52 protein-coding genes, 1 tRNA gene and 2 pseudogenes (2 of these 55 only partly in view) are annotated in these 56,962 nt (G+C 57.5%); 39 read left to right on the top strand and 16 right to left on the bottom strand.

Translation table 11 applies throughout. From position 1 onward, the window contains the following. Window positions 1-391, bottom strand: the beginning of a protein-coding gene (locus tag HMPREF0183_RS01645) for a multifunctional oxoglutarate decarboxylase/oxoglutarate dehydrogenase thiamine pyrophosphate-binding subunit/dihydrolipoyllysine-residue succinyltransferase subunit (RefSeq protein ID WP_040347663.1). Its footprint begins 3,338 nt before the window's first position; 391 of the gene's 3,729 nt are visible here — the first part of the coding sequence; its start codon is at window positions 389-391; its stop codon lies beyond the left edge, outside the window. A gap of 110 nt (window positions 392-501) precedes the next feature. Here HMPREF0183_RS01645 and guaB1 point away from each other — a divergent pair, with 110 nt between their 5' ends. The 4 genes from guaB1 to HMPREF0183_RS01665 all read left to right on the top strand — a co-directional run bounded on the left by guaB1 (window position 502) and on the right by HMPREF0183_RS01665 (window position 5,518). Next, complete coding sequence (guaB1, locus tag HMPREF0183_RS01650) at window positions 502-1,947, top strand: GMP reductase (RefSeq protein WP_005882117.1); 1,446 nt, start codon at window positions 502-504, stop codon at window positions 1,945-1,947. 107 nt (window positions 1,948-2,054) lie between these two features. Next, complete coding sequence (locus tag HMPREF0183_RS01655) at window positions 2,055-3,362, top strand: hemolysin family protein (protein WP_005882119.1); 1,308 nt, start codon at window positions 2,055-2,057, stop codon at window positions 3,360-3,362. Further along, complete coding sequence (locus HMPREF0183_RS01660) at window positions 3,359-4,417, top strand: hemolysin family protein (protein ID WP_005882121.1); 1,059 nt, start codon at window positions 3,359-3,361, stop codon at window positions 4,415-4,417. Before HMPREF0183_RS01655 ends, HMPREF0183_RS01660 begins: the two co-directional genes overlap by 4 nt. A 201-nt stretch (window positions 4,418-4,618) precedes the next feature. Beyond that, window positions 4,619-5,518, top strand: coding sequence for a M15 family metallopeptidase (locus HMPREF0183_RS01665; protein ID WP_005882123.1), 900 nt, complete (start codon window positions 4,619-4,621; stop codon window positions 5,516-5,518). Between the two features lie 71 nt (window positions 5,519-5,589). Here HMPREF0183_RS01665 and HMPREF0183_RS01670 read toward each other — a convergent pair whose 3' ends face one another. Both HMPREF0183_RS01670 and HMPREF0183_RS01675 read right to left on the bottom strand, forming a co-directional pair. Then, window positions 5,590-7,212: a class I adenylate-forming enzyme family protein gene (locus HMPREF0183_RS01670; protein WP_005882124.1), complete on the bottom strand. Its 1,623-nt coding sequence runs from the start codon at window positions 7,210-7,212 to the stop codon at window positions 5,590-5,592. 33 nt (window positions 7,213-7,245) lie between these two features. Next, entirely contained in the window at window positions 7,246-8,379 is a 1,134-nt protein-coding gene (locus HMPREF0183_RS01675; protein WP_040347664.1) for an acyl-CoA dehydrogenase family protein, read from the bottom strand. A 151-nt stretch (window positions 8,380-8,530) separates the two neighbouring features. Here HMPREF0183_RS01675 and HMPREF0183_RS01680 point away from each other — a divergent pair, with 151 nt between their 5' ends. The 4 genes from HMPREF0183_RS01680 to HMPREF0183_RS01695 are packed head-to-tail and all read left to right on the top strand — an operon-like array spanning window position 8,531 to window position 14,969. Further along, a complete protein-coding gene (locus HMPREF0183_RS01680) occupies window positions 8,531-10,309 on the top strand; it encodes an acyclic terpene utilization AtuA family protein (protein ID WP_005882128.1) in 1,779 nt (592 codons plus the stop codon). Window positions 10,310-10,328: 19 nt separating this feature from the next. After that, the gene (locus HMPREF0183_RS01685) at window positions 10,329-11,924 is read left to right on the top strand and encodes an acyl-CoA carboxylase subunit beta (protein WP_005882130.1); all 1,596 of its coding nucleotides are present in this window, start codon (window positions 10,329-10,331) and stop codon (window positions 11,922-11,924) included. A gap of 17 nt (window positions 11,925-11,941) precedes the next feature. Beyond that, window positions 11,942-14,143, top strand: coding sequence for an acetyl/propionyl/methylcrotonyl-CoA carboxylase subunit alpha (locus tag HMPREF0183_RS01690; RefSeq protein WP_050775306.1), 2,202 nt, complete (start codon window positions 11,942-11,944; stop codon window positions 14,141-14,143). Continuing rightward, a complete protein-coding gene (locus HMPREF0183_RS01695; protein WP_005882134.1) occupies window positions 14,136-14,969 on the top strand; it encodes an enoyl-CoA hydratase-related protein in 834 nt (277 codons plus the stop codon). The genes HMPREF0183_RS01690 and HMPREF0183_RS01695 overlap by 8 nt, the downstream gene beginning before the upstream one ends. Window positions 14,970-15,005: 36 nt before the next feature. Here HMPREF0183_RS01695 and HMPREF0183_RS01700 read toward each other — a convergent pair whose 3' ends face one another. Then, window positions 15,006-15,611, bottom strand: a complete 606-nt coding sequence (locus HMPREF0183_RS01700) for a TetR/AcrR family transcriptional regulator (RefSeq protein ID WP_040347665.1) — start codon at window positions 15,609-15,611, stop codon at window positions 15,006-15,008. A gap of 155 nt (window positions 15,612-15,766) precedes the next feature. Between HMPREF0183_RS01700 and HMPREF0183_RS01705 the strand changes: the two genes are divergently transcribed. After that, window positions 15,767-15,839, top strand: a tRNA-Arg gene (locus HMPREF0183_RS01705). Window positions 15,840-15,898: 59 nt separating this feature from the next. Here HMPREF0183_RS01705 and HMPREF0183_RS01710 read toward each other — a convergent pair. Further along, window positions 15,899-16,690: a hypothetical protein gene (locus tag HMPREF0183_RS01710; protein ID WP_005882138.1), complete on the bottom strand. Its 792-nt coding sequence runs from the start codon at window positions 16,688-16,690 to the stop codon at window positions 15,899-15,901. Between the two features lie 106 nt (window positions 16,691-16,796). After that, a complete protein-coding gene (locus tag HMPREF0183_RS01715; RefSeq protein ID WP_050775304.1) occupies window positions 16,797-18,017 on the bottom strand; it encodes a S1 family peptidase in 1,221 nt (406 codons plus the stop codon). 405 nt (window positions 18,018-18,422) lie between these two features. Between HMPREF0183_RS01715 and HMPREF0183_RS01720 the strand changes: the two genes are divergently transcribed. From HMPREF0183_RS01720 to murA, 23 genes are all read left to right on the top strand, one after another. Continuing rightward, entirely contained in the window at window positions 18,423-19,607 is a 1,185-nt protein-coding gene (locus HMPREF0183_RS01720) for a sensor histidine kinase (RefSeq protein WP_040347666.1), read from the top strand. An 11-nt stretch (window positions 19,608-19,618) separates the two neighbouring features. Then, on the top strand, window positions 19,619-20,305 hold the full coding sequence (locus HMPREF0183_RS01725) for a response regulator (RefSeq protein ID WP_005882146.1): 687 nt from the start codon (window positions 19,619-19,621) through the stop codon (window positions 20,303-20,305). Window positions 20,306-20,374: 69 nt separating this feature from the next. Continuing rightward, complete coding sequence (gene argS, locus HMPREF0183_RS01730) at window positions 20,375-22,015, top strand: arginine--tRNA ligase (protein WP_005882148.1); 1,641 nt, start codon at window positions 20,375-20,377, stop codon at window positions 22,013-22,015. Further along, window positions 22,015-23,454, top strand: a complete 1,440-nt coding sequence (gene lysA, locus HMPREF0183_RS01735) for a diaminopimelate decarboxylase (protein WP_005882150.1) — start codon at window positions 22,015-22,017, stop codon at window positions 23,452-23,454. Before argS ends, lysA begins: the two co-directional genes overlap by 1 nt. Beyond that, a complete protein-coding gene (locus HMPREF0183_RS01740; protein ID WP_005882152.1) occupies window positions 23,451-24,746 on the top strand; it encodes a homoserine dehydrogenase in 1,296 nt (431 codons plus the stop codon). The genes lysA and HMPREF0183_RS01740 overlap by 4 nt, the downstream gene beginning before the upstream one ends. A gap of 12 nt (window positions 24,747-24,758) precedes the next feature. Continuing rightward, window positions 24,759-25,832, top strand: a complete 1,074-nt coding sequence (thrC, locus tag HMPREF0183_RS01745) for a threonine synthase (RefSeq protein ID WP_005882153.1) — start codon at window positions 24,759-24,761, stop codon at window positions 25,830-25,832. 1 nt (window position 25,833) lies between these two features. After that, the gene (gene thrB, locus HMPREF0183_RS01750; protein ID WP_005882155.1) at window positions 25,834-26,757 is read left to right on the top strand and encodes a homoserine kinase; all 924 of its coding nucleotides are present in this window, start codon (window positions 25,834-25,836) and stop codon (window positions 26,755-26,757) included. A gap of 251 nt (window positions 26,758-27,008) precedes the next feature. Then, window positions 27,009-28,844, top strand: a complete 1,836-nt coding sequence (rho, locus tag HMPREF0183_RS01755) for a transcription termination factor Rho (RefSeq protein ID WP_005882157.1) — start codon at window positions 27,009-27,011, stop codon at window positions 28,842-28,844. Beyond that, window positions 28,844-29,923, top strand: coding sequence for a peptide chain release factor 1 (prfA, locus tag HMPREF0183_RS01760; protein ID WP_005882159.1), 1,080 nt, complete (start codon window positions 28,844-28,846; stop codon window positions 29,921-29,923). Before rho ends, prfA begins: the two co-directional genes overlap by 1 nt. Then, window positions 29,916-30,818, top strand: coding sequence for a peptide chain release factor N(5)-glutamine methyltransferase (gene prmC, locus HMPREF0183_RS01765; protein WP_005882161.1), 903 nt, complete (start codon window positions 29,916-29,918; stop codon window positions 30,816-30,818). Before prfA ends, prmC begins: the two co-directional genes overlap by 8 nt. Further along, the gene (locus HMPREF0183_RS01770; RefSeq protein WP_005882163.1) at window positions 30,796-31,458 is read left to right on the top strand and encodes an L-threonylcarbamoyladenylate synthase; all 663 of its coding nucleotides are present in this window, start codon (window positions 30,796-30,798) and stop codon (window positions 31,456-31,458) included. The genes prmC and HMPREF0183_RS01770 overlap by 23 nt, the downstream gene beginning before the upstream one ends. A gap of 3 nt (window positions 31,459-31,461) precedes the next feature. Continuing rightward, window positions 31,462-32,571, top strand: a complete 1,110-nt coding sequence (locus tag HMPREF0183_RS01775; RefSeq protein WP_005882165.1) for an MraY family glycosyltransferase — start codon at window positions 31,462-31,464, stop codon at window positions 32,569-32,571. After that, entirely contained in the window at window positions 32,568-33,002 is a 435-nt protein-coding gene (locus HMPREF0183_RS01780; protein ID WP_005882167.1) for a Cg1360 family ATP-synthase-associated protein, read from the top strand. Before HMPREF0183_RS01775 ends, HMPREF0183_RS01780 begins: the two co-directional genes overlap by 4 nt. Window positions 33,003-33,217: 215 nt before the next feature. Continuing rightward, on the top strand, window positions 33,218-34,021 hold the full coding sequence (gene atpB / locus HMPREF0183_RS01785) for a F0F1 ATP synthase subunit A (protein WP_050775305.1): 804 nt from the start codon (window positions 33,218-33,220) through the stop codon (window positions 34,019-34,021). Between the two features lie 88 nt (window positions 34,022-34,109). Then, the gene (gene atpE / locus HMPREF0183_RS01790; protein ID WP_005882170.1) at window positions 34,110-34,343 is read left to right on the top strand and encodes an ATP synthase F0 subunit C; all 234 of its coding nucleotides are present in this window, start codon (window positions 34,110-34,112) and stop codon (window positions 34,341-34,343) included. 21 nt (window positions 34,344-34,364) lie between these two features. Next, the gene (locus HMPREF0183_RS01795) at window positions 34,365-34,919 is read left to right on the top strand and encodes a F0F1 ATP synthase subunit B (RefSeq protein ID WP_005882172.1); all 555 of its coding nucleotides are present in this window, start codon (window positions 34,365-34,367) and stop codon (window positions 34,917-34,919) included. Beyond that, window positions 34,919-35,725, top strand: coding sequence for a F0F1 ATP synthase subunit delta (locus HMPREF0183_RS01800; protein ID WP_005882174.1), 807 nt, complete (start codon window positions 34,919-34,921; stop codon window positions 35,723-35,725). The genes HMPREF0183_RS01795 and HMPREF0183_RS01800 overlap by 1 nt, the downstream gene beginning before the upstream one ends. 76 nt (window positions 35,726-35,801) lie before the next feature. Beyond that, window positions 35,802-37,436 (top strand): F0F1 ATP synthase subunit alpha, encoded by a 1,635-nt coding sequence (gene atpA / locus HMPREF0183_RS01805; protein ID WP_005882176.1) that lies wholly within the window; start codon window positions 35,802-35,804, stop codon window positions 37,434-37,436. A gap of 31 nt (window positions 37,437-37,467) precedes the next feature. Next, window positions 37,468-38,403 (top strand): F0F1 ATP synthase subunit gamma, encoded by a 936-nt coding sequence (locus tag HMPREF0183_RS01810; protein WP_005882178.1) that lies wholly within the window; start codon window positions 37,468-37,470, stop codon window positions 38,401-38,403. A 28-nt stretch (window positions 38,404-38,431) separates the two neighbouring features. Continuing rightward, window positions 38,432-39,883: a F0F1 ATP synthase subunit beta gene (gene atpD, locus HMPREF0183_RS01815; protein ID WP_005882179.1), complete on the top strand. Its 1,452-nt coding sequence runs from the start codon at window positions 38,432-38,434 to the stop codon at window positions 39,881-39,883. A gap of 3 nt (window positions 39,884-39,886) precedes the next feature. After that, window positions 39,887-40,144 (top strand): F0F1 ATP synthase subunit epsilon, encoded by a 258-nt coding sequence (locus tag HMPREF0183_RS01820; RefSeq protein ID WP_005882182.1) that lies wholly within the window; start codon window positions 39,887-39,889, stop codon window positions 40,142-40,144. Between the two features lie 21 nt (window positions 40,145-40,165). Further along, complete coding sequence (locus HMPREF0183_RS01825; protein ID WP_005882184.1) at window positions 40,166-40,633, top strand: DUF2550 domain-containing protein; 468 nt, start codon at window positions 40,166-40,168, stop codon at window positions 40,631-40,633. Beyond that, entirely contained in the window at window positions 40,633-41,913 is a 1,281-nt protein-coding gene (murA, locus tag HMPREF0183_RS01830; protein WP_005882186.1) for a UDP-N-acetylglucosamine 1-carboxyvinyltransferase, read from the top strand. The genes HMPREF0183_RS01825 and murA overlap by 1 nt, the downstream gene beginning before the upstream one ends. A gap of 47 nt (window positions 41,914-41,960) precedes the next feature. On the opposite strand, the gene nucS is transcribed toward murA, so the two are convergent. Further along, a complete protein-coding gene (gene nucS / locus HMPREF0183_RS01835; protein WP_040347668.1) occupies window positions 41,961-42,656 on the bottom strand; it encodes an endonuclease NucS in 696 nt (231 codons plus the stop codon). 29 nt (window positions 42,657-42,685) lie between these two features. Between nucS and HMPREF0183_RS12395 the strand changes: the two genes are divergently transcribed. Beyond that, window positions 42,686-42,988: a hypothetical protein gene (locus tag HMPREF0183_RS12395; protein WP_245527078.1), complete on the top strand. Its 303-nt coding sequence runs from the start codon at window positions 42,686-42,688 to the stop codon at window positions 42,986-42,988. 113 nt (window positions 42,989-43,101) lie between these two features. On the opposite strand, the gene HMPREF0183_RS01840 is transcribed toward HMPREF0183_RS12395, so the two are convergent. After that, complete coding sequence (locus tag HMPREF0183_RS01840) at window positions 43,102-44,568, bottom strand: hypothetical protein (protein WP_005882193.1); 1,467 nt, start codon at window positions 44,566-44,568, stop codon at window positions 43,102-43,104. 189 nt (window positions 44,569-44,757) lie between these two features. Between HMPREF0183_RS01840 and HMPREF0183_RS01845 the strand changes: the two genes are divergently transcribed. From HMPREF0183_RS01845 to HMPREF0183_RS12400, 3 genes are read left to right on the top strand one after another with little or no spacing between them, the layout of a single operon-like run. After that, window positions 44,758-45,936, top strand: coding sequence for an acetyl-CoA C-acetyltransferase (locus HMPREF0183_RS01845; RefSeq protein WP_040347669.1), 1,179 nt, complete (start codon window positions 44,758-44,760; stop codon window positions 45,934-45,936). Continuing rightward, the gene (locus tag HMPREF0183_RS01850; RefSeq protein ID WP_005882197.1) at window positions 45,936-46,259 is read left to right on the top strand and encodes a thiamine-binding protein; all 324 of its coding nucleotides are present in this window, start codon (window positions 45,936-45,938) and stop codon (window positions 46,257-46,259) included. Before HMPREF0183_RS01845 ends, HMPREF0183_RS01850 begins: the two co-directional genes overlap by 1 nt. A 24-nt stretch (window positions 46,260-46,283) precedes the next feature. After that, window positions 46,284-46,991 carry a recombinase family protein gene (locus HMPREF0183_RS12400; RefSeq protein WP_005882201.1) on the top strand — a complete coding sequence of 236 codons (708 nt, stop codon included), beginning with the start codon at window positions 46,284-46,286 and terminating at the stop codon, window positions 46,989-46,991. Here the strand turns inward: HMPREF0183_RS12400 and HMPREF0183_RS01855 are convergent. From HMPREF0183_RS01855 to HMPREF0183_RS01870, 4 genes are all read right to left on the bottom strand, one after another. Further along, on the bottom strand, window positions 46,875-47,846 hold the full coding sequence (locus HMPREF0183_RS01855) for a DNA alkylation repair protein (RefSeq protein ID WP_040347670.1): 972 nt from the start codon (window positions 47,844-47,846) through the stop codon (window positions 46,875-46,877). The two genes, HMPREF0183_RS12400 and HMPREF0183_RS01855, sit on opposite strands and share 117 nt — an antisense overlap. A gap of 468 nt (window positions 47,847-48,314) precedes the next feature. Then, on the bottom strand, window positions 48,315-49,685 hold the full coding sequence (locus HMPREF0183_RS01860; protein WP_005882206.1) for a DHA2 family efflux MFS transporter permease subunit: 1,371 nt from the start codon (window positions 49,683-49,685) through the stop codon (window positions 48,315-48,317). Window positions 49,686-49,733: 48 nt separating this feature from the next. Further along, complete coding sequence (locus tag HMPREF0183_RS01865) at window positions 49,734-50,393, bottom strand: methionyl-tRNA formyltransferase (protein ID WP_040347695.1); 660 nt, start codon at window positions 50,391-50,393, stop codon at window positions 49,734-49,736. Continuing rightward, window positions 50,390-51,274 carry a ThiF family adenylyltransferase gene (locus HMPREF0183_RS01870; RefSeq protein ID WP_005882210.1) on the bottom strand — a complete coding sequence of 295 codons (885 nt, stop codon included), beginning with the start codon at window positions 51,272-51,274 and terminating at the stop codon, window positions 50,390-50,392. Before HMPREF0183_RS01870 ends, HMPREF0183_RS01865 begins: the two co-directional genes overlap by 4 nt. 93 nt (window positions 51,275-51,367) lie before the next feature. Between HMPREF0183_RS01870 and HMPREF0183_RS01875 the strand changes: the two genes are divergently transcribed. Further along, window positions 51,368-52,069 (top strand): ArsR/SmtB family transcription factor, encoded by a 702-nt coding sequence (locus HMPREF0183_RS01875; RefSeq protein WP_040347696.1) that lies wholly within the window; start codon window positions 51,368-51,370, stop codon window positions 52,067-52,069. Window positions 52,070-52,413: 344 nt separating this feature from the next. Here the strand turns inward: HMPREF0183_RS01875 and HMPREF0183_RS12405 are convergent. Further along, window positions 52,414-52,866: pseudogene (locus tag HMPREF0183_RS12405) on the bottom strand (SCO6880 family protein); the annotation flags it as partial. Window positions 52,867-52,991: 125 nt separating this feature from the next. On the opposite strand from HMPREF0183_RS12405, the pseudogene HMPREF0183_RS12410 reads away from it, so the two are divergent. After that, window positions 52,992-53,168 (top strand): annotated as a pseudogene (locus HMPREF0183_RS12410) (response regulator transcription factor); the annotation flags it as partial. A 620-nt stretch (window positions 53,169-53,788) separates the two neighbouring features. Here HMPREF0183_RS12410 and HMPREF0183_RS01885 read toward each other — a convergent pair. Further along, complete coding sequence (locus tag HMPREF0183_RS01885) at window positions 53,789-55,243, bottom strand: ribonuclease catalytic domain-containing protein (protein ID WP_040347671.1); 1,455 nt, start codon at window positions 55,241-55,243, stop codon at window positions 53,789-53,791. Between the two features lie 368 nt (window positions 55,244-55,611). Next, window positions 55,612-55,911 carry a hypothetical protein gene (locus HMPREF0183_RS01890; RefSeq protein WP_005882220.1) on the bottom strand — a complete coding sequence of 100 codons (300 nt, stop codon included), beginning with the start codon at window positions 55,909-55,911 and terminating at the stop codon, window positions 55,612-55,614. Between the two features lie 427 nt (window positions 55,912-56,338). Between HMPREF0183_RS01890 and HMPREF0183_RS01895 the strand changes: the two genes are divergently transcribed. Next, window positions 56,339-56,590 (top strand): thiamine-binding protein, encoded by a 252-nt coding sequence (locus HMPREF0183_RS01895; protein WP_005882223.1) that lies wholly within the window; start codon window positions 56,339-56,341, stop codon window positions 56,588-56,590. Between the two features lie 222 nt (window positions 56,591-56,812). On the opposite strand, the gene HMPREF0183_RS01900 is transcribed toward HMPREF0183_RS01895, so the two are convergent. Continuing rightward, a protein-coding gene (locus HMPREF0183_RS01900; protein WP_005882224.1) for a hypothetical protein crosses the window boundary here: on the bottom strand, window positions 56,813-56,962 show its 3' portion. The gene runs 129 nt beyond the window's last position; the window shows 150 of its 279 coding nt (coding positions 130-279); its start codon lies off the right edge, out of view; the stop codon is at window positions 56,813-56,815.

A 56,962-nucleotide genomic window follows, 5' to 3' on the forward strand; every position in this document is an offset into this window, starting at 1 on the left:
TGGTGACGACGTCTTCGGCCTTTTCATCGCTGGCCTTAGGTGCCGACTGGGTGGGGGAGGATTTCTTCTGCGAAGCGACCTTGGATTCGGCTTTAGTGGTTTCCGCTTCGTTGACCGACGGCTCAACGCCCTTGGTCTTTACTTCTGCTTTAGGCTGGGCCTCTTTGGAGCCCTTCTCGCTAGGCTTGCTATTTGCAGGAGCCTGCGAATTCGACTTTGTGCCGGAGGCCGTTGAGGTGCTTGCCGGCGCGCCCTCATACTTCTCAAAGAAGGGCCACCACTCCTTGTCGACTGAGTTCTTGTCGTTCTTGTACTTTTCGTACAGTTCTTCGACCAGCCATTCGTTGGAACCAAAGTCTCCAGTGAGATCAGTAGGTGTTGTTTCGGACACGGCGCGAATCGCCCTCTTCCTCAACTCGTAGCATTGTTCAATCAGAGCAATTTTAACCCTACACGGCAAACTTCTTTGTTGTTTGACCACACCTTGTAGAGAATGGTCACATGCGTTTTATTACTGAACCTGGATCTCACGATTTAACATACTCCGATGTTTTTATGGTCCCTAACCGTTCAGCGGTCGCTTCACGGTTTGACGTAGATCTGAGTTCAGTAGATGGAACGGGCACCACGATTCCCATTATTGCGTCGAATATGACTGCTGTTTCGGGTCGCCGAATGGCCGAAACAATTGCGCGTCGTGGCGGAATGGCGATTCTGCCGCAAGACATCCCGGTTCCGGTGGTGGCGCAAACGATCGAATGGATTAAAGAACGCCACCCTGTTGTTGAGACGCCACTGAAACTTTCTGTAAGAGACACTGTTTTGCAAGCCATTCACCTCATGCCCAGGCGCGTTCACGGCTGTGCAGTGTTGTTGGACGATGGAAAGTTTGCCGGGATTGTTTCCCAGGACAGCTTGCAGGGAGTCGATCAGTTCACGTCGCTTGCTGATGTCATGGAGCAGCCACAGGTCACGTTTGACATTGCAGAGTTCAACGATGTGGACAACCGCCGTAACTTGTTCGACAAGCTTGAAGACGCTCGCCTGGACTATGCCCCGGTTCTTTCGGGTGCCGAGGTGGTTGGCTGTGTGACGCGCGCGTCGATTTTGCGCTCCACGATCTACTCTCCGGCTTTGGATGCGCGCGGAAAGTTGCGCGTTGGTGCGGCCCTGGGTGTCAACGGCGATGTGGTGGCTCGCGCGCAAGCGCTCGCCGCGGCGGGGGCTGATGTGCTCGTCCTAGATACAGCACACGGGCATCAAGAAAAGATGATCGAGGCGCTGACAGCCGTTAAAGCTGAGGATTTAGGGCTTCCCTTGGTCGCCGGAAACGTCGTGACCGGTGAAGGTACTCGGGATCTTATTGAAGCCGGGGCCGACATCGTGAAAGTGGGAGTAGGGCCGGGAGCCATGTGTACGACCCGCATGATGACAGCGGTGGGGCGTCCACAGTTGTCTGCCGTGCTCGAATGCGCGCAGGCCGCAACCGAACTAGGTAAGCACGTGTGGGCAGACGGCGGAGTGAAATATCCACGTGACGTGGCTCTAGCGCTTGCGGCTGGAGCCAGCCAAGTCATGATTGGTTCGTGGTTCGCTGGCACGCATGAAAGCCCTGGCGACATGCTCGTTGATGAAAAGGGACAACGCTATAAGGAAAGCTTTGGAATGGCATCTGCGCGTGCAGTTGCCAACAGAACGCGCAATGAATCGCCATTTGACCGTGCGCGTAAAGCTCTTTTTGAAGAGGGTATCTCCTCTGGACGCATGTTTGTCGATCCGCAGAACCCCGGAGTCGAAGACCTTATTGACTCGATCACTTCCGGTGTGCGTTCCTCATGCACCTATGCGGGGGCGCGCTCGCTCCCGGAATTTGCTGAACGCGCAGTTGTGGGTGTCCAGTCGGCTGCGGGATATGACGAGGGCCAACCCCGCTTGCAGAGCTGGTAAACTCAAGGTCTATGACGAGTGACAGTCCCGGCCGGCGTGAGGCCGGCATCCCAACGTTTCGGCATACTGCCGATTTTTCCTTTCTCCAACCCGGAACTGTGCAATAAATGGAGTGGCTCTATCTTGCTTTGGCGCTCCTCCTCATCGTAGGCACAGGAGTTTTTGTTGCGGCTGAGTTCGCGCTACTGACTCTCGACAAGCACACTGTTGACGAAGCAGTGCGGAACGGCCAGCCAGGTGCTAAATATCTAGAAAAAGGTCTCCATCATCTTTCGACGCAGCTGTCTGCTGCGCAAGTGGGTATCACGATCACTACGCTGCTCACTGGTTACCTCATGCAACCGTCGCTTGGCGCACTTCTCATCCCGTTGGTCGAGGATCAGGGTGCTAGTGAAGCTGTATCGCGCGCTGTGTCCTTAACGGTGGCTCTGGTCATCTCCACTGTTTTGTCAATGGTTGTTGGTGAACTAGTCCCCAAGAACCTTGCGATTTCTGCACCCATGAAGGCCGGTAGTTTCGCGGTTCCTCTGCAATACATGTTTTCGATTGTATTCCGCCCAGTCATTGCGCTTCTGAACGGGACAGCCAACAAAGCGCTCGTCGCTATGGGGATCGAACCCCAGGAGGAAAGCTCCGCGGGCCGGTCAGCAGACGAACTGACCAGCCTTGTACGCCACTCGGCTGACGAAGGAACAATGGACGTTCAAACTGCCGACCTCTTGGCACGCACCTTGAGCATTTCTGAGCGGACAGCGGAAGACGTCATGACACCTCGGACGCGGATGGCCACAGTCGAAAAGGACACCACCGCGGCACAGATCACCGAACTTGCCCGACAAACCGGTTTCTCTCGATTCCCCGTCGTGGGGGATTCGCGTGACGACATTGTGGGCGTCGTGCACGTTAAGCAAGCGGTTGCAGTGCCCTTGGCTAACCGTGAGGATGCTTTTGCTGCAGGGCTCATGACAGATGTGTCGGAGGTCCCAGAAACGATGCCGGTTGACCACCTTTTGGTGGTGTTACGCAGTCGAGGTAACCAGATGGTGCTGGTCATCGATGAATACGGCGGCACGGCTGGTGTCGCAACTTTGGAAGACGTTGTTGAAGAGCTTGTTGGTGAAGTCGTCGACGAACACGACCGGTTAAGTGTGCAAGTCCGCCCAGCACGGGATGGCTCTTGGCTAGTCCCCGGGAGCTTGCGCCCAGACAATGTCACAGAGGCGACTGGAGTTGAGATCCCGGAAGACGTGGACTACGAAACGATGGCCGGGTTCGTCATGTTTTCTTTGGGAACGATCCCGAAAGTCGGAGACTCCGTGCGGGTGAAAGACGCCTCGCTCGTGGTTGAACGCATGCACGGGCACAGGATTGAAAGACTGCGCCTAGTTCCCGACTATCTGGGAGGTGCAGCGTGAGCGACTGGATGGGACTAGTCTGGCTGGTTTTCCTGTTAGCTGGAAACGCTTTTTTCGTTGCAGCCGAGTTCGCTGTCGTGTCCGCTAAACGTGCCCAGATCGAACCGCTGGCAGAAGAAGGTCGTAAAACAGCGAAAACCACCCTATACGCGATGGAACACGTGTCGCTCATGCTGGCGATCTGTCAGCTAGGTATTACGGTGTGTTCACTGCTCATTGGTAATCTCTCAGAACCAGCTATCCACCACCTACTGATAGGGCCACTTAACTATCTGTCGATCCCGGAGCAGGCCTCGGGAGTTATCAGCTTTGTTCTTGCATTAGGAATCGTCACCTACCTTCACGTTGTAGTTGGTGAAATGATTCCAAAGAACATTGCCTTGGCGACCTCCCGCACATCCGCCCTATTGCTCGCGCCGCCTCTCGTTTTCCTGGCTAAAATCTTTGGGTTTGTGATTCGTCCGCTGAACTGGTTTGCCAACTTCTTGCTGAGGCTGGTGGGCGTGACGCCTCGTAATGACGTGAACGCGGCGTACACCGTTGAAGAAGTCCAGCAGATCGTTGCCGAATCTAAGCGTGAAGGACTGCTCAATGACGAAACAGACTTGTTGAAGGGCGCGCTTGAGTTCTCGGACAAGTCTGTGGGTGACGTCATGGTGGCATTGAGCTCTGTTGTCACGATTCATGACGATGCAACGCCTGAGTATATTGAGCACCTGGTGGGTCGAACGGGGTATTCGCGCTATATCCTCATCGACGGCGATGGGCGGCCCGACAGCTATATTCACGTGAAAGATGTGCTGTACGCCGACACTCCAGAAACGTACACCGAACCCGTCCCAGCCAAGCGTTTCAGATCTATGGTTACCGTGTCCGTCACAGATGAGATCGAAGAAGCGCTCGCCACAATGCAGCATGCGGGTAACCACGTGGGGCGTGTGATTGACGGTGATGGGAAGGTCGTTGGCGTGTTGTTCTTAGAAGATGTCCTAGAAGAGTTGGTGGGCGAAGTTCACGACGCAATGCAACGAAATCAGCCACGGACCCCTCGTTAAATTGCGATGTGTAACACGTGTGTTCAAGGTACTTTACTGTGCATATGGCCTGTGACCTGCACTTTTGAATGCAGATGTGAGGTGTGGCACAATAAACCAAGCTTGAATGTCACAAAGTTATGACTTATCGTTACATTTCGTTACTATGTTGTGACATGGGCTCAAGGCCACATGTGTAGTCAAAGATGTGAGGAGAAGTAGGTGGAGAACGAAACCATGCAACCTGCTGTACGGCGACGAGACCTTCGCCGCGCACGCAAATCGCAGTCTCGCAAGTTCCCCACTTTCGCGAAACTCACGTCTTTTGCTGTTGCACCCCAGGCAACCTCGGCGGCCCCAGCTGTCCGCGGTTCGAACGGTGCCGCATTGCGCGCTCTGCGTCGCAAGCGCAACGTGACTCTCTCCGCAGTTGGAACCTTCGCCGTAGCAGGTGCTGCAATGACCGCCACTCTTCTCTCTGGCGTGGGAGCTAGCTCTTCTGGGCAGGTCACAACCGAAGCAGATGCGAGCTCACATGCGGTGTCCAGCGAAAGCGTTTCCGGCGGAGCCAACGGAGACGACGACATTCTGGCAGGACAGAGCGGTGCAGTCGGCGGCGTTAAGGCCGACTCGAAGGGTGACCCACGCGCATCCTCACTTTCCGTCAAGCGCACCGCCCTTCCTGGTTGTGAAGGTAAGGTCCCAGAAGGTGAAGCACAAAACGGGCAGCTACCAGAGGAGTGGCTGTGCAATCTGGGCATTGGTGACCACAAGTTGCGCCAGGATGCCGCTGTTGCATTCGCAAAAATGAACGCAGCGTACAAGGCCGACACTGGAAAAGACTTCGAACTCACAGACACATACCGCACCTTGGACGCGCAGGTGAGCGTTGCAGGCCGCAAGCCAGGTTTAGCTGCAAAGCCAGGAACCTCCCTGCACGGAATGGGTCTAGCAATTGACTTTGGTGGCGGTGCCGCACAAGCAAGCGGACCGCTGTACGACTGGCTCGTGAAGCACGGACACGAATACGGCTGGGAAAACCCAGACTGGGCTAAGTCCTCCAAGTACGAACCATGGCACTGGGAGTACGTGCCTGGTCGTCAAGGCGTCAAGGGATACTGAGCGACTCGAACCACATGATCAAAAGAAATGGCCTTCTTAGTTACAACTAAGAAGGCCATTAGCGTGTGTGGCTATTTCAGCGAGTCACGGAGGACGTTCTTACGGATCTTCCCCGTGGAGGTGCGGGGAAGAGCATCAACGAACTTCACCTTCTTGGGAGTTTCAAACCCAGACATGCGAGCGCGTGCATAGTCGATGATCTCCTTTTCGAGTTCAACGCAGGCGGGGTCATCTGCTGACTCCACGCGATCGGAAAGGACGACGGCCGTGACAGCTTCGCCCCAGTGTGAATCTGGCGCAGCAACTACAGCAACCTCAACCACGCCAGGTGCGTCCAAGAGGATCTGCTCCACCTTGAGCGACGACACATTTTCGCCACCAGTCTTGATGATGTCCTTTGCACGGTCAGTAAACCAGACCGTGCCGTCATCGTCTTTGTAGCCAATGTCGCCGGAGTGGAACCAACCGTAGGCAAAAGCACTTGCGTTCGCTTGCGCGTTGTTCCAGTAGCCAGGGGTGACGTGCGGGCCACGGTAGACGATTTCGCCTTCCTGCCCGGGCTCCAAGAGTGTGCCGTCCGGACCCATGATTTCCATACGCACACTTGGCACGGGCATTCCCCACGAGCCGCGCTTCTCTGGGTTTTGCGACGGCCAATGATGGACGGTCGCCGGGAGCACCTCGGTCTGACCCGACCCAAGAATAATGCGTGCGTCAGGCATGGCGTTTTGAAGGGCCGTCAGCACGGAGTCGGGCATGTGCGTCATTGCGTAAATTGCGGTTTTGACCGAACTGATGTTCGCTGTCACCTGTTCGTTTGCTTGCAGAAGCGCTCCGAACATCATGGGCAGAGCCATGATGATTTCGACGTTGTGCTTTTCGATCAGTCTCGCGCATTCCGCTGGGTCGAACGGATTGTGAAGAACGACCGTTCCACCAAACGAGAGAACAGGTATAACGAGCGTGTTCAAACCGGTCACATGATAGAGCGGAAGTATGTTGAGGAAAGGCGTGGGGCCGTTGTCCCAACTCACTCCCAAGAAGTTCGCGTTCATATAGGCGGCTGTTACCACGGCAGAGTGCTTTGATAGCGCCCCTTTGGGGCGCGAAGTGGTCCCCGAGGTGTAAATGCACTGGGCTACGTCATCGTCGTTGATGATGAGTTCAAGTGGTTCTGCGCTTCCCTGGCTCTGCAGGTCGTGGAAGTCGATGTGGGAGTCCTCGCCGGGTGTGCCGTCCGAGGTGTCAGTCTTCCTTACGATGACATTGGCTGGTGTGGGTGCGGGTTGTGCAGTCTGGGTTGTCAGAACGGACACAAACGTGTCGTCGGTGATGACTGTGAGGGTATCGGCATCATTGAGTATCCACTGAATATCGTCCGGGCCCAATGTGAAGTTGATCGGCATGACGGTCAACCCGGCTTTGACGATCCCAAAGTACGCCACGAGGAAGTCGTACGAGTTGCCCATGAGGAGGGCCACCGGCTTGGTTCGATCGTTGTGGATTTCGGAGAGTTTGTGGGCGAGCGCGTTCGAGTGCTCATTGAGTTCGGCGTATGTCCGCGAGGTGTCTTTTTCGATCACTGCTACGCGGTGTGGGCTGACGGAGGCCACGCGCAGAAGCATGTCCCCGGCAGCGTTGCGGGTTGCGAGGTTGTATTCCAGTGGGTCAACGAGTGAAACGTCTGATTTCATGATGAGACTCCAAAGATTTGAGGGTTGAGTGGCTTACACGTCTAAGCCGTCGAGTTTGGCAAGCACTTGAAGCATGACTTCATCGGCGCCACCGCCAATTGATGTCAGTCGCGAATCGCGCATGAATCGCGCCGTCCAGTTTTCTTCCATGTAGCCCATTCCTCCGTGTACTTGCACAACGTAGTCGGCGACTTCGCGTGACAGGCGTCCGGCCTTGAGCTTGGCAGCCGAGGTGAGGCGGGTCACGTCTTCACCGCGTTCAACGCGCTGAACTGCTCCGTGGAGGCTTTCGCGGAGGATCTCGATTTCGGCTTGCAGTTCGGTGATTCTGAACGCCGGATACTGGCACTGTGCCAGAGAACGGCCAAAGACCTTGCGGGTGCGCATGTATTCGCGAGTACGTTCGAGAGCGCGGTCGCATGAGCCGATCATCGAAGCTGTTCCGGACAAGCGTTCAATGAGGAACTGGAGCATCTGCTGTTGGAAGCCCCGACCTTCTTGACCAATCGTGTTGGCGACAGGCACGCGAACATCAGTCAGGCGCAGCTCGCATGTGTCGGAACACCGGTTCCCCAGTTTGTCCAGAACGCGCGTGACTTCAAAGCCCGAGGTGTCAGTGGGCACGATGATTTGTGACATTCCGCGGTACCCAGGTTCGTCCGAAGTGCGAACGAGCATGCAGACCCAGTCTGCGTGCGAAGCGTTAGTGATGAAGGTTTTTTGGCCGTTGATCACCCAGTGGTCGCCGTCGCGTTTGGCTGTTGTCCTAATGGCGGCGACGTCGCTTCCGGCATCGGGTTCAGTTACGCCGATTGAGGCGATCGCCTCTCCGGAAATCGCGGGTCGAAGGTACTTTTCCTTTTGCTCTGGTGTTCCCAGCTGGTTGAGAGTAGGGGTCGCCATGTTGGCGTGAGCTGTGAGCCCCAAGCCAACACCGGCTGCATCGGCTTTGCCCAGCTCTTCGGCAAGAACCATTGAGTATGCCAGCGACGCGCCACCTCCGCCGTACTTTGGGTCATATGTCAGCCCCAGGAGACCCAGGTCGCCTGCCGACTTCCATAGTTTGCGCGAATCCATGCCCGTGCGTTCCCACTCATCGACATGCGGGTTGATTTCTCTTTCAACGAACGTCGCAACCGTTTTTCGCAGTGCTTGTAGATCATCCACTTCTAGAGCTCCTTTGCGTCTAGTAGTTCCTGCCTGTGGTAGGTGGCGTATTTGAAGCATACGTGGATACAAGAAAAAGAACAATCACAGTTGCATGTTTTTTGTTTTGGTGCTTGAGTAGACAACAACACGACGCGCAAAGGAGCGAACCATGTCTTCTGATCAACTTGGGTCACGGCCCGTTCGCATTGCCAACTGTTCAGGCTTCTATGGCGACCGGCTCTCCGCGATGACCGAAATGCTGCACGGCGGCCCGGTAGATGTGGTGACTGGCGACTATTTGGCAGAACTCACCATGCTGATTCTGGCCCGGCAACGGTCAAAGGACCCAGCAAAAGGGTATGCCGCAACATTCCTTGCGCAGTTGCGCGAGAACCTGGACGTGATCGTGCGTAAAGACGTCAAGGTCGTGGTGAACGCCGGTGGAATGAATCCGCAAGGGCTCGCCGAGGCCGTCGATGGGTTAGCGAAACAGGCTGGTCTCGATGTGTCGGTGGCGACCGTGTGTGGAGACGATCTCACCGAAAGGGCTCCAGAGTTGGGGCTCGGTGAGCCGATTGCTGCAAACGCGTACTTAGGGGCCCACGGGATTGTGCACGCGCTGAACTCAGGTGCACAGATCGTCGTGACGGGACGAGTCACCGACGCTTCGGTCATCGTGGGGGCGGCTGCGTGGTGGCACGGATGGGAGCGGGAAAACTACGACGCGATCGCCGGAGCCATGGCCGCTGGGCATGTGATTGAATGTGGGGCCCAAGCCACAGGTGGAAACTTCAGCTTCTTTCACGAAATTCCCCACATGACCCGCCCAGGGTTCCCCATTGCGGAAGTGGCCGCCGACGGAAGTTCGGTGATCACCAAACACCCGGATACTGACGGGGCGGTGACAGAAGAAACGGTTCTTTCCCAACTTCTCTACGAGATCCAAGGAGCCCGTTATGCAGGACCCGACGCGGTTCTGCGCCTTGACAGCATCACGCTCGAACAGCTGGGCAACGACCGGGTGGGGATCACCGGAGCAGTAGGAGAAGCACCACCGCCGGATCTCAAAGTGTCCGTGACCGAACTTGGTGGTTACCTCAACGAAATGGTGTGGATGATCACCGGGCTCAACGCACGCGAAAAAGCCGATCTGGTGAAACACCAGTTTGAAGCTGCGCTGACAGAAAAACCCGCCGAGGTCGAATGGAGTTTCGCACACTCCCAGCCTGGTAGCGCGACCACACAGGAGGAAGCCACCTCGGTCCTGCGAGTCCTGGCACGCGACCCTGACCCTGCCAAAGTAGGGCGTGCGTTCTCCAATGTAGGAGTCGAACTGGCTTTAGCCTCATACCCAGGGGCATTTATGCAACGACCACCCGAAGCTGGGAAGGTCTACGGCAGATACCGTGCGGCTTATGTACCACAGGACACGCCGAACCACACAGTGATCCTGGCAGACGGAACCCACACCACCATCACGCCGCCACACTCAACTCAAAAACTCGAACCCACCTCGGCCGACTCCCACCACCCACCGGTCCCCGACCAATCACCAGAGCAGGGCGGAACACAAGGAAGTCAGGTACACCTCGGGGACGTTTTTGGAGCACGTTCAGGTGACAAAGGAGGGGACGCCAACATCGGTATTTGGGCGCGCAACGAAGCCGGGTACGCGTGGCTCAAACGCAACATGACCGTCGAACTCTTGCGCACGCTCCTCCCGGAAGCCCGTGAACTAGAAGTTGAACGCACGGAACTAGACAACCTGGGCGCCATCAACTTCGTTGTGCACGGCATTTTGGGAGAAGGTGTGGCCTCCCAAGCACGCTTCGACCCGCAAGCAAAAGGACTGGGCGAATACGTGCGCTCGCGCACTGTGAGACTGCCAGAAGACGTTCTCAACGCGCCGGTCACACGCGGCCGCAATACCAACTCGCAAACCGCATAACCAGATTGGACACACTCACATGACCGTACTGACGAGCAAACTCGACACGTCGAGTGAGAGCTACAAACGCGCCCAGTCTGTGATGGCAGACAAACTGGCCGAACTCGACACAGAAAACGGCCGACTCCGCGCAATGGGCGGCGAAAAAGCCGTTGCCAGACATAGAAAACGCGACAAGCTCACCGTGCGCGAACGCATTGAGCTTCTGCTGGACCCCGACACTCCGTTTCTCGAACTTGCCCCGTACGCGGCGTGGGGCACAGACTTCAACCTAGGCGGGGGCATCGTAGGCGGGATCGGCGTGGTCTCTGGAGTCGAGACCCTGGTGATCGGAAGTGACCCCACCGACCACGGGGGGACCATCAACCCCTGGACTCTACGCAAACAGCTACGGCTCATGGACATCGCGCAAGAGAACCGTCTGCCCTTGATCTCGCTTGTGGAATCCGGGGGAGCGAACCTGCCAGCCCAAAAGGACATCTTCATTCCCGGCGGTGCACAATTCCGGAAGCTCGCAGAACTGAGCAAAGAGGGAATTCCAACTATCGCCCTGGTCTTTGGGAACTCCACAGCTGGCGGGGCCTACATCCCCGGTATGAGCGACTACACCGTCATGATCGACAAGAAATCCAAAGTGTTCTTAGCAGGACCACCCCTGGTCAAAGCGGCCACAGGAGAAATCAGTGACGACGAATCCTTGGGTGGAGCGCAAATGCACGCCAAGGTTTCTGGTCTTGCGGACTACTTCGCGACCGACGAGCAGGACGCAATTCGAATTGGGCGACGCATCGTTGCACGGTTGAACTGGAAAAAGGAAGGGCAGAGGCCCGCATACGCTGCGCCACCTCGGCTTGACGAAGAGGAACTCATTGGGATCGTTCCGGAAGACCTCAAGATCCCCTTTGACCCCAAAGAGATCATTGGGCGCGTGGTCGATGACTCCGACTTTGACGAATTCAAGCCACTCTACGGGCAGTCGCTGGTCACAGGCTGGGCGCGGATTCATGGATACCCCGTAGGAATCCTGGCCAATGCGCGGGGTGTGCTTTTTAGCGAAGAAGCGAAAAAAGCCACCCAGTTTATTCAGATTGCAAACCGGCAACGGACTCCGCTGCTGTTCATTCACAACACTACTGGTTACATGGTGGGGCGCACGTACGAAGAACGCGGCATCATCAAAGATGGAGCTGCCATGATCCACGCAGTTTCGACCTCGGAAGTTCCTCACCTCACACTGTTGGTGGGTGCCTCGTACGGGGCCGGCCACTACGGCATGTGCGGGCGAGCCTTCAACCCGCGTTTCGTGTACGCGTGGCCCAGTGCTAAGTCAGCTGTGATGGGATCGCAACAGTTAGCCGATGTTGTCACATCGGTGGCAGCGGCGTCAGCAAAAGCCCGCGGGATTCCTTTTGACGAAGACGCCAACGAAATGCGCAGGGAAATGATCAAGAACCAGATTGATTCAGAATCATTACCACTCTTTTTGTCAGGCCACATATACGACGACGGAATCATTGACCCCAGGGACACTCGGACGGTGCTGGGTATCTCCCTGTCGGCAGTTTCGCAAGAGGAAATCGACTCTGACCGTCGCTACGGAATCTTTAGGATGTGATTCCTTTGACATCACAGATGACAACAGGTGCACAAGTAGACGCGGAAGCGCGGACGGAAGGCCACACGGAAGCGCGAGCCGAAGCGCGCACCATCAGATCAGTTCTGGTAGCCAACCGTGGTGAAATCGCACGACGAGTGTTCGCAACCTGCCGTGAACAGGGAATCGAAACCGTCGCCGTATTCTCAGACCCAGACGAGGGGCTGCCGTTTGTGGCCGAGGCTGACAAAGCTGTGCGCCTACCGGGGAAGAGTGCTGCGGAAACGTACTTGGACGGGCCTGCCATCATTGAGGCCGCTCACCGAACAGGCGCTGACGCAATCCACCCCGGGTACGGTTTCTTGAGCGAAAACGCTGAGTTCGCTCGCGCGGTCATGGACGCGGGACTCACATGGATTGGCCCGTCACCTGAAGCGATCGAATCGATGGGTTCGAAAGTTAGGTCCAAAGAACTCATGGATGCCGCCGGGGTTCCGATCCTCACAAACATGGAACCAGACAGCATCACAGAAGCCGATCTCCCGGTTCTTGTGAAAGCTTCTGCCGGAGGTGGTGGCCGCGGTATGCGGGTGGCGGATTCCATGGATGCACTGGCAGAAACGATCGAGTCAGCTAAGCGGGAGGCCCAGTCGGCATTCGGCGACTCCACTGTGTTCTGCGAACGTTACATCCCCGCCGGTCACCACGTGGAAGTGCAAGTAGTAGGCGACATGCACGGCAACGTGTGGGCTGTTGGTGAACGCGAATGCTCCATTCAACGCCGACACCAGAAGGTCGTTGAAGAAGCGCCTGCCCCGCTTGTTGAACGGCACGGGCAAGAGCTACGCGACCGGCTATTCCAAGCAGCGAAAGACGCCGCAACGCGTATTGGATATGTGGGTGCCGGAACGGTCGAATTCCTTGCCGACAGCAACGGCGAGTTCTTCTTCTTGGAAATGAACACCCGACTACAGGTTGAACACCCCGTGACAGAGTCCGTGACAGGAGTGGACTTGGTGGCACTTCAACTGCACGTCGCCCAAGGTGGCGAACTCGTAGGTGAACCGCCTGCACAGACGGGGCACTCGATCGAAGTCCGCCTGTACGCAGAAGACCCAGCCGAAGGGTGGAAACCACAGTCCGGGCCAGTGCACCGGTTCGACGTTCCTGGAGTGGATGAACGGTTTAGTACGGTGCGGGCGCGCAGAGCAGTTGACAACTCAGGCGCCTCGATCCGGTTGGATGCGGCATATGTTGACGAGGCAGCTTTTGACGGCGGTGCCTCGGGCGGGGCATCAGCGAACACAGGAACGGAAATCAGTCCGTTCTACGACCCCATGATCGCCAAGATCATCTCCACAGCGGACACTCGCACCCGGGCAGCCACGCACCTTGCGGATGCGCTAGCCCGGATGGACTGGGACGGCCCCACCGTTAACCGCGACCTGCTCGTCCAGATCTTACGCAGCGACGCCTTCGTGCAAGGAAACACGGATACGAATTTCCTCAACGAGCACGAAGACGTTTTCTCCCCAGTCGTGTCGGACCACCACATACAGATCGCCGCGACAGCAGCTGCACTTGCGCTCGCGGCCACTGTCGAACGTGATCAGGTGACGACCGCCTCGGGACACATTGTTCCCCAGAGCGCGACGGAACTCACGGGCGAGGAGTCGCTGGCCCGGGACATCGCGCAGAGAAACCCGCGCCCACACATTGGGCGGTTCCGTCTGTTCGCTGATCAGCCAAGTGCGCGTACGTTTGTCACCGAAACCGGCGCCGAGGTGGCGGTCGCGACTTCGCAGAGGCGGGGGACGTGGGTTGTTGAGAACTCCGAGGTGGACATTGCGGTCAAGGAGGCGCGTCCTGAGCGCGTGGTCCTGGAGATCGACGGTGTGCGGACCGCGTATTCTGTGCGGGTTCAAGGCAGGCGCGTGACTGTTAACTCAAGCGGTGCTTCCGTGGTGCTGGTGGAAGCAGAACGCTTCACCGACCCGGCTTTGGTGGCGGCACCTGGAAGTTTGTTGGCACCCATGCCCGGGGTTGTCAGTAGTGTGCATGTGAACGTGGGAGACGCTGTTACCACAGGTCAGGCGCTCTTGACCATGGAAGCGATGAAAATGGAGCACACGATTCATGCGGATGCGGACGGAAGCCTGAAAGAACTGCCCGTTTCGGTAGGAAACCAGGTGGAAGCAGGTGCTCTTCTGGCAGTGATCGAGGTGGAAGACAATGAGTGAGAGTGTTTCGGGTGGCGGTGTGCCGGGCGCTGGCCCCTTGGGTGGGGACTCGCCAGTGTTGTACGAGGTCGAAGGTTGCGTGGCACATGTGACACTCGATAGCCCCAGCAACAGGAACGCGATCTCGCCGGCTCTTATCGACAGTTTGTTGGAGGCGTTCCAGGCGGCAGAGGAAAATGCTCAGGTACGTTCCGTGCGCCTGTCGCACACGGGCAACACCTTTTGTGCGGGAGCCGATCTCAAGGCGACGGGGACTTCTGTTGAAGCGCAGCGGCATATGGGTGAGAAAATGGCACAGCTTTTGCTGGCGATGCTGGAACACCCCAAACCGATTGTGGCGGTGGTTGACGGCCACGTGCGGGCCGGTGGGATGGGGATTATCGCCGCGGCCGATTCTGTGTTCGCCGGTCCGGCGGCAACCTTTGGGCTCAGTGAGGTGCGTATTGGGGTGACGCCGGCGTTGGTTTCGGCCGTAGTGCTACCGCGCATGACGCAGAGGAGTGCGTCGAGGTGGTTTATTGGTGGCGAGACGTTTTCAGCTCACGAAGCGTTAGAAGTTGGTTTCATTACCGAGGTGTGTTCTGAGTCTGAGGGCGACAAGAGCGCGTCTGGTGTTGCCGGTCAGCTTGAACAGGCATTTGCCAAGAGCGCGCCACGTGCCATGGCCGAATCCAAGAAGCTGGTCAATGCTCCAGTTGTGAGCAAGCTGGTGGCTGAACGCGATGCGTTGGTCGAGCTGTCGTGTCGCATGTTCATGTCCGAAGAAGCGCGTGCTGGCGTCCAGGCCTTTCAGAAGCGCCAACCGGCGCCGTGGGATGTGAGCTAGACCGGGTGGTGAAGCTTCACCGCGCATCGGACATATTTATGGCTGGTGTGTCTGGGGTTTCGTCTTAATCGTGCGCAACGTACGGATCCAGGAAGCTTTGATCTTGTTGCGCCGGTCTGAGTCGTCGGTGAGGACGTTCGCAAGACCTAGCCCTCGAGCCAAGTCGAGAGTCACCTGAACCGTTCGGAACGTATGTTCGTCGCTCACGTCTGCGTTGAGCAGATTGACAGCAAGGCCAAATGCTTTGCGGGCAAAGCGTTCCTCGAGGGGAACAATAAGGTCGCGCAGCTTGTCATCTGTCATCGCTGCTGTCCACACCTGAAGTGAGGAGCTGAAGAGTTCGCCCACATAAAGGTCAAAGAGCAAATCAGCGACAAAGCTGTATCGGTCCTGGTCACCCACATTTTTTACCTGCTCAAGAAGATAAGTTGTGCGCTCGTTAAACAAGTAGGTGAGTGCTGCCACAATCAGTTCTTCACGCGTGCGGAAATGGTGCTGAAGCGAACCTCTGCTAACCCCACTTCGCCGGGCAATTTCCGAGGTGGTCGCGCCTGTCCAGCCGAGCTCGGAGAGCGCAGACACAGTGCTTTCGAGCAACCGCTTTTGCGTGGCCCGGCTTCTGTCCTGTTTGGGTTCACGCACCGTCGACAATGAAGGACTCTGTTGTGACCGCGTGCCTGACTTTTCGACCATACGGGTAAATACTAGTGAAGTGGCCACTGGTTTATGCGGTTCACCGCAGCGTGGCGCGCAACAAGCGCGCCTGAAACTCCAGTGGTACACTTGTCGAGGTTCCCGCCCGCGTAGCTCAGTGGATAGAGCGTCTGCCTCCGGAGCAGAAGGTCGTAGGTTCGAATCCTGTCGCGGGCACCGTGTGATCAGTCGGGACATCGTTGACATTGTCAGTCGCCTTGATCGTGCGAAAGACGCTAGTTGTACTTCGAGATATCGATGTCGAAGTACATGATGAGCGCCATGGCCCATGTGCCGATCAGGGTAAAGAAGCCCAGGAAGCGCAGGTGCCCTACGATCGTTTTGTCGTGGGACCCCTTGCGTTTTGCCTGAGCGGCCAGAACCCACGCTGTCACAGCGCCTCCCACCGAGAGCACTACAGCGGCCAGTGCGACAAACATGCGTGGCAACATCGCAACTGGTTGCGCCCACAGCACGCCCACCACAATCACAACGATGAAGAACAGTACCCATCCAAAAATGCTGAGGATGGGGCGTGCGAGCGTCCAACGGGCTGGAGCCGCAAGAATGACCGCAAAGAACACGACAAATGCTGCAATAGTGAATAAAAAACCTGCGGTGAGCGGAGTTGACTCAGTGCCCTCTCGGAACATCAATCCGGTGAGCGCGCCAGTCCAGAAACCCAGCAGCAACACAAACACCAAGCCGATTCCACCAAGGTGAACGGGATTGCCAATTCGCTTGCCCAGAGACATGACTGACTCGTTTTTATGCGCCTCACTTTCCGAGGCGGCAAAGACAGCTTCAGGATTCCTTGTGACCATGTCGGCAAAGCGATATGGATCGCCCAGAGTCTGTGGCAAATGCGAACCGCCCGATGACGCAACGACGCGTTGAAGATGGTCCACCGTCCGGTTCACCGTGGCATGATCCACCCCGTTGTTATTCAGCCGATGGACAACAGCCCATGCCCACTGTGCGTCTGCTCCTTGAAGATCGCCAATGGGGCGGTGCGGTGAGTTTGACATGTTTCGACTATAACCACCTTGTCGAGACCAGCAGGCGAAATAGAGTAGCCCCTCGCTACTGTGAGCGAGGGGCTACGCATGTGTGGTAGAGCTGAGGGAACGTGTCCTATCCGAATGCCAGGCCATAGTAGTTCAGGGCGTCGGTGACGGGCTGAAAGTACGACTGGCCCTTAACATAACCGCCGTTGAAACCACAGCGCTGCGCTGCCGGGCCGCCGGAGGTCATACCTACTGCATAACCGCCCGAAGTGTACGCGCCTCCGGAGTCACCGGCTGCTGTGCACACGGTTGATGCGCCCAAGCCAGACACACTGGCAACGGATCGCCCTGCGTTATCCGTGTAGTTCACGGTGGAGTTGTACGCAGTCACTTTCCCGCAGGTAATACCTGAGGTGGCGCCAGTACGGCACACATCGGTTCCCACTGGTGCCTGCCACGCGCCTCGGGATGAACCTGAAATCCTTGCTCCTGAACCGTACGTGTTCACGTTCGTTGAGAGTTCTGATCCTCGTGACAGAACGACGTAGCCGAGGTCGCGGTCGGGGCGACCGTCATAGGAGCGGAATGCTGTGCGTCCTTGGGTGGCAAAAAGGCTGCCTTGGGCGAAGAAGCTCTGTTGTCCTTCTATACAGTGACCAGCCCACACCATAACTTTCTGACCGTCACTCGTGGTTGCGGGGAATCCGGCTGAACAGTAGCCACCGGACCTCATGCTGATCTTGTCTCCACCGGACGCGCGAGCTTGGACCTGGTTGGGGGTTCCTTCTCTCAGCTCAACTGCGTCACCGAACTGCTTAGCTTTTTTCACAAGATCCGAGTTGGCGTTTTTCTTTGTGACAGTAATGACGACCCGGTCCTTGGCGACGTCGGGGGTCACAGCTGAAACATCGCTACGGTCTTTCACCTTGTTAAGTGTGTTAACGATTTCGTTGAGCTTGCTTTCACCGTGCTTCGCTTGACGGACCTTCAAGCCGGCTTTCTTAGCGTCTTTTTCGGCCGTGCTTCCCTGTGGAGCCTGAACCACTAATGAGTTGTTCTTGTCGAAGAAAGCTCCGTCGTAAGAGTGGCCCTTCTTATTTAAGTCATACAAGTTGTTGTTCTGGTCAGTCTGCTTCTCAAGGTGGGCTCGCTGAGCAGCCTCAGAACGGCCCGACGATTTGGCCATGATTTTTACCTGCTCGTCACTAAACGATGGGTCGACGTGCTTGACTTCAGGTGAAGTTTTTGCCGGTTTAGGATCGGCATGAACAGGGGCTGGTTGTGCAATGGTCAACCCGGATAGGGTAAAAGCTCCAGCTAGTGCAGTACATAGGACTTTCTTCTTCACTGTGTTCTCCTCATCTTGGTTACGAACATCTCTACTGTTTCTCAACATGAAGCTGGTCACTATTGGGCTGAGGTTAGTTTCTTGACGATCTTTGGCTGAGGTTACCGAGACGTTCGTGGGTTGCCTATGACGAAAGTGGTATTGCTTGGAGCGATCTTCCACCAGCACTATAGAAGTATGAAAAAACTCACTGTCGCAGTCGTGTCGGGCCTTTTAGTTTTCGGGTCCGCTTCCCCTGTTGCCGCGGTTACTCATGAAGCCCTTCAACTTCCGTGGTTTTGCTACATGGGTCGTCCAATTATTGGAATTTGCCCAGCTGAAATGCTCAAGTAGCTAGACCAGAGCGCCTGCCATGAAATAGAACGTAAACTGCACAGTGTGTTGTATGATCTTGCAATGTGCAAAATGGGTCGCGGAGTAAGGGACGAATCGCACACGGTCAGAAGTAGCATCATTCCTCTGACTCTTGCAGGCCTCTTTGCGCTGTCGAGTTTGCTTGATCAATCGACATACACGCTTGGCCTAGACGCAGTTATCATCGTGCTGGTTATCAGCGCAGGTATCGCTCTTATGGCGGTGAACCCGTGGATCACCGTTGGTGTATGTGCGCTGGCGGTTATTGCAACGGTCATGGTTGATGTCACATTCTTTGGTGTTGCGGCTCTACTGCTGCCTATGACTGCTGGTTATATGGTTGTCCGGGGTACCCAGGGTGCAGCCTACGCTTTCATGCTTGTCGTAGCCGTTCTGTTAAGTGGAGCCGTTATGACGTCCGAGGTGTCATACGAAGTTCTCGTGTCATCCGTCATGTTCTGGGTGATCGCTGGTGTCATTGCATTGGGCGGAGGGCATTTGGTTCGGCACTTGCTACTGCGTGAAGCGCGCATAAAGGAACGTGCCCGCCTTACGCTCGACGAACTCAGAACTGAGCTGTCGCGCGATCTCCACGACTCGATTGGCGGAGTCCTTACCCGTGTTTCGCTTCTTGCTCAGCAGGCGCGCATGTCTGAACCTGCCAAAGTGGCGGCGAACTTGGAGCAGATCGTCAAGGAGACTCACTTTGCGACTGGCGAAATTCGTGTTCTTCTCAGCCGACTGCGGACACTTGACGACAAAATCCAAGGCGCGCGACCACCTCGGGACATCGAGCAAACGTGTGGCGACAAAGTGTGTGCAGCAACCACCACAACTGTGGAGGACATCAGGTGCACCATTCTTCGTTTCTCTAATCAACTGGATGCCTACGGGTTCGCCGTGGAAGTGTATGCGGCGCCGTCCGGGATTAGCGTCTTACAAAACTACTCAGGTGTGGTCAACCGGCTTTTTCATGAAGCGTTACTTAACACGGTGAAGTATGCTGACCCCGAATCGCCCGTCCGTCTCATAGTCGACCTCAACGACAACGCAACGGTTGTCTTCTCAAACGCAATCAGAGAAGACGCCTCGTGTGCGGACAGCTCAGGATTTGGGTTGGCCTCCCTTGCACGCGACTTCATCGCGCACGGTGGCTCGCTGACCATCACGCGGGAGCGCTCACATGAAGGCAAAGAGCAATGGGTTTTGTTGACCCAGCTGCCAGTCGCCCACTGAAGGATGGTGTCATGACTGTTTCAGTCACGCGTGTGAGCGTAGTTGACGACGACCCGTTGGCACGCAAGATTATTTGCGAACTGCTTAACGCTCAAAACGAACTGAGTGTGGTGAGCTCTTATGACGATGGCCAAGCCCTCATCGACGACCTCGACCGAGACACTGCGCCACAAACAGATGTGTATCTGTGCGATATAGCTATGCCACAACTGGACGGTATCGACACGACGAAGGCCATACGCGAACGCGGAGATACCACCCCTATAATGCTTCTCACCTCCTATGATGTAGAAGAGCGTTTCATACAAGGCATGCAGGCTGGAGCAAACGGATATCTCATTAAGACCTCCGATATAAGCCAGATCAGAGCCGCGATTCTCTCTATAGCTAGCGGCACTGCTGTGTTCTCACCAGATGCGGCTGGGTTTTCTCGCGCGGTGGTGGCTAATGAAGCCCCCGGGCAAACACCGGCGGACCTTTACGGCCTAACTGAACGGGAAGAAGCAATTCTTACGCAGCTGTGTCGCGGGCAGTCCAACTACGAAATTGCGCGTTTCCTGGGCATCAGTGAAGGCACGGTCAAAGTCCACATCACGTCGATCATGAAAAAGGCCAATGTGCGGTCGCGCTTGGAGCTTGTGGTTCAGGCGTTTAATTCGGGAGCCGTGCAACCTATGCGCACTGACGGATACCGCTAGGCGCAAACCTTGTTCATAAAACGCCATCCAGTTGTGTTCGTCTGACATGCACCGATTAGGCTAGGGCATGTGACACCCGAAGAACTCAAACTCGCTATTGAACAGGCCATCTCCGCGTACAACGAAACGCACGGAACGAACGTGGAGGTGCCTGCCAAACTTGTCGTTGAACGCCCAAAGAATCGTGACCACGGTGACTGGGCAACCAACGTGGCTTTGCAGACCGCTAAGAAGACTGGGTTGCAGCCGCGTGAACTGGCAACCGGCCTGGCTCAGATTCTGAGCGATGTTGACGGGATTGAAAAGGCCGAGGTGGCCGGCCCTGGCTTCTTAAACATCACCTTGGCAGCGGGTGCGGCTGGCAAGCTCGCAGCCGACATCGTTTCGGCTGGTCGCGAATATGGGCGTGGAGAATCACTCAAAGACTCCACCATTAACTTGGAATTCGTGTCGGCTAACCCAACTGGCCCACTGCACATTGGGCACACGCGTTGGGCGGCCCTCGGAGACGCCATTGGTCGCGTACTCAAAGCGGCCGGTGCCACTGTGACGACTGAGTATTACATCAACGACGCCGGTTCCCAGATGGATACCTTCGCCAACTCAGTACTTGCGCGTATGCGGGGCAAGGACGTGCCCGAAGGTGGGTACCCCGGCCAGTACATCGCCGATATCGCCCGTGAACTGCTCAGTCGCCACCCAGAGTGGAACGACGCAAAAGACGAAGACATTTTCGAGCAGGTCAAAGACGAAGCGTACAAAGCGCAGCTGAAAGACATTTCGGACACCCTGGAGTCCTTTGGCGTGCACTTTGACACGTGGTTCTCCGAACGCACTCTGCACGACACCGGAGCCATCGCCGAGGCGGTCGAACGTCTGCGCGAACAGGGCCACGTCTTCGAAAACGAAGGCGCTATTTGGTTGCGCACCACCGACTTCGGGGATGACAAGGACCGTGTTTTGGTGCGCTCAGATGGAGTTCCCACCTACTTCGCCGCTGACGCCGCGTACTACCTCAATAAACGCGATCGTGGTTTTGAAGAAAAGATCTACCTTCTGGGCGCTGACCACCACGGATACGTCGGGCGCCTCAAAGCCTTGGCCGCGACAGCCGGCGACGACCCCAACCGCAACATCGAAATTCTCATCGGACAGCTCATTTCCGTTAACGGGGCGCGTCTGTCCAAGCGCGCTGGCAACATCATCGAACTACGTGACCTTGTGGAGTGGCTCGGCTCGGACGCAGTCCGCTACTCGCTGGCTCGCACCCCAGCCGACTCACCACTGGCACTGGACCCTGAGGTACTCAAGTCCGCCAGCAACGACAACCCCGTCTACTACGTCCAGTACGCGCATGCTCGCGCGAAGAGCGTGGAGCGGAAAGCCACCTCGGCGGGCGTTTCCACCGACTCCTTTGACCCGGCAACCCTGCAGGACCCCACTGAAGCGGCACTGCTGTCCGCGCTCGCAGACTACCCACGCGTTGTGGCCCAGTCCGCCCAGTTGCGAGAGCCTCACCGGGTAGCCAGGTACTTGGAATCTCTCGCCGGACTCTTCCACAAGTGGTACGACGCATGCCGCGTGACTCCCTTGGGTGATGACCCGGTTGAACCGGTTCATTCTTCTCGCCTGATGCTGGACATGGCAACCGCAACAGTCTTGTCGAACGGTCTGGACCTCATGGGCGTTTCTGCCCCTGAAAGGATGTAATGCCTGCTCACCCCTCCGGTGTTCTACACGCTGGTCCCTCGCCTGTTTGGTTGCCGGAACCAGATGACGTCAATGAACTCATGCCGTCGTTGTGGTCTAAGCACACGGTTAAGAAAGACGGCGTTCTCACGGTGTGCGGGCATTCTGTGCAAGACGTAGCCCACACATTTGGATCTCCCGTTTTCGTCTTTGACGTGGACGATTTCCAAACCCGTGCTCGCGACTTTGCTGAGAGCTTTGACCGCGAGTTCGCGGCGAATGGAATGACGGCGCGCGGTTACTACGCGGGTAAAGCGTTTTTGTGCACTGCCGTGGCCAGGTGGGCAACCGAAGCTGGGTTAGGCGTCGATACCTGCACTCTGGGGGAGATGCTGACCGCACGCGCTGCCGGTGTGGACCCTGGGCGTGTTGGCCTGCATGGCAACAACAAGTCAGACGCTGAACTGGAAATGGCAGTGTCGTGGGGGATCGGTCGCATAGTGGTGGACTCGCTCGACGAGATTCCGCGAGTTGAACGCATCGCCGAGCGTTGTGGCGTGACTGCGCCCGTCATGGTGCGGGTGACCGTGGGGGTCGAAGCCCACACGCACGATTTCATCGCAACCGCCCACGAAGACCAGAAGTTCGGCCTTTCTTTGGCTAGCGGTCAAGCGTTAGAAGCGTGCAAGAAAGTACTGAAGAGTCCCCACCTGGACCTGGTTGGTTTGCATTCGCATATCGGTTCGCAAATTTTTGACGCAGAGGGCTTCATCCTGGCGGCCACGCGCGTGATTCGCTTGCGTGCCACCTTGCAGCGGGACTTTGGGGCTCCCGTCGCCGAGGTGGATCTGGGTGGAGGTTTCGGTATCCGGTATACCTCGCAGGATACTCCGAGCTCTTTTGCTGACATGGCCCGCAAACTTGCTCGCGCTGTTGTTCGCGCGTGCGAAGACGAAGACACCGACCTTCCGAACGTGTCCTTTGAACCAGGGCGGGCAATCGTGGGACCGGCAGCTTTTACGTTGTATGAAGTAGGCACGATCAAACCTGTTCATACGGAAAACGGTGTGCGCACGTACGTGTCCATTGACGGTGGGATGAGCGATAACGCGCGTACCGCACTGTATGACGCAGACTATTCCTGCACACTGGCAAACCGGCGCTCTGACGCTGAACCGATCGTGGTACGTGTTGTTGGCAAGCACTGCGAGTCTGGAGACATCGTGGTGCGCGACGAGTATCTGCCGTCTGATGTCTCAGCTGGTGATTTGATTGCTGTTCCGGATACAGGCGCGTACTGCAAGCCACTAGCCTCGAACTATAACCTGGTCCCTCGTCCAGGTGTTTTAGCTGTGGAAGAAGGACGCGACCCCTATTGGATTGTTCAACCCGAAACCTATTCTGATCTGTTTGCAACCGACCCTGGATTTGATCCAGCTCTACTCGAAGGAGACGTATGACCCTCAAGGTCGCACTATTGGGTGCGGGCACCGTTGGTGTGGAAGTCGCTCGACGCATTCTGGAACGCCCAGATGAACTCCGCGACCGGATTGGCGACGACCTGGAGCTGACGTCCGTTGTTGTTCGCGACACTTCCAAGGAACGTCCGGGGGTCCCAGCAGACTTGATTACGGCAGACGCGCACGTGGCGATTCAGGGGGCTGACATCGTCGTGGAGCTCATGGGAGGAATCGATCCAGCCCATGATTTGATTCTCAGCGCGCTGAACTCTGGAGCTTCGGTTGTGACAGCTAACAAAGCGCTTTTGGCAAAACACTTCGCTGAACTCTTCGAAGCTGCTGACAATGCACAAGTGCGTCTTGAACACGAAGCTGCCGTTGCCGGTGCAATTCCGATTATTCGACCCGTGGGCGACTCCCTGGCCGGTGACCGCATCACACGTGTCATGGGCATTATGAACGGAACCACCAACTACATCTTGGACAAGATGGACACAGAAGGGTGGAGCTTTGACGAAGCCCTGAAAACAGCCCAAGAACTGGGATACGCCGAGGCTGACCCGACCGCAGACGTGGAAGGGCACGACGCTGCAGCTAAAGTTGCCATTTTGGCTTCGCTGGCTTTCCACACCCCGGTGACTATCGACGACGTGTACGTCGAAGGCATCACTTCTGTGACTGCCGAAATGGTAGAAACTGCACGCGCTCAGGGCTTCACGATTAAGCTCCTGGGCATCTGCGAGAAACTCGACGACCTAGGTAAGGTCTCTGCTCGCGTCTACCCGGCACTTCTGCCCAACTCACACCCTCTGTCTTCGGTCAGTGGTGCATTTAATGCTGTGTTCGTCGAAGCGGAAGCAGCAGGCGAACTCATGTTCTATGGCCAAGGGGCCGGCGGTGCTCCCACCGCGTCAGCCGTTTTGGGTGACATCGTCTCGGTTGCACGTCGCAAAGTTTTGGGTGGACGCGGTCAATACGAACGTCGCGCACGCACCATCTTGCCTGTTGCGTCGTTAGGCGACATCACCACGCGTTATCAGACCACACTGGATGTCGCTGACCGTCCTGGTGTTCTGCAAGCGGTTACCGAAGTTTTCGCAAACCAAGAGGTCTCCATCGAGCTGGTCCAACAGTCCCAGTACGATGACCTGGAGGACGGAGACTCGCGTGCCAAACTTGTTATTGCAACACACTCAGCAACTGAAAGCGCGTTAGCTCAAACCGTGAAGAACCTCAACGATCTAGACGTCGTGCGTACAATCCACTCAGTTTTGCGCATCGAAGGCCAATAAGGAGACACAGTCATGGCACACCAGTGGCGGGGAGTCATCAACGAGTACCGCGAATACCTCGACATTGACGCAGATACTCCTGTGGTCAGTCTGGGCGAAGGTGGAACCCCTCTTATTTTCGCTGAACACCTTTCGGACCGTGTAGGTGCAAACGTGCATGTGAAGTTCGAAGGAATGAACCCCACGGGGTCGTTTAAAGACCGTGGCATGACCATGGCAATTACGAAGGCCCGCGCGCAAGGAGCGCAAGCCGTCATCTGCGCGTCAACGGGGAACACCTCGGCGTCCGCAGCTGCCTACGCAACCAAAGCAGGGCTCACCTGTGCCGTACTGGTGCCAGCAGGCAAGATCGCAATGGGCAAAATGAGCCAGGCAATTGCGCACGGCGCAACCCTGGTTGAAGTCGACGGGAACTTCGACGACTGCCTCACCCTGTGCCGAAAACTGTCTGAGGCATACCCCGTGCACCTCGTAAACTCGGTGAACCCGGACCGCATCGAAGGGCAGAAAACTGCGTCATTCGAAATCGTGGACGCCCTAGGACAAGCACCAGACGTGCACATTCTTCCCGTTGGAAACGCAGGAAACATCACGGCGTACTGGAAGGGCTACAAGGAGTACCAGACAGCCGGTAAGGCTCAGTCCCTGCCACACATGTGGGGATTCCAGGCGGCCGGGGCGGCACCTCTGGTCGAAGGCCACCCGGTAGACAACCCAGAAACCATCGCAACCGCGATCCGCATTGGGAACCCCGCGTCGTGGAAGCAAGCCGAAGCTGCACGTGACGAATCCGGTGGTCTTATCGACTCCGTGACTGACGAGCAGATCCTCGAAGCCCACCGGGTTCTTAGTTCGACTGAAGGGGTTTTCGTGGAACCCGGATCGGCCGCCTCGATTGCCGGACTCCTCAAAATGGCTCAGGCCGGCCGCATCCAAGCAGAGTCCACAATCGTGTGCACAGTCACCGGACACGGGCTCAAAGACCCACAGTGGGCACTCAAGGCAGCCGGTGGCGACTCGATCGAACCTGTGAAAGTATCTGCTGACGTTGTCTCGGCAGCCTCCGCGCTGGGCTTGGAAGCATAGCGTGCTCACGATCGAAGTATCCGCGCCAGCGACCTCGGCCAACTTGGGCCCCGGATATGACAGCTTTGGGCTGGCGCTGGACCTGTGTGACAACATCACCGCTGTTCTCCACGACGAACCGGTCGACCTCAACAACTGTGTGACGGTCTCAGGTGAGGGGGAAGGGCAACTGCCTACCACTTCGGACCACCTCATTCACCGGGTCGCCACAACTATTTTGCGCGACCGCGGAATCGACGTGGGGGACCGGTTGACACTCGACTGCGTCAACGCGATTCCACAGTCACGGGGGATGGGGTCCTCAGCGGCGTCCGTGGTGGCGGGCATTTCGGTTGCGGACGTGATTTCGGAACACTTTGACCTGCCTAAACCTACGGCGCAAGACAAACTGCGGTGGGCAATCCGTTTTGAAGGGCACCCAGATAATGCGGCACCAGCTCTTTTCGGGGGAGTGTCGGTGAGCTGGGTGGATGGTGAAGGCCAGCCGGTTTCTGCCTCCCTACCCGTCCATCCGTCCATCACCACGGTTTTGATTGTGCCGGATACGTGTTTGGATACGCAGTTTGCGCGAGATTTGCTTCCCGAGTTCATTCCACACGAAGACGCGGCTGCCAACTCCGCGTGTGCGGGGCTTTTGGTGCATGCGATCGGAAATGACCCGTCGTTGTTGTTTGAAGCCACGGTGGATCGTCTGCATCAGGAATACAGGCGCAGCGCGATGCCTGAGTCTTTGGCCCGCGTAGATGCGTTACGAGACGCGGGCCTCGCAGCCGTGGTTTCAGGTGCCGGTCCCACGGTTGCAGTGTTGGGGACCGAGGTTGATCTTCTCGCGCGCTGCGAGGAAGTTCTGGCAGGTGATGAGTCCCGGATGATCGCAGCATCCATTGCCGACTCTGGTGTCGTCGTGACATCGACGCCCAACTGAGTTGGCACGAGGTGGCTTGCCGTTTGAGCTGTTCTGCATGTGCGACACTCACGCGAGAAGAATTGGCATTCTCGCCTTGAGTTAGGTAGGGTGAAAAGCGTTCCGCTCGGGATATTAAGCCGAATTGTCAAGGAACATTCTCGTATCATTTATCGATACTCTCTAACAGAAGCACCTCATGGTGCGCAGTCCGTTGCTGGACGAATCACCTTATGTCTTCGTGCCAGCCAAACGAGGGAGAAGGAACCTTCGTGTCAGAAACCACACAGTCCGAACCAGTACGTTCGGGAAGCCTCACCGCCCTGCGACTTCCGCAACTTCAGGAAATGGCGGCAGGACTGGGAATAAAAGGGTACCGACGTTTGCGCAAAAGCGAGCTCATTGACGCTATTCAGGCTGCGCAATCGGGAAACTCTGCCCCAAAAACTTCACAAGAGCCCGTAGCTAATAAGGCACCTGAAAATGCGGGTGACTCTCGCGAAGAGAATACGTCTCAGAGTGAAGGTCGCACGCGCAGGCGTCAGCGTCGGGATGACTCGAACAACGCTTCAGCTGACGCTCAGGGCAAAGACAACAACGCGGGCGACAACAACAGTCAGAAGAGTCAGGACGACAACGGTCGTTCACGGAACGGTCGTCGCGACGGTAGCAATGGTCGCGATGGCGGTAACGGTCGTGACAACAACCGCGATAAGAACGGTCGTGACGGAAACGGTCGTGACAACAACCGTGACAAGAAGAATGACGACAAGAGCGACCGCAACGGTGGCAACGGTCGTGACGGTGGTCGCGATAACAACCGTGACAACAACGACAACCAGCACGGTGGGGACGATGACAACCACGGTCGCCGCGGAAACCGCAACCGCGGACGTGGAAGGGACCGGAAACGCCGAGGTCGTGACGATGAGCAAGACTTGCGTCCCGACGATGTGCTGATCCCTGTGGGCGGTATTTTAGACGTCCACGACAACTACGCATTCTTGCGCACCTCGGGATACCTTCCTGGGCCAAACGACGTGTACGTGTCCGCGAACATGGTCAAGCGCAATGGTCTGCGCAAGGGTGACGCCGTGACTGGTGCCATCCGTCAGCAGCGTGAAGGGGAACGCCCCAACAAGCGCGAAAAGTTTGACGCCCTGGTCAAGCTGGACACAGTGAATGGCTTGTCAGTTGAAGATGCCAAGCGTCGCGTTGAGTTCTCGAAGCTCACACCCCTGTACCCACAGGAACGTCTGCGTCTTGAAACTGAAGCCAAGCAGATCTCTACACGCATCATCGACCTGGTCTCGCCTATTGGTAAGGGTCAGCGTGGTCTGATTGTGGCACCACCCAAGGCTGGTAAAACCACTATCATGCAGCAGATCGCCAACGCGATCCACACCAACAACCCCGACGTTCACCTCATGGTCGTGTTGGTAGACGAACGCCCCGAAGAAGTCACCGACATGCAGCGAGCAGTTCAAGGTGAAGTGATCGCGTCGACGTTCGACCGCCCAGCAGATGACCACACCACCATTTCTGAGCTTGCGATCGAACGCGCCAAGCGTTTGGTGGAAATGGGTATGGACGTTGTGGTGTTGCTTGACAACATCACCCGCCTGGGTCGCGCATACAACTTGGCGCAGCCGGCTTCCGGTCGCATTCTGTCCGGTGGTGTTGACGCAAACGCACTGTACCCGCCAAAGAAGTTCTTTGGTGCAGCCCGCAACATCGAAGGTGGCGGTTCTCTCACCATTCTTGCTACCGCGCTGGTCGAAACCGGATCCAAGATGGACGAAGTCATCTTCGAAGAGTTCAAGGGAACCGGAAACATGGAACTGCGTTTGAGTCGTCAACTGGCCGACAAGCGCATCTACCCAGCTGTTGACGTCAACGCTTCTGGAACGCGTCGTGAGGACAACCTCATGAGCCCAGAAGAGACCAAGGTGATGTGGCGTCTGCGTCGAGTTCTTGCAGGACTCGAACAACAGCAGGCGATCGAACTCCTTATTTCCAAGCTCAAGGAAACCGGTTCCAACGCAGAGTTCTTGCTCCAGGTACAAAAGACGACACCTCTGCCAAAGTCAGCGGCGGATGACGCTTGATGGATACAGATCTTTCATCTGTCGAAGCCAGCGTTCGTTCTCTTCTGGACGAACACGAGCGGATCGAAGCTGAGCTTGCTAACCCGGACGTTCACGCGAACGCCGGGTTAGCCCGAAAGCTCACCCGCCGGTATTCCGAACTGGACCAGATCGCGAAAACATATCGCGAACTCAACCAGTGCCTCAGCGACGTTGAGGACGCTAAAGAGCTCGCCAGCGAAGACCCCGCTTTTGCTGAAGAAGCAAAAAGCCTGGAAGAACGCATTGAAGTTCTGCAAGACAAACTTCGTGAACTCCTCATTCCTAAAGACCCCGATGACGCACGCGATGCAATCATCGAGGTCAAGGCGGGTGAAGGTGGTGACGAGTCCGCACTGTTCGCCGGTGACCTGGTGCGTATGTACCAGCGGTGGGCAGACCACCGCGGATGGTCCACTGAAGTCCTTGACTCCACTGAAGCTAACTTGGGCGGCTACAAAGACATCACTATCGCGATCAAATCGCGTGAAGGTGGCGTCTACGGTTGGCTTAAGTTCGAAGGTGGAGTCCACCGCGTACAACGCGTTCCGGTGACGGAATCGCAGGGACGTATTCACACCTCGGCGGCGGGAGTTTTGGTGTTCCCAGAAGTCGACGAGCCGGAAGAAATCCAGCTCGACGACAACGACCTCAAAATCGACGTGTACCGGTCATCTGGGCCCGGTGGACAGTCGGTGAACACCACTGACTCTGCCGTTCGCATTACCCACTTGCCCACGGGAATCGTCGCAAGCTGTCAGAACGAGAAGTCGCAGCTACAGAACAAAGAAGCAGCCATGCGTATGCTTCGTGCTCGAATTCTGGCTAAGCAAGCCGAAGAAGCGGCAGCCGAAGCCAACGACATGCGCCGGTCCCAGGTACGCACGGTCGACCGTTCAGAGCGAATCCGCACATACAACTTCCCAGAAAACCGTATTGTGGATCACCGCACTGGTTTTAAGGCATACAACCTTGACCAAGTGTTGGATGGGCGCCTCGACGACGTCGTAGAGTCCGCTCGAGCCGCGGACCGTGCGGCCCGACTCGACGACATTGGCTAACGCTGATCAACTGTTGCGTCAGTCTATCCAACAGCTAGCCCGCGCAGGAATAGAAAGTCCCACAGCCGACGCGAAGACACTCTTCGCGTGGGCGTGGGACATTTCCGTGTCTGAACTGGGAAGTCACGTTTTGCGCGGAACTGACGTGCCCCGTGAGGTGAAAGCGCAGTACGCCCGGGCCTGTGAGAGCCGCGCTCAGCGTGTGCCACTGCAACACATCACTGGCGTTGCACCGTTCCGATACCTCGAAATGCACGTGGGGCCTGGCGTGTTCATTCCACGTCCCGAAACCGAACTCATGGTCACGTACGCCATTGAGCACTTAGCTGGTCTTCCGGGGGACAACCACACAGCAATTGACCTGTGCACAGGTTCAGGAGCGATCGCAATAGCACTTGCAACAGAAGTTCCCAGAACACACGTCCACGCGGTTGAACTCAGCCCCGACGCTGCCCTCTATACCGAACGCAACATCGAGCGGTACAGGCCCACATTCGAAGCCCACGGAAGTGACGTCATCCCGCACCTAGGTGACGCGACAGAATTTCTCGGGGCGACCTCGGCCCAGGTCATCACCTGCAACCCGCCATACGTGGCACGCACAGTCGAACACGCGCCAGAGGTCAACAGTGACCCGGACCTTGCGCTGTATGGCGGGGGAAAAGACGGCTCAGAACTTCCGCAAAGAATCATCGCGCACGCCCCCAGACTCTTAGCTCCCGGGGGACTGTTCATGTGTGAACACGCCGAATACAATTCGCGAACAGTCGAAAACGCATTTCACCGGGCGGGTTTCACAAACGTCGAGACCGTGGGCGACTACACTGGCAGAGACCGATTTACCCGCGGATATCGTGCACTTTCAGGAGAGGATGACCGTGTCTCGCACATTTGACCTTGCCAATGAACAGGTGCGGGACCTCATATTGGAAGAGTGCGCCCGTGTGGTCCGTGGCGACGGTCTCCTGGTCATTCCCACTGACACCGTTTACGGGATCGCAGCTGACGCTTTTTCACCCCAGGGCGTTGCCAAACTCCTGCAAGCAAAAGGGCGCGGGCGCGATATGCCGCCGCCGGTGTTGGTGCCCCGCGCGGAAACGGTGATGGGGCTCGCCGAGGCGGTCGACAGTAGTGTTATGGAACTCACCGCTCGCTTTTGGCCGGGACCGTTGACCATCATCTGCAACGCTCAACCCAGCCTGCATTGGGACTTAGGCGACACGCACGGAACCGTGGGGCTGCGCATGCCCGATCACGAAGACACGCTGGCTCTTTTGTCTAAAGTGGGGCCGCTCGCTGTTTCAAGTGCCAACCTTTCTGGTGAACCTGCTGCGGTAAACGTCGAACAGGCGCAGTCTATGTTGGGAGATCGCGTCGATATCTTCCTTGACGGCGGCGAAGCTCCCGGTGGACAGTCTTCGACAATTATCGACATGAGTGGGTCGGTCCCGCGGATGCTGCGGGAAGGCCCCATCAGCTTTGATGAGCTGGCCGAGGTCGTTGATGGTCTGGAACCTCTAGCGCCGGAGGCGTAACGCGTGCGCGCCTATCTGTTTGTCATGGTCGTAGCGGCGGTGGTCGCGTATTTGGTGACGCCCATGGTCCGACGAATAGCTGAACGTGGCCGGATTTACTCTCCGCTTCGTACTCGTGACGTCCACTCTGTACCTACCCCCAGGCTTGGGGGAGTGGCGATGTTCTGTGGGGTTCTCGCAGGTGTAGTGTGCGCGTACAACACACCATTTCTACAGGATTTGTTTCAGCAACCTGACCCTGTGATTGGGATTTTGGGAGCGGGCACGATTTTGTGTCTGCTTGGCGTGATCGATGACATCTGGGATATCAACTGGGTCGCTAAACTCGCAGGTCAAACACTTGCTGCTGGCTTCATGGCGCTGAAAGGTGTAGCGCTTTTGTCGATTCCTTTTGACACCGTGATCATTGGGTCCCAGCGACTGTCTCTCATTCTGACTGTGTTGGTTGTCCTGGTGACGATCAACGCAGTGAACTTTGTCGATGGACTCGATGGCTTGGCCGCGGGTGTCGTCACGATTGGTGGTATTGCCTTCTTTGTGTACACGTACCAGTTGGCTATCGACACCTCTCCCACTAGCTACGCGAACCTTGCATCGCTCATCACATCGCTTTTGGTAGGAGCATGTCTGGGTTTCCTTCCGCATAACTTCAACCCCGCCCGAATCTTTATGGGGGATTCTGGGTCGATGCTCATTGGGCTTTTGTTGGCTGCAAGCACCATTCGAGTCACCGGACAGGTTGACCCTGCTCTGTTGTCTACCGAACGCGTACTGTCAACGTACTTGCCGATTCTTTTGCCGATTGCGGTGATGGTTCTACCGCTGGTTGATCTGATGCTCGCTGTTGTACGTCGCATGGCCGCCGGTAAGTCACCGTTCTCTGCTGACGCTAAGCATCTGCACCACCGCATGCTTGCCCTGGGGCACTCACACGCACGTGCGGTCCTCCTGTTGTATATGTGGACAGCGATCTTTGCGTTCGGCACTGTTTCGCTCTTGAAGTTCCAAACATCGATTGTTTTGTCGGTGCTCGCAGTTGCTGTGGCAGTGACACTGATCTTGACGTTCTACCCGCTGTATTCGCGTTTGTCTGCTCGAAAGGAACTGACATGAAAAGTACGCCCATTCGCAATCTGATGCTTCGCATCATTGTGTGGGGGTTGATCGCTTCAGTTGTATTAGCGGCGGTCGCAGGCGTGATTGGCTATGTGGCGGTCGGAATGCCGGGGCTGTACTCCGCGCTCATCGGTGCGGCAGTGTCTTTCGTGTTTTTCTCAATCACCGCGTTAGTCCTACTGTTAACGGCTGACATGGACCCAACCGTGATGGCTGCTGGCGTTCTTGGTGGTTTTCTCATCAAGATTGCAGGGTTCTTAGGTGTCATCGCACTGCTCGGTGACAAGGGATTCTACGACCGCCTTACCCTCTTTCTGACACTCGTAGTGGGAGCAGTTGTCTCACTATCTATTGATGTTGTTGCGGTGCGTAAGGCCAGAATCCCGTATACACATGCATCAGAAGGAAAAAACCAAGACAAACTGTAGCCCCGGAGTTTTGTTCGGGTCTCCACAGTTGATAAAGTGTTTTAGGAATCATTCGAGGAACCTGTGTAAAAGTCGTGAAAGCGACCTGGGTCTCAAATATTTCACGTGTCGCACAGTAAGTGCACCGGCACAGATAGACAATCCATACTGGCTTCACGCGTGCGCGCGTGTAAGCCCCGAGCTGTCAGGAGTTTGCCCTGTTTACTCCCTCCGCTTTGTCGACGACAGTGCTCCTTGCCGCAGGCGGGGGAGCGGAATTCCATGCACCGGGTCTTGAAGAATTCAACCCACCAGCAATTCTCTTCGCAGGTACTCCGTTTGAGCTCAACCGCATTATGCTCATTCGCCTGGGTGTCACCGTTGTTCTGTTGCTTGCGTTCTGGCTCATGCTCCGCGGTGGACGCCTAGTTCCTACTCGTGCTCAGTCGATTGCCGAAATGGTGCTCGATTTTTGTCGCACCGGCATCGCACACGACATGTTGGGTAAGAAAGACGGTGAACGTTTCTTTCCTCTCATTGCAACCATCTTCCTGACTGTCTTCGCAATGAACATCACGGGTATCATCCCGTTCTTGAACATCTCGCCCAACTCCAACATTGGAATGCCGCTCGTTATGGCTCTCGTGACCTACGTGTTCATGATCGGAGCCGGAATTAAAGCCCAGGGAGGGGCGCGCTACCTCAAGAGCCAGTTATTCCCTGCCGGTGTTCCCCCGCTGATGTACATCATCGTGACGCCTATCGAAATCGTTTCGACCTTTATTGCACGTCCGGTTTCGCTCACATTGCGTCTGACCTTCAACATGATCGTTGGTCACCTTCTGCTCGTTCTGTGTTTCGCAGCCACACACTTCTTCTTCACCAGTGGTTCGGCCGCCCTGTTCGGTATTGGTGGCCTCACACTGGTAGGAGGATTCGCCTTTACCCTCTTTGAGATTTTGGTAGCAGTTCTTCAGGCATATGTCTTTGCTCTGCTAACCGCCGCGTACATTCAGCTGAGCGTGTCCCACGATCACTGATAGTTCGCACCCATTAGACCTGTCACAAAAAGACAAGGAAAAGGCCAGTTAAACGACTGGCTCAAAACATCGGAAGGAAATATTGCACGTGGACACCTCCATTCTTGCTGAAGTCACCGGCAACATCGCAACCGTCGGTTACGGTCTGTCCGCTATCGGTCCAGGTATTGGTATCGGTATTCTTGTGGGTAAGACCGTTGAAGGTACTGCGCGCCAGCCAGAAGTAGCCGGCCGTCTGCAAACCACCATGTTCCTGGGTATTGCATTCGTCGAGCTCCTTGCATTCTTGGGAATTGCAGCATACTTCATCTTCGGTGCCTAATCCGGAAGCGAGTGAATACTCTTGACCCCGATTAACGTTCTGGCAGCAGGAGGCAACAATCCTCTTGTTCCTGCCCTATATGACATTGTCTGGTCGGCGGTCTGCTTCATCATCATCCTCGTCGTTTTCTGGAAGGTGATTCTGCCCAAGTTCAAGAAGACTCTTGACGAACGTGCAGAACGCATCCAGGGCGGAATTGAAAAGGCTGAGAAGGTCCAGGCGGAAGCAGATGCCGCTTTGGCCGAATACCAGAAGCAGCTCGCAGACGGTCGCGCTGAAGCAGCTCGATTGCGTGCCGAAGCTCAAGAAGAAGGTGCGCAGATTTTGGCTGAGACCAAACAGCGCGCCACTGAAGAGGCCGACCGGATTATCAGCGCCGCTAAGGCTCAGATTGAGGCCGAGCGCCAGCAAGCGATGAACTCGTTGCGTACAGAAGTTGGTTCACTTGCAACCGATCTCGCATCGCGCATCGTAGGTGAATCGCTTCAGGACGACGCTCGTTCCGCGTCTGTTGTTGACCGCTTTATTGCCGACCTGGAGAACCAGACACCGGCACAGACCGTCAAGGAATCGTGATGCTGCAGTCGAGCAGGAACTCACTGGCCCTCGTTCTCGAGGATGTGAATAGCACTCTCAACACCGCTAGCCCAAAGGTTATTGGTGACGGCCTGTTGGGCATCTCTGGTGTGCTCGCCGAAAACGTTAACTTTCGTAAAACGCTTGTCGACGTGGCGGTTGCTCCAGAAACCAAACAGTCAACGCTTAACGCAGTCTTTGGAACACACGTGGATGACGTGGCGTTGCAGATTGTGGTGCGGGCAGCGAATCGTCGCTTTGCTCGTGCTCAGGACTTCGTCACTGCCGTTGAAACAGCTGGTGTCACAGCTATCGCTGCTGCCGCCCAGGCCGAAGGCACTTTGGGACAGGTAGAGGAGGAGCTCTTCCGCTTTACTCGCCTGCTCGTCTCAGACCACGAACTTGATGGAGCCTTCGAATCCCCTGCACCCGCAACTGCGAAGCGCGAACTCGTCTCGTCGCTTCTGGCTTCACGGGTGTCGGAATACACTCTTACTCTCATTCACTACGCTGTGAGCCACCCTCGCGGTAAGAGAGTGAGCGAAACGCTCGAAAACTTCTCCCAGGTGTTGGCGTTCCGTCAGCAGCGCGCAGTTGCTGACGTGACCGTTGCGCACCCTCTGACACAGGAGCAGGAAGAGCGTTTGGCGCGTGCACTGTCCGCTAGCTACGGGCGTGAACTTGTTCTCAACGTTCACATTGATCCCAACGTGGTAGGTGGCGTCCGTGTTCAAGTGGGCGACGAAGTCACGAGCTCAACGATTGCTGATCGTATTGCCGACGTTCGCCGTCGGTTGGCAAGCTGATTCGCCCAAACACGGGCACTGAAGACTCGCGGTCCGTACGGGTCGCATAGGAAGTGAAGGAAGCAGGGAAACCGCAATGGCGGAACTGACAATTCGCCCGGACGAAATCCGGGAAGCACTGGGGAAGTTCGTAGAGTCCTACACTCCCGGCAGTGCAGACAAGACAGAAGTAGGTAAGGTTGTCACCGCCGGTGACGGCATTGCGCAGGTTTCGGGGCTGCCTGGAACCATGGCAAACGAGCTCTTGCGCTTCGAAGATGGAACTCTGGGACTTGCCCAGAACCTCGACGAACGCGAAATCGGTGTCGTTATCCTCGGTGAGTTCGCAGGTATCGCAGAAGAGCAGAACGTTTACCGCACCGGTGAAGTTCTTTCGATCCCCGTTGGTGATGGCTACCTTGGACGTGTCGTTGACCCTCTGGGTAACCCAGTAGACGGTTTGGGAGAGATCGAGTCTGAAGGTCGCCGTGAACTTGAACTTCAGGCCGCTGGTGTTATGGACCGTAAAGAGGTTAAAGAACCTCTGCAGACCGGTCTAAAGTCAATCGACGCTATGATCCCAATCGGTCGTGGTCAGCGTCAGTTGATCATTGGTGACCGTAAGACCGGTAAGACGGCCTTGGCTCTGGACACCATCATTAACCAGCGCGCTAACTGGGAATCCGGCGACCCTAAGAAGCAGGTTCGTTGTATCTACGTCGCATGTGGCCAGAAGGGTTCGACGATTGCTTCGGTGCGTCGTTCGCTCGAAGAAAACGGTGCCCTCGAATACACCACAATCGTTTCGTCACCTGCTTCTGACCCTGCTGGCTTCAAGTACTTGGCTCCGTATGCCGGATCGGCGATCGGACAGCACTGGATGTACCAGGGCAAGCACGTTCTTATCGTGTTTGATGACCTGTCGAAGCAGGCCGAAGCCTACCGTGCGATTTCGTTGCTTCTGCGTCGCCCACCGGGTCGTGAAGCATACCCAGGTGACGTGTTCTACCTCCACTCGCGTCTGCTCGAACGTTGCGCCAAGCTTTCCGATGAGCTGGGCGGAGGTTCGATGACTGGTCTTCCTATCATTGAGACCAAGGCAAACGACGTGGGTGCGTTCATTCCTACGAACGTTATTTCGATTACCGACGGTCAGATCTTCTTGCAGTCCGACCTGTTCAACGCGAACCAGCGTCCAGCTGTTGACGTAGGTATTTCCGTTTCGCGTGTGGGTGGTTCCGCACAGACGAAGCCACTTCGCGGTGTCTCCGGTACTCTGAAGATTTCTTTGGCGCAGTACCGCTCGCTCGAAGCTTTCGCCATGTTCGCTTCAGACCTTGACGCCGCAACCAAGCGTCAGCTGGACCGTGGTGCACGTCTGACTGAACTTCTCAAGCAGGGTCAGTTCGAGCCAATGAGCGCTGAAAAGCAGACGGTTTCGATCTGGGCTGGTTCAGAAGGCCACCTCGATGAAATTCCAGTGAGCGATGTTCTTCGCTTCGAATCTGAGTTCCACGCATACCTCGAGCGTAAGACCGACATTCTGGAAACGATCGCTGGTATGAAGGACAAGCTCAAGGGTGAAATCCTGGAGCAGCTCGAAACCGCAATTGCGGACTTCAAGGCTGGTTTCCAGGCCACCGAAGACGGCGTTCACGTCGGTACTGAATCCTTCGAATCTGCCGAGGCCGAAGAAGTCTCGCAGGAACAGATCGTCAAGGCTAAGCGCTGAGACTGACCGCTGGTAACGAAAGGAAGTACTGATGGGAGCCCAGCAGAGGGTCTTCAAAGCGAAGATCAACTCCACCAAGTCCTTGAGGAAGATCTTCAAGGCCATGGAGCTTATTGCGGCTTCCCGGATTCAGAAGGCCATTGGTCGAGTGAAGGCGGCGAGCCCATATGCTAACGCCATCACTCGAGCTGTGTCCGCTGTGGCAACGCATGCAGACGTTGAACACACACTGACAACGGAACCGGAGACCATTCGCCGCGCAGCTGTTGTGGTGATGGGTCCGGACCGCGGTTTTGCCGGAGCATATTCTTCGAATGTTATTCGTGAAGCCGAAGAGCTCATCACGATGCTGAAGGATGACGGCAAAGAGGTTGACCTGTATGTGGTTGGCCGGAAGCCCGAAACTTATTACACGTTCCGTGAACGCGCGATTCAGCGTGCATGGACCGGAATCTCAGAAAGCCCAACAGTCGAGGCAGCGAAGGAAATCGGTGACATCCTGGTGTCGTCCTTCAACACTGACTACGAAGCTGGTGGCATTGACGAAATTTTCCTGGTCTACACGAGGTTCGTCAACAGCGTGACCCAAACACCCGAATACCGTCGACTCATTCCGTTGGAAGTCGTCGAAGCCGATGAGGTTCCGGCCGACGCCCCTGCGAATGTAACTTCGGCTAAGGACGTGGTGTACCCGCTGTACGAGTTCGAACCGAACGAGGAAGCCGTTCTTGACGCACTTCTTCCGAAGTACATCGAATCGCGTATTCTCGCGGCGTTGTTGAACGCATCCGCTAGCGAACAGGCGGCACGTCAGCAGGCAATGAAGACCGCTACTGACAATGCCGACGATTTGATTCGTACCTACACGCGCCTTGCAAACTCGGCGCGTCAGGCAGAAATCACGCAGGAAATTTCAGAAATCGTTGGTGGTGCAGACGCACTTGCCGGTGCCGGCAGCAACGACTGACGGATAGAGAGCAGAAGAGAAAGAAAAAATGAGCACAGCTACGGATACACCACAGGTCCAAGGGACCGTCGGTCGGATCTCACGTGTCATTGGCCCCGTGGTCGACATTGAGTTCCCACTCGATGCTGTTCCCGCTATTTATAACGCACTGACCACCACGGTTGAGCTGTCCGAAGGTACCCGTAAGATCACTTTCGAAGTTGAACTGCAGTTGGGTAACGGAATCGTTCGTGCGGTTTCGATGCAGCCAACCGACGGTCTGGTTCGCGGTCAGGAAGTTGTTGACACTGGCGCCCCGATTTCGGTGCCAGTTGGTGACGTGACCAAGGGTAAGGTTTTCAACGTTACCGGTGACGTCCTCAACGACTCCATGATTGACGAACCATACGAAATCACCGAACGCTGGCCAATCCACCGCACGGCTCCGAACTTCGACCAGCTTGAGTCCAAGACTCAGATGTTCGAAACCGGTATTAAGGTGATCGACCTTCTCACCCCGTACGTTTTGGGTGGAAAGATTGGTCTGTTCGGTGGTGCTGGTGTTGGTAAAACCGTTTTGATCCAGGAAATGATTACCCGTGTTGCTCAGGACCACGGTGGTGTGTCCGTGTTCGCGGGTGTGGGTGAGCGTACCCGTGAAGGTAACGACTTGATCCACGAAATGGACGAATCTGGAGTTCTCGACAAGACCGCACTTGTGTTCGGTCAGATGGACGAACCACCGGGCACGCGTCTGCGTATTGCACTGACCGGTCTGACCATGGCGGAATACTTCCGTGACGTTCAGAACCAGGACGTGCTTTTGTTTATCGACAACATCTTCCGTTTCACCCAGGCAGGTTCCGAGGTGTCAACCCTTCTGGGTCGTATGCCTTCGGCGGTTGGTTACCAGCCAACGCTGGCTGACGAAATGGGTGTGCTGCAGGAACGCATTACCTCTACCCGCGGTCACTCGATTACGTCGATGCAGGCAATTTACGTGCCAGCTGACGACTACACCGACCCTGCTCCTGCAACCACGTTCGCGCACTTGGATGCAACAACCGAACTTTCACGTGACATTGCGTCGCGTGGTCTCTACCCGGCTGTTGACCCGCTGGCTTCGTCGTCGCGTATTCTTGACCCGCTGTATGTGGGACAGGACCACTACGACACCGCTGTGCGCGTGAAGCAGATTCTGCAGAAGAACAAGGAGCTGCAGGACATCATCGCGATTCTGGGTGTTGACGAACTGTCTGAAGAAGACAAGCTCACGGTTCACCGTGCTCGTCGTATCGAACAGTTCCTGTCGCAGAACACCTACACCGCTCTGCAGTTCACCGGTGTTGAAGGTTCGACGGTTTCCATCAAGGACACCATCGAAGGCTTCAAGGGTATTTGTGACGGAGAGTTCGACCACATTCCTGAACAGGCCTTCTTCAACGTTGGCCCAATCGAGGATGTGCTCCGCAACTACGACGAACTCCAGAAGGAGAACTAATCCATGAGTCTCAACGTCACCGTTGTGGCCGCCGACCGCTCCGTGTGGTCAGGCGAAGCCGAACGTGTGGTCGCGCGGACTGTGGAAGGTGAAATCGGAATTCTCACCGGTCACGAACCAGTGTTGGCAATCGTGGCCGGCGGGAATGTCCGCATCACTCCGACATCGGGTGAGACGATCAATGTTTCGGCTGATGGAGGCTTCCTGTCAGTGGCTGACGACGTAGTGCACGTCGTGGCTGACCAGGCACAGCTTGTCTAAGCGATCACTTAGAATGGCACCGTGAACCCATCAACCCTGCTAATCATTCTGCTCTCGTTGGTAGGGCTGGCTGTTGTCACAGTGGCATTGATTCTTGCTCGCCGTCGCGCGATTTCGCGTTTGACTGGCGCGTTTGATTGCTCAATCCTCGTGGGCGACGTATCCGCGCGTCGCCCACGTTGGCGTTTAGGGCTGGCTGTTTTAACCGTCACGAGTCTGGACTGGTATCCGGTCTTTGGTGTGGGCTGGCGTCCAGTGAGGCAGTACCCCCGAACTGATATGACGATCGGGCAACGATTGACTCCGAGCGGTGATGAACAGTACGCGCTTCTGCCCGATGCAAAGGTTGCTGTGTGTCAGTACGGCCAGTACGCGAGCCGTCCTGGCGAAGTGCGGTTGGCGATGGACGCCGAGGCCCTGGCCGCGTTTTCATCGTGGTTGGAATCTCCGCCACCAGGGGCTAATCATTCTGTGGGACGGTTTACGTAATGGAAGTTTTGCGTGTTCATGGTCCGTGCACATTACGCGGATCAGTAGATGTACGTGGTGCAAAGAACAGCGTTCTTAAGCTCATGGCCGCAACGCTTTTAGCACCTGGAACGTCTGTTATTGAAAACGTGCCAGCGATTCTTGACGTCAAGATCATGGTGAAACTGCTCATGTCGCTGGGCTGTTCCGTCGATTATGACTCGGACGCGGGTGTCGTGGCCATCACCGTGCCGGAAACGCCTGAAGTACGTGCAGACTACAAACTTGTCCGGGCCATGCGCGCATCTATTTCAGTTCTTGGATCGCTCATGGGGCGGGTCAATGAGGCACATGTAGCGCTACCCGGAGGCGACGCGATCGGTTCACGCGGCCTCGACCTCCACGAAGCGGGTCTACGCGCTATGGGTGCGCAAGTCAGCTTGGACCATGGGTATTTCATTGCGCGCGCTCCTCAGGGCCTTCACGGCGCTGATATTCGCTTGGCGTTCCCATCTGTTGGTGCAACCGAAAACCTGGTTATGGCTGCGACTTTGGCAAACGGTGTGACCACAATCGATAACGCTGCCCGTGAACCGGAAATCGTTGACATTTGTTCGATGCTCGTCGCTATGGGCGCGAACATCGAAGGCATCGGGACATCGACGTTGACTGTGACGGGTGTTGAATCGCTTCACCCTGTTCGCCACGTATGTGTTGGCGACCGTATCGTCGCGGGCACGTGGGCGTTCGCAGCCGCGATCACCGGTGGCGATATCCAAATCAATGGCGTGGGAGGAGATCTTCTGCCCGTCGTCCTCGACAAACTTCGTTCCGCTGGCGCCCAGGTGACCGAACTCGAAGGTGGCATCCACGTCAGTGGTCCGGAACGACCTCGGCCGGTTCGAATCTCCACTCTTCCTTTCCCAGGATTTCCCACCGACCTTCAGCCGTTTGCAATCACGCTGAACGCGATTTCTGATGGCCAAGGGTTGCTCACTGAGAACCTGTTTGAGGCACGGTGGCGGTTTGTGCGTGAGCTGGCACGTTTGGGCGCTCAGGTTGAGTTGGACGGCAATCACGCGCTGATCAACGGGGTTGAGTCGCTGTCCGGGGCCGAGGTGGAAGCAAGTGACATTCGCGCCGGAGCCGGGGCAGTGTTGGCCGGGTTGGTCGCAGACGGCGTGACCGAGGTTTCTGGGGTTTCCCATATTGACCGCGGGTACGAGTACTTTGAGGACAAGTTGCGGTCTTTGGGCGCTAAGGTTGAGCGCATTGAGCGCGAGGACGTCGAGCTGAGTTAACTCGCGCGCCGAGCCATAGTTAAGCGAGCGCGCGGCGGCGTGCGCACTTAGAAGAGGCGACTTTCCGGGTCGTCCATTCCACGAAGCGCGTCGTAGTCGAGTGTCACACAACGGATTCCGCGGTCGGTTGCCAGGGTGCGTGCCTGGGGCCGGATTTCTTGAGCCGCAAATACCCCTTTAACGGGCGCAATGAGCGGGTCTCGGTTGAGGAGCTCTAAGTAGCGGGTGAGCTGTTCGACTCCGTCGACACCACCTCGGCGTTTGATTTCCACGGCGATGGACGCGCCGCTTTCGTCGCGGGCCAGAATGTCCACGGGTCCAATGGGCGTTTGGTATTCGCGGCGTATCGTGGTGTAACCGTCGCCCAGAGTTTCGATGTGTTCAGCAAGAAGTTCTTGCAGGTGGGCTTCAACGCCGTCCTTGAGGAGTCCTGGGTCCTCGCCAAGATCATGTTCGATGTCGCGGTGAATCGTCTGAATCGCGATTTCTAAGCGGTCGCCAGTTTTGGTCTGGTTGACGTTCCACACTTCAGTGATGCCGGCTTGGGCTTGTTCGTCGTTGGGTTGATCGACGGTGAGCGTGGCTGGGGGAGTCATCCAGTTGAGTGGTTTGTATGAGCCACCGTCGGAGTGGACCAGAACTGAGCCGTCGGCTTTCAGCATGAGGAGCCGCTGGGCCATGGGCAGGTGGGCAGTGAGCCGTCCTGCATAGTTCACACTGCACGTCGCTATTACTAATCGCACGCAATCACTTTACGTGACACAATTGCACCATGCCACGTAGCAACTCTTCTCGACGCAGTAACAAGTGGCAACGGCCGTTCCGTGAACTGTCCGCTTCAAGTACTGTGCGGACCACGCAGACTGGCCCGGATGGCACCTGGATTGTGCAACACACGCAAGGAAATTCGTCCGGGAAGATCTATGTGTGCCCGGGGTGTTCGCAGGATCTGCCTGCGTCACTTGCTCACACGGTTGCGTGGCGAACCGATGACGAATTTGGCATTGGTGTGGGAGTCGAAACTCGCCGGCATTGGCACACGTCCTGCTTCAATACGCGACATCGCCGCCGCTAGTTGCGACGGCGATGCTTCGTTGAACCTGTGAAGTTGTTCCCGTGAACCTATTTCGTGGTGTCAGGTGGGTTCGGGGCGTTCGGCGGGGTATTTCCGGCTGGTTTTTCCGTGCCCTAGATGTTTCCCGGATTGGTTCCCTGTTTGTCGGCGGAGCTACTACCCAGTTTGAGGTTTGGTTTGTTGCCCTGCTCGGCTTCAGGCTTGTCGGCGGACTTGCTGTCCTGCTTGTCGCCCGGTTTGTCTGCCTGCTTGCCAGCCTCCGCGGTGTTCGCCGAGGTGTCCTCAGGTTTCTTGGTAGCTACGCTCTTGCGGAGTTCCTCAAGTTCTTCCTCCGAACCGATCTTTTCGGTAGGAGCGGCGGCGGCTTTCACTTTGTCCGACTTGTCGTCGCTCAGATCAAGCCCGTCGAAAAGGCCAGGCGCTGCGAACATGGATTGCAACTGCTGAAGCTGTGCCGTGATAGTGCGACGTTGCTTGGTAAGTAGATCCACCTGAGACTGAGCAGCTGACACGTTGCGCTTGGCTTCGGCCGCCGATTCCTCAATCGTGGCTTCAGCGGTCTGCCGAGCTTCGGACATGAGGGACCGGGCGCGCTGACGCCCGTCTGCGATGATCTTGTCGGCCTGTTCGATTGCCTCTTTGCGTGTGACTTCAGCGCGTTCTGCCGCCTCACGGGCTTCCGTGTCTGCTTTTTTGGCGCGTGCTTGTGCTTCTTCGAGCGTCTTCTTGCTTTCGGCTTGAGTCTTTTCAAACAGGGCCTTCTGGTCCTGTTCGTGCTTCTGACGCTGGTTAGCGAGTTCGAGCTTGAGGTCGTCAGACGACTTTGTGGCCTCGTCCTTGAGTTTCTGCGCTTCAGCGCGGACTGTCTGTGCTTCTGTGCGCGCTTCACTGAGGAGCTTCTCAGCTGACTGACGTGCGTCGGCTACCAGCTTGCTGGCTTCCTTTTTTGCAACGTCCAGTGTTCTGGCCGCTTCCTTTTCTGCGTCGGCGCGTCCTGTCGAAATTTCGTGTTTGAGAGCCTCTCGTTGATCGTTCGCAGTGGCCTGTGCGTCTCCGAGAATGGTGTCGGCTTCGCGCTGTGATGTTTGCCTGAGCTCTTGCGCACGTTTCTCAGCTGTTTCCACCGCTTCACTAGCCCGCAGTTCCGCCGCCTGCATAATTGAGTCAGCTTCAGATCGGGCGTTAGACAGCGTGTCATTGGATTCCGTGTGCATGCGTGCACGCTGGCTTGCCGCGTCGGCACGTGCTTTGTTCCGGATGGTTTCGGCATCGGCGGTAGCCTGTGCCAAGGTTTCGCGGGCCTGTGATTCCGCGATCTTCAAGAGGTGGTCGATCCGGCTACCAGGTGCGGACTGGGCTTGAGACTGATCGTCGGTGGCTTTTTTGAGCTGCTCCTTTACCTCGGAGAGTTCGCCAGCAATCTGTAGCTTCGCGCGGTCTGCTGTAATGACTTGGCTCCGGGCATCTTGCAGTGCCTTACGCAAAGAGTCGATTTCGCTCTTCAGTTGGCGAATTCGCCCTTCAACTTCGCTCTTCTCAAAGCCACGCATGGCTGTGCGGAACTCTTCAGGAGGCGTCACGTCTCAATCTCCTTTGAATCTGGTGAAATGTGTTCGCTCCTACTCTAATGCTTCTCTGCTGGAAGCCAACTGACAGTCGGGTGCAGTGCATCAACCACCTCGGGATGAACCCCTTCGGGCCCGGTGTGCGGGGAGCCCACCACCTGGTCTAATCTTGTGATGAAGACCACGTTGGTAAAAGGAGGAAACATGGCTGAAGCCGTAATCGTTGCAGGTGCCCGTACGCCCCTAGGCAAGATGTCTGGATCGCTCGCATCCTTGAGCTCAGTGGACTTGGGAGGTCACGCGATCAAAGCCGCTCTTGAGCGTGCCGGCGTTGCACCTGACAAAGTCGAGTACGTTCTGATGGGGCAGGTCCTTCAGGCAGGCGTTGGCCAGGGTGCCGCACGTCAGGCGGCGGTGAAGTCTGGAATCCCCATGACCGTGCCTGCAGTGACGCTGAACAAGCTGTGCTTGTCGGGTATCAACACCATCACGCACGCGGCCATGCTGGTGCGTTCTGGTGAGTACGACGTGGTGGTTGCCGGTGGGCAGGAGTCGATGACTAATGCTCCGCACATGCTTGAGAAGTCCCGTGCCGGCTACAAGTACGGCAATGTGACCGTGCGCGACCACATGGACTACGACGGCCTGTGGGACGCGTTCACCGACCAGGCGATGGGTGGACTGACCGAATCGGCGAATGAAGGCGACACCGAATTCAACCGTGAAGAACAGGACGCTTTCGCAGCACAGTCGCACCAGCGTGCAGCAGCTGCGAAAGACAAGCTCGCCGAGGAAATCGCGCCCATCACTATTAGCAGCCGCAAGGGCGACACGGTTGTTGACGCGGATGAAGGTGTGCGTGGCGACTCAACTGCTGAGTCCCTGTCGAAACTGCGTCCGGCATTCCGCAAGGAAGGCGCTATCACTGCTGGAAACGCTTCGCAGATTTCTGACGGCGCGGCAGCCGTTGTCGTCATGAACAAGGACAAGGCCGTTGAAGCTGGGCTTCCGATTCTAGCTGAAATCCGTTCCCACGCATGGACTGCCGGCCCCGACTCGACTCTGCAGCACCAGCCTTCGCAGGCCATCAAGGCGGCAGCTGAGCGCGAAGGCGTGGCGGCTGACTCCTTTGACCTGTACGAAATTAACGAGGCGTTCGCTGCCGTTTCCTTGGCCAGCATGAAGGACCTGGGAATTGATGACTCGAAGGTCAACGTCAACGGTGGTGCGGTGTCCCTGGGTCACCCTATTGGGGCTTCCGGTGCGCGCATTGTGCTGACCTTGGCTTTGGAACTCCAGCGCCGAGGTGGTGGCCTGGGTGTCGCTGCTCTGTGCGGTGGTGGCGGTCAGGGTGACGCGCTGATCGTGAAGGTTGGCGAGTAATGCTTGTTGCGTTTTCTGTTGCGCCGTCCGGGGGTCCTGACCCGGACGGCGACGGGGGAGTGCACGACGCTGTTGCCGAGGCCGTGAAGGTTGTGCGGGCTTCTGGGCTTCCGCATCGCACGGACGCCATGTTCACCACGATTGAAGGTGAGTGGGATGAGGTGTTTGCGGTTGTGAAAGAAGCGACCGAGGCGGTGGCCCGGTTTGGTCCGCGTGTTTCGTTAGTGCTCAAAGCCGATATTCGAGACGGCCGTACTGGAGAGCTCGACGGAAAGTTGGAGCGCCTAGAGAAGGCGATCGACGAGTCGTGCAATGGAAAGTGACCTCCTTCTCGAAGGAGGTCACTCATGGCAACGAACACGAGCGAGACGAAGTACCACAAGGATAAGGCAGACGCGATCGAGCGACAGTGGCTTGACCTGACCCGGAAGCTGGCCGCTGAGGGCGGCTGGGCGGTCATGGGTGAGTACATCGACAACGATTCGGCCAGCAAGTCCGCAGCGCGTACCCGGAAGGGGTGGCGCCAGCTCAACCAGGACATCAAAGCCGAGAAGGTCTCGGCGCTGGCGTTCTGGAATCTGGATCGCACCAACCGGATAGCGGCGAAGACGATCGAGTGGATCGCGCAGTGCCAGCAGGTCGGCGTTTACCTGGTCTCGCACCAGGACAGCGCCGACGAGCTCAACACCGCAACGGCGGGGGCGAAGCTGGTGACCGGCATCAAGGCACTGCTGGCTGAGGTCGAGACCGACGCGATGAGCGAATGGCAGCTGGCATCAAAGAGGCATCTCGCCGAGGCTGGGTTCATCCACGGTGGCACACTGCCGTTCGGGTGGCAGGCCGGTCCGCGCGTGGTCGATGAGTTCGGCTGCTCCGGGGTGCGGTTTGAGTCGCATCCGGTGGAGCACCCGGCGTTGAAGGACGCTGTGGACATGGGATCAGGCCGAGGTGCCCGAGGTCACATCGTCAACGACCTCGACAACTGCACCGTCGAGAACGCGGCCGTTGACCTGCACTTCGATGCGGTGTGGACCGGGATGGATCTTTCGCACTGAGACGTGCCCGAATCGGTGTTCCCGCGAGAGGACCACGGACTTGCCTGCAGGCAGGTCTTTGACGGACAGCTTGAACACCTTGCCCGCCTTCAGGCCGCGGGCACCCTGATAGTGCACGACATAGTCGATCGCCGCTTTCGTCGCAGCAGCGGCCTGCAGGGTGAAGCTGATGGTGACCGCCTCGCCGATCGCGACAGTTGATGGCGTGCAGGTGAGATTCGTGATCTCGATCGGGACAGCGGGGTCGAATCCGAGGATCGTCAGCGCTTCCGGGTGCCCGCGTTTGATGAGTGTGCGCAACCCGTGTCGCACCACGAAGTCGCCCTGCGTGGTGGTCGCGGCCCACCGCTTGGCGGTGTCGAGGACGAGGTTGGGGTGGTCCTTGGCGATGTCGTTGAGATGGTTCGCGACCGACCGGCGCACATACAGCGATTCGTCATCCACGAGAGCATCCAGCAGCTCCAGTGTCGGCGTGGGGTCGGCGATGAACGGGCGGATCGCGAACTCAGCCGTGTACCGGGGAGTCAACGCCGCCAACAGCGGCAGCCCGATATCGGGCCGATCGAGCATCGCCCGGGCGACGTAGGCGTTGACCGGCATCGACGCCCACCCCTGCAGACCCCCATCAGCCAGAGCGGCACGTACCACCTGGTCGGCGTCCTCGGGGGCGGGTGGCATCGTCTCGGTGAGGGCGTGGGCGATCCACTCCATCCGTGCCATCAGCTCGCGCCCCTCCAGCCCCTCGATCGCGCATTGCTCGAACGCTGTGCGGTCGAAGGACGCCGAAGCTCTGGCGATCTCGCTGCTGAGACGCTTGACGAGCTCGGGTGAGAGCTCGTCCTTGAAGTCAGCCAACGTCCTGTCCCTCCTCGGCTCGGCCCCAGCCCTGACGGCCGCCGCTGCCTTCTCGTTCATGCACTTCATGCGGGCCTCGCTGGTGTGAGGCCTCCCAGAGACGGGGGCCTCTGCGCGCACAAACCTCGCCTCTTCACGGACCGTTAGCCCCAGTCTGCCGGAGACCTCCGCGTGCCGGGAGAAGGCGCGCTCGGTCAGCCGCCTGATCGAGGGCAGAGAAAGGTACGGCATATGTGACCGGGCCAGCAATTATCGCAGCAGAGAGGGGCCGGTAGGCGCATCAGACTCCCGCCGTCCCTCACGATCTCGGCCTGCTCGACGAATGTCTCACTCGTTATCTCCCGAACCGCATTTCGCGACCGCCTGCCATCCCGTCTCGGTGTCCTGTGCTTGCCGCAGCAACCGTTGCGGCAAACAAGAAGCGCGACTCACTGTCTTCTGGTGGTACCGGCATGAATTCTCGGGTCATCAGGCGGCCGATTCACTTGTTGGCTCGCGAGTTGTCAGAAGGATCAGGACGACGAGTGCTGCCGCGAAGGCGAAGACTCCGCTGGCGGTCGCGACGGCTTGGTGGAATCCGGGAAGAAAACCGGTGCTGCCTGCGATCATGGCACCGAGTACCGCGATGCCGAAGATGCTTCCTGTCTGGCGGGCTGCGTTGATGACGCCCCCGGCGACGCCGGTGTGTGAGGGTGGAGCCGCCGCCACGGCAGCAGAGGTTGCGGCGGGCATGGTGAAGGCCATTCCGAACCCTGCGATGAAGGACAGCACCGCGATCAGTGGGTATGGCGTGGTCCCGGTAAGCACGATCAGGCTCCCGAATCCGATTGTCCCGATGCACAATCCGATCAGCATGGTCGGGAAGGGTCCGATACGAGCCGCGACCCGGCCACCCAATGGGGAGGCGATGACTGCGCTGCATGCTTGGGGTGCCAGGGCGAGCCCGGCGAGGAGTGGCTCGTATCCGCGATAGGTCTGGAAGTACAGCGAGAGGACGAACAACTGTCCGAAGAAGCTCACGTTGAGGGCGAAGCCGACGACGGCAGCGACCGTGAATCGTGGTTTCCGGAAGAGCACAGTGGGCAACATGGGGTCGGGATGCCGGTGCTCAACCCAGACGAACACCGCCACAAGAGCCACGCCGAACAGAAGCAGGCCTAACCGGGGAGGGTTCCATCCTTGTTCACCGGAGGTGATGACGGCGTAGGTGATCGCCACCAGCGCGGTGATGGAAATCAGCTGGCCCGCTGGATCGAGCCGACGGGTGCGGTCATGCGGCGGGACACCGATGCTACGCATCGTCAGCCAGCAACCGAAAGCGATGATCGGGACGTTGACCCAGAAGACGGCTTGCCAACCGATCACCGACACGAGGGCTCCGCCGAGAACTGGCCCACAGGCGGCAGCGATGCCACCGGCGCCGCCCCAGAGTCCGATCGCCCGTGAACGCTCAGCCGGGTCGGGATAGATCGTGGCCAGTAAGGCGAGGGACCCGGGCACGACTGCTGCGGCACCGATGCCCTGGAGTGCCCGGGCGATGATGAGGGCCGGTCCGTTCGGCGCGAGTGCGCAAGCTATTGAGAGGACTCCGAAGGTGATGAGCCCGAAGATGTAGACCTTGCGTGCACCCAGCCGGTCGCAGGCGGCCCCGGCAGTCAGCAACAGCGCGGCGAACACCAGTGTGTAGGAATCGACGACCCACTGCAGTGTGACCACCTGCGTATTCAGTGTCGCTGCCATGTCGGGCAGGGCCACGTTGACGATGGTGGTGTCGAGCATGACGATGAAGAATCCCAGCACGACAGCCACCAGTGCGCCAGTTTTTCGCTGTGCGCTCACCTTGCTCCTCTCTGTGCTCTTTCGTCCGGATACCGCGGCATCACTCGCTCAGGCTGTAGACAGGACGCGTTGCGGTGGTGCACCGTAGTAGGTCCGCAGACTCAGGTCCTGAGGCCAGGACCGGTAGCTCCGGTCATGGAGCGTGGGCAGCACCAGCTCGAATAGCCTCCACGAGGCTTCGAAGTGCGAGCTACGGATCTCGTCGGCGGTCTCATCTCCGCGCAGGCTCAACAGCTGTTGGGCGATCAGAGGGCCATCGTCGAGCCCAGCGCTCATGCGGATCGCTGAGACTCCTCCCTGGGTCTCGTGATTCTTAGCCATCCAGAAGTACGGGGCCAGCCCCGCATAGCGTGGCAACGGGCTGGGGTGGAAATTGATGATGTCCACGGTCGGCACGTCCCTCAGCGCGCGCCCGACCTGCAACTGGTAATTCGCCACGATGATGTAATCCGGCGCCAGCGTGCGCATCGCCTCCACGATCTCGGGAGCATTGGGGTCCTCGGCCTGATACACGTCGACCCCGTTCGCGCGGGCATCGGCGGCGACATCCACCTGCACGTCGTCGTCGAGGTAGTAGTCACAGAGCACACCAGGGGTCCGCGTGATGACTGCGGACAGGACGCTGCGCTCGTCAGCGAGGAGACGGCGTAGAAACTCGTAGCCGAACAGCGAGTTGGCCTCAGTGATGAGGACGAATCGCGTGGTCATTGCGCCCACCACGCCTTCTCCACCAGCTTCGACTGCCACGTGAGGGTGTCGAAGAGCGCATAGCCGGGCTGCACCGGAAGCGGCACTCGACCGGGAAGGTCCATGATCTCCTGGGCCAGGCGTTCGACGAGCACACCTTCAGCCAATGGCGGGCAAGCTCCGAAGATCGGCATGGTCTGGTTCTTCACAAACCATTCCTCCAGGGTCTCCTGCGACGGGAAGTCCTGGTACTCGGGCATGATCCGTTCCATCAGACGCCGCGTCACCTCCGGTGTGAATTCGGTGTCCTCGGGCACGTCGTAGACTTCTTCAATCGGCATCGACTCCTTCGTATAGGTAAAGATGATGGTCGAATGCGCCACGGTCGGGATCTTGAACATGAACTTGCACCGGTCGGAGGCGCGGAAAGCCCGATGCAGGGCATACCGGTTCTTGATCTGGAAGAACTCCATCTGATCCATGACGTAGTCGCACCCGTCCATGAATCCCTCGGCCGTGTCGGGTGTGATGCCTTCGGGGAAGACATCGATGTTGACGTCGCCGGTGAGCCCGTAGACTTGCTCGGCGACCACTTCGGCCTTGTTCCGACCGATCGTGTCGCGTCCCGCACCGTACTGCCGTTGCACGTTCGTGAGATCGAAATGGTCGGGGTCAGCCAACTTCAGATTCAGTGCTCCCATGCGCACCAGGCGGGCCGCCACTGCGCCGCCGATGCCACCGGTGCCGACGACTCCGATCACCGAGTCGCGGAGCTTCTCCTGTCGGGCCCGCTGTTCCTCGGTGGTATCGCCGAGCCAACCGAGATTGCGGTTGACCCTTTCCCAGTAGAAGTCGTCATCATATGTACCGCGGTACTGTTGACGTTCCTTACTCACCGTCATCCCTCCTTCTGAATACGACGGGGGTGATGGCATCGAGTCTTGTCCAGGAACTGTTCGATGGACACCGAACAGAGCGGGGTCCATACTGAACGGATGGACACGCGCACGTTTCCCGAAGCTCTACCGGACATCTCCCGGACCGCCGCCGCGCTGGCCGACCCTTCACGCGCAGCGATGTGCGCTGCTCTCATGGACGGGCGCGCATGGACCGTGGGCGAACTCGCGCGTTACTGCGGTCTGGCACGCTCGACGGCTTCGGAACACGTCGACCTGCTCACCGCGCGCGGACTCGTCCTTGACGTCCGCCAGGGCCGGCATCGCTACGTCCGCCTCGCCGGCGGCGACATCGCCCACGTCATCGAGAGCCTCGGCATCGTGGCGCAGTCGACGTTCGATACCGCACATAGTCTTCGAGCCTCATCCGCGACTGACCGTGCCCGCGCAGGACGCACGTGCTACAAGCACCTCGCGGGCCGCCTCGGCGTCGCGCTCGCTGAACAGCTTCAGGACAGAGGATGTCTGACCGACACGTGGGAACCCACCGCTGCCGGGCGTGAGGTGCTGTCTGCCTGGGGTCTTCCCCATGCCCAGTCGGTGACCGCCACACCCTGCATGGACTCGACCGAGCGACGATTCCACCTTGCTGGACCGCTCGGAAAAGAACTGTGCACGGTGTTCTTTGACAAGGGGTGGATTGAACGCCTCGGTGCCAGTCGAGCGGTGCGCCTAACCGACGCGGGTACGACCGCGCTCGCAAACGCTGGCATTCGGCTGCTGACTGCAGTCGCATCGTAAGGCCGAAAATGCGACTGGTTATTAGTTCATACCGTCGCACCCGTAGGTCAGTGTCTCTTTGTTGAGACAATGCTTTCAGTGAAGGCGTCGTGCACACAGACTGTAACTTCTATGTCGTCATGCGGCTTGTCGTGTCGAACAATTCGTGTTCGTCGAGCAGTCGCATCGTCGTCGCCGCGGTTCTGCCTTCTTGCAGGGTCACCGTTGAGGCTGATCGCCCTGGCTTGGCAGAGCATGTGGGCGTCAGCGAGCTGGGCCAGTGTCTCCTGCAGCGCCTGCACTCCGCCACGGATGTCGTCGATGACGGCATAGAGCTGGTCGGGGTCATCGACGTGGCGGGTGGCCTCGGCGAGCAGCCGCAACGTGGTGCGTGCGGTCTCTGCCTGCTCGATCGCGGCGACGGCGGCATCGAGCTCGGCGACGGTGGGCGCGGACACCGAGAGCGGGCCTGTGTAGCGCAGGACGCCGTGACCGGCGGTCAAATCCGCTTCCTGCTGCAAGACGTCCTGGTATTCGGCACGCTGGCTGGCGTCCTCGATCTGCCCGATCCGGGCCCGCTGGGCCGCGTCAGAGACGTACTCCGTCTTCTTCTTCCGGATGTCGCGGGCGGCCTGATCGGTGCGCATCGGCGTGCAGATCAGCGACATCGACCGCTGCACGCCGGTGGACAGCAGCACCGGGGACAGGAACGTCGGATACACCAGCGAGCGCGGCCGCTCGCTGATCCACAGCACCGCGTGGTAGGCGGAGTCCGTGCGCAGATGCGTCCAGGTCTCGGCAACAGCGACCGGGCCGGCTCGAAGAACTCAAGGTTGTATTCGCGCTCGATGACGAGTGCCACGCTTTCACCTTTCCCTACCCAAACTCTGATTCCGTCGGAGACGGTCATACCGCGTCGGTCGCCGCACCGAGTCAACGAGAGCGGGAAGTTGCACAGCTCGTTGCCGAGGGGCTCACCAACTACCAGATCGGCATGAGGCTAGGGCTGAGCCAGCGCACCGTGGAGACCTACGTTCGACGCCTCTTCACGAAACTTGACGTGAACTCACGATTCAAGATCGTGGCTTGGTACATGAATCAAGAGAATACAGATCCGTAACCTCGGCGCGAACCTGCATCTTAGAGAACAATCCTGGCATAAATTGCTGAACTCGGGGAGAATGTCGGCGATAACGTTCTTGCTCGCGCCGAGACCGTAGGCGCCGAGGACAAGAGCGAGCGAGGAGACGGCCCTGTTTCCATGCGTGGCCGATTTGTCGGTGGCGGACGGCTGAGGCATAACAAAGGGTGCTAATTGTTGACGCAATGCGAACTGTTGGCCCTGATCAATCAGAAGTACGAAATATGTCCAAGCTCATGCGCGTCTCGTTCACGGAGACTTGCGCACCGGCCACCGCACGACAACCAGCGTGGTGTCGTCGGGCCTTATCTGGGCGAGGGGACGGGCCCAACGGTGCAGGCTTTGTCGGAGCGTAGCCAAGCCACGTGGGTAACCTTTGGCCGGGGCGACCTGCCGTCCCGAAGATGACGCGGCCGCATGGAGGCTGATCAGAAGCTGAAGGGTGCCTGCCGCGCAGCGCCAGCGCTAGACTGGTGGTCCACCCCAACGTAGGTGTACTTTCCATTCCTCGACGAGTCGTAAAAGTATCCCGAGTTTACAAGCAGCCACGCAGCTAAGATCTTCCACGTGTCTTATCTGCGTGGCTGTTTTATACGTCTTTATAGGTCGTGATCTGCAATGGTGAAGACAGGCGTGTTGTCCTGAACCGATTCCAACCGGATACGCACCTCTTGGCCTACGGGCGCCTCGCCTTTCACGTCGACGACCACTGCAGGATCAGGGACGTGGACGTTGAGAACAGGCGAGTCGTCGCGCTTCTTATGACCAACAACAACGCCAATGAACTCTTCGCCTATACGGCCAGACAACAGAACAGCTTCTGTTGTTTCAATCGCATCTTTGTCGATCCGGGAAGCAACGCTTCCGGTTGATTTCATGATCGAGATGATGTCCTCTAATCCATCGACACTGGGAGTGGGAGCGTTGCGGGCGGCCGCCTCGGCGATAGGCAGAACAAAACGGTCAACCAGACGGCGCAACGGAGCGGTGGCGTGCGCATACGGCGCGCCCACTGCCGCCTGAACCGGGTCCGGGTCCGTGCCCACCAGGGTGTATCCGGCGCCTCGGAACAACATGGGGGATGCGTAGTGAACTGCGAGCGCGCGTGGGTCATTCCCGAGGTGGTCGATGGACCTCAAGGTCTCCTGGTAGGTGTCGCGGGGCTCGAAGCCCAAGGTGCGTACGATTGCGTGGAACTTTTCGACCGTCTCTTCGTCTGGGAAGTTAAGCGTGCGGAGGATACCTGTTCCGGCTTGAATCTGGAGTTGGGCGGCAATGCGCCCTGCGAGCAGGCTGATCTGTGCGTTGAAGTCTTCAATGCCTCCCCGAGGTCGATACTGCAGAGTGAGTGTGTCGGTGACCTCTTGATCTGGGATCGCCAAGTCGATTGCGCCACGGGAACGAGCGTCAGCGAGAAGCGCTTCGCCAACCTGGGGGAGAAGCGCGATGGACGGGTGCAGGTCCTGTCCCTGTTCCCACTCGTGCTGGACGGTGGTGTAGTCGAGTTGTGCTCGTGAACGCACCACCGCGCGTTCCAGTGTGTAGTCGGTGAGCTTCCCGTCGGTGGCGACCTTAGCGGTGAAGACATAGGCGCTTCGGGTCTGTTCCGGAAGTAGTGAGGCAGCGTCTTCGCTCAGTTCCTTTGGATGCAGGGGGATTTTGCGGTCTGGAAGGTAGATGGTTTGGCCGCGTGTGCGCGTTTCCTGGTCGAGTGGTCCACCGGGTTCGATGAACCGACCCACATCGGCGATTGCGTACATGACCGTGAAAGTGCCGGTTTCGGTGGAGTCCTGGGACAGGTGCATCGCTTGGTCAAGGTCGCGAGCCCCTGGTGGGTCAATCGTGACAAAGGGGACGTGCGTGTAGTCCTGTTTGTCAGAGTCCAGGCCGTCGCGTCCGGTGGCGAAAGGGTCTGCGAGGTCTTCGATTGCTGACCGTGTTTCTTCGAGAACCGGTGCGGGGAAATCGTGGGGGAGATCGGATGCGAGTTCGTCATACGCGGACTGAAGGCGTTGAGCGGCCGAGCGTTGGATGCGGAAGCGACGCTGAAACATGCCTCCAGCATATAAAAGCGCAAGCGCCCCCAGCAGGATTCGAACCTGCAACCTACGGATTAACCAGTAGAAGCTGAAAGTAGGACAAAACTCCTGATCAGAGAAGTTTTGTCGAGATAGCGACAGAGAAACCTTTTGGGGTCATAGCCGCAGTTGTAAAAACGTAACTGCCTTGTCGACCGCTCGGGCGGCACTGAAGGCTAACGTCAGGCACCTGAGCCCCGTCGCAACGTTATTAAGAGTGTAGTTGCCATCGGCACCGGTAATCACTCGTGGGCACTGACGAGAAGGTTAGTTGGGTAAGAGATCGGGCTAATCTCACGCCTTGAGGCGTCTCGTCTGTAAGAGAGAAGCTGAAACTGCTGACGTCAAATGCTCATGTTGAGTTTGGCGTTCTCAGCAGAATTACCTTCCTCGAACCCTGCGGTGGCACCTCTGGACACCGAGATCCATAGGTGCTCGTACTCCTGACCCAGGTGGTTCTCGCCAAAGACATGCGAGCGGGCAGTCGCGCTGAGGTTATCCGTCTCAAACCAGCGTCGTCGAGTCGTGAGATCGAGCGAGTAAGCGGTCATTCGACGAACAAGAGAGCCGTCCACGAACCCCCTGATTGAGGGAGCGAAGATCGCTTCCATCGACTTCGCGCGCTGAGCGTTCTCCTCCGACATAGGCCAGACTCCCATGATCCCTGCCCACTGCTCATCCTCCGTCAGATTCGCCAGGTTGGCGAAATCCCAGCCAGCCCAACGTCGAAGTCGATCGCAGGGGCCGCTCGGCCTGAGGGGCCGATTGAGACGCGGAGCACGCTCAGGCCAACGCCATTGATGACACGAGTGCGGTCGTGCCTCAGCTGCAGACAACTGTCGACCTTGAAGTCCTCACTTCTCGATGGCTTCGCACGCTCGCCCCGACGACTTTCGACGGCTACGTTGCGGACGTTCGAGCCTGGCTCACGTATGTGTTCTCTAACAATATCGACCCGTGGGGGTGTGATCTGGTCCGGCGGGTTTCGACCCTCGACGCACTCGCGCTGAGTATGCGGGCAAGACGCGTCGCTGGGGTGGGGAGTCTGTATGTTTGGCTTCGAGATGGGGAATGCACGACGCTGTTGTCGAGGCAGTGAAAGTTGTGGGGGCTTCTGGGCTTCCGCACTGCACGGACGCCATGTTCACCACTTTTGAAGGTGAGTGGAATGAGGTGTTTGCGGTTGTGAAAGAAACGACCGAGGCAGTGGCCCGCTTTAGTTCGCGTGTTTCGTTAGTGCTCAAGGCCGATATTCGTGACGGTCGCACTGGAGAGCTCGACGGCAAGTTGGAGCGCCTGGAGAAGGCAAACGACGAGTCATAAACGTGCGTGTGTGCCTGGCTTCACTCATCGCTGATGTGAGGCGAGGTCAGTGCGAGCGTCGCAACTACTTGCCCGCTGATATAAATTGATTCGGATGACAAATGATGTCCACTATCATTTCTCATTCTTCCTGTCAGGACCCCCGGCTTGCTCGGGGGTCCTTTTGTTGGTTGGCAATGAGCATCTTAAAGAGGGTATAAAGACCGCACGCGCCCTGATCTGTTATGCGAAAGTATGGAGGTAGTTGCTAAGTTCATCGAGGCGATTGAGGCGTTGGCCTCGGTGTCCCTTTTCGAAGTAAGTGGAGTGGGTAACCTTGACTGTTTCAATAGAGTCAGAGCCAATGAGAACGATATCTATGACGTTGCTATC

Source organism: Brevibacterium mcbrellneri ATCC 49030, from assembly GCF_000178455.1.
Lineage (GTDB): Bacteria > Actinomycetota > Actinomycetes > Actinomycetales > Brevibacteriaceae > Brevibacterium > Brevibacterium mcbrellneri.

What these genes read in the sequence shown, in the direction of transcription:
- HMPREF0183_RS01780 (WP_005882167.1), top strand. Translation starts at nt 32,568, where the DNA reads ATGAAAAGTACGCCCATTCGCAATCTGATGCTTCGCATCATTGTGTGG.
- thrC (WP_005882153.1), top strand. Translation starts at nt 24,759, where the DNA reads ATGGCACACCAGTGGCGGGGAGTCATCAACGAGTACCGCGAATACCTC.
- HMPREF0183_RS01800 (WP_005882174.1), top strand. Translation starts at nt 34,919, where the DNA reads ATGCTGCAGTCGAGCAGGAACTCACTGGCCCTCGTTCTCGAGGATGTG.
- HMPREF0183_RS01680 (WP_005882128.1), top strand. Translation starts at nt 8,531, where the DNA reads ATGTCTTCTGATCAACTTGGGTCACGGCCCGTTCGCATTGCCAACTGT.
- HMPREF0183_RS01695 (WP_005882134.1), top strand. Translation starts at nt 14,136, where the DNA reads ATGAGTGAGAGTGTTTCGGGTGGCGGTGTGCCGGGCGCTGGCCCCTTG.
- HMPREF0183_RS01895 (WP_005882223.1), top strand. Translation starts at nt 56,339, where the DNA reads ATGCACGACGCTGTTGTCGAGGCAGTGAAAGTTGTGGGGGCTTCTGGG.
- atpD (WP_005882179.1), top strand. Translation starts at nt 38,432, where the DNA reads ATGAGCACAGCTACGGATACACCACAGGTCCAAGGGACCGTCGGTCGG.
- HMPREF0183_RS01890 (WP_005882220.1), bottom strand. Translation starts at nt 55,911, where the DNA reads ATGTCGGAGGAGAACGCTCAGCGCGCGAAGTCGATGGAAGCGATCTTC.
- HMPREF0183_RS01865 (WP_040347695.1), bottom strand. Translation starts at nt 50,393, where the DNA reads ATGACCACGCGATTCGTCCTCATCACTGAGGCCAACTCGCTGTTCGGC.
- HMPREF0183_RS01810 (WP_005882178.1), top strand. Translation starts at nt 37,468, where the DNA reads ATGGGAGCCCAGCAGAGGGTCTTCAAAGCGAAGATCAACTCCACCAAG.
- HMPREF0183_RS01740 (WP_005882152.1), top strand. Translation starts at nt 23,451, where the DNA reads ATGACCCTCAAGGTCGCACTATTGGGTGCGGGCACCGTTGGTGTGGAA.
- HMPREF0183_RS01820 (WP_005882182.1), top strand. Translation starts at nt 39,887, where the DNA reads ATGAGTCTCAACGTCACCGTTGTGGCCGCCGACCGCTCCGTGTGGTCA.
- guaB1 (WP_005882117.1), top strand. Translation starts at nt 502, where the DNA reads ATGCGTTTTATTACTGAACCTGGATCTCACGATTTAACATACTCCGAT.
- HMPREF0183_RS01725 (WP_005882146.1), top strand. Translation starts at nt 19,619, where the DNA reads ATGACTGTTTCAGTCACGCGTGTGAGCGTAGTTGACGACGACCCGTTG.
- atpA (WP_005882176.1), top strand. Translation starts at nt 35,802, where the DNA reads ATGGCGGAACTGACAATTCGCCCGGACGAAATCCGGGAAGCACTGGGG.
- HMPREF0183_RS01845 (WP_040347669.1), top strand. Translation starts at nt 44,758, where the DNA reads ATGGCTGAAGCCGTAATCGTTGCAGGTGCCCGTACGCCCCTAGGCAAG.
- lysA (WP_005882150.1), top strand. Translation starts at nt 22,015, where the DNA reads ATGCCTGCTCACCCCTCCGGTGTTCTACACGCTGGTCCCTCGCCTGTT.
- HMPREF0183_RS01690 (WP_050775306.1), top strand. Translation starts at nt 11,942, where the DNA reads ATGACAACAGGTGCACAAGTAGACGCGGAAGCGCGGACGGAAGGCCAC.
- HMPREF0183_RS01685 (WP_005882130.1), top strand. Translation starts at nt 10,329, where the DNA reads ATGACCGTACTGACGAGCAAACTCGACACGTCGAGTGAGAGCTACAAA.
- HMPREF0183_RS01720 (WP_040347666.1), top strand. Translation starts at nt 18,423, where the DNA reads ATGGGTCGCGGAGTAAGGGACGAATCGCACACGGTCAGAAGTAGCATC.
- HMPREF0183_RS01655 (WP_005882119.1), top strand. Translation starts at nt 2,055, where the DNA reads ATGGAGTGGCTCTATCTTGCTTTGGCGCTCCTCCTCATCGTAGGCACA.
- HMPREF0183_RS01670 (WP_005882124.1), bottom strand. Translation starts at nt 7,212, where the DNA reads ATGAAATCAGACGTTTCACTCGTTGACCCACTGGAATACAACCTCGCA.
- HMPREF0183_RS01870 (WP_005882210.1), bottom strand. Translation starts at nt 51,274, where the DNA reads ATGACGGTGAGTAAGGAACGTCAACAGTACCGCGGTACATATGATGAC.
- HMPREF0183_RS01850 (WP_005882197.1), top strand. Translation starts at nt 45,936, where the DNA reads ATGCTTGTTGCGTTTTCTGTTGCGCCGTCCGGGGGTCCTGACCCGGAC.
- HMPREF0183_RS01875 (WP_040347696.1), top strand. Translation starts at nt 51,368, where the DNA reads ATGGACACGCGCACGTTTCCCGAAGCTCTACCGGACATCTCCCGGACC.
- HMPREF0183_RS12400 (WP_005882201.1), top strand. Translation starts at nt 46,284, where the DNA reads ATGGCAACGAACACGAGCGAGACGAAGTACCACAAGGATAAGGCAGAC.
- murA (WP_005882186.1), top strand. Translation starts at nt 40,633, where the DNA reads ATGGAAGTTTTGCGTGTTCATGGTCCGTGCACATTACGCGGATCAGTA.
- HMPREF0183_RS01710 (WP_005882138.1), bottom strand. Translation starts at nt 16,690, where the DNA reads ATGTCAAACTCACCGCACCGCCCCATTGGCGATCTTCAAGGAGCAGAC.
- HMPREF0183_RS12395 (WP_245527078.1), top strand. Translation starts at nt 42,686, where the DNA reads ATGCCACGTAGCAACTCTTCTCGACGCAGTAACAAGTGGCAACGGCCG.
- HMPREF0183_RS01770 (WP_005882163.1), top strand. Translation starts at nt 30,796, where the DNA reads ATGACCGTGTCTCGCACATTTGACCTTGCCAATGAACAGGTGCGGGAC.
- prfA (WP_005882159.1), top strand. Translation starts at nt 28,844, where the DNA reads ATGGATACAGATCTTTCATCTGTCGAAGCCAGCGTTCGTTCTCTTCTG.
- HMPREF0183_RS01885 (WP_040347671.1), bottom strand. Translation starts at nt 55,243, where the DNA reads ATGTTTCAGCGTCGCTTCCGCATCCAACGCTCGGCCGCTCAACGCCTT.